At 68.6% G+C, this 57,423-nt stretch carries 47 protein-coding genes (2 of these 47 running past the window's edge); 19 read left to right on the forward strand and 28 right to left on the reverse strand.

Annotated features, from left to right (window positions below):
* The 6 genes from HWX22_RS01500 to HWX22_RS01525 all read right to left on the reverse strand — a co-directional run.
* Positions 1-1,184, reverse strand: the 5' portion of a protein-coding gene (locus tag HWX22_RS01500; RefSeq protein ID WP_175907065.1) for a heavy metal sensor histidine kinase. 274 nt of this gene lie to the left of the window's left edge; the window shows 1,184 of its 1,458 coding nt (coding positions 1-1,184); its start codon is at positions 1,182-1,184; the stop codon falls past the left edge of the window.
* Complete coding sequence (locus HWX22_RS01505; protein ID WP_059450219.1) at positions 1,181-1,876, reverse strand: heavy metal response regulator transcription factor; 696 nt, start codon at positions 1,874-1,876, stop codon at positions 1,181-1,183. Before HWX22_RS01505 ends, HWX22_RS01500 begins: the two co-directional genes overlap by 4 nt.
* A gap of 21 nt (positions 1,877-1,897) precedes the next feature.
* A complete protein-coding gene (locus tag HWX22_RS01510; protein WP_175907319.1) occupies positions 1,898-3,403 on the reverse strand; it encodes an efflux transporter outer membrane subunit in 1,506 nt (501 codons plus the stop codon).
* 5 nt (positions 3,404-3,408) lie between these two features.
* Positions 3,409-4,641, reverse strand: a complete 1,233-nt coding sequence (locus HWX22_RS01515; RefSeq protein ID WP_175907063.1) for an efflux RND transporter periplasmic adaptor subunit — start codon at positions 4,639-4,641, stop codon at positions 3,409-3,411.
* 33 nt (positions 4,642-4,674) lie between these two features.
* Positions 4,675-7,842 carry an efflux RND transporter permease subunit gene (locus HWX22_RS01520; protein WP_175907061.1) on the reverse strand — a complete coding sequence of 1,056 codons (3,168 nt, stop codon included), beginning with the start codon at positions 7,840-7,842 and terminating at the stop codon, positions 4,675-4,677.
* Positions 7,843-8,056: 214 nt separating this feature from the next.
* Positions 8,057-8,824, reverse strand: a complete 768-nt coding sequence (locus HWX22_RS01525; RefSeq protein ID WP_175914920.1) for a Crp/Fnr family transcriptional regulator — start codon at positions 8,822-8,824, stop codon at positions 8,057-8,059.
* A 168-nt stretch (positions 8,825-8,992) separates the two neighbouring features.
* Between HWX22_RS01525 and HWX22_RS01530 the strand changes: the two genes are divergently transcribed.
* Positions 8,993-10,645, forward strand: coding sequence for an acyl-CoA synthetase (locus tag HWX22_RS01530; RefSeq protein WP_175914921.1), 1,653 nt, complete (start codon positions 8,993-8,995; stop codon positions 10,643-10,645).
* 39 nt (positions 10,646-10,684) lie between these two features.
* Here HWX22_RS01530 and HWX22_RS01535 read toward each other — a convergent pair whose 3' ends face one another.
* The 4 genes from HWX22_RS01535 to HWX22_RS01550 all read right to left on the reverse strand — a co-directional run bounded on the left by HWX22_RS01535 (position 10,685) and on the right by HWX22_RS01550 (position 15,217).
* Positions 10,685-12,667, reverse strand: coding sequence for a methyl-accepting chemotaxis protein (locus HWX22_RS01535; RefSeq protein ID WP_175914922.1), 1,983 nt, complete (start codon positions 12,665-12,667; stop codon positions 10,685-10,687).
* 139 nt (positions 12,668-12,806) lie between these two features.
* Positions 12,807-13,238, reverse strand: a complete 432-nt coding sequence (locus HWX22_RS01540) for a YqaA family protein (RefSeq protein WP_175914923.1) — start codon at positions 13,236-13,238, stop codon at positions 12,807-12,809.
* Positions 13,239-13,275: 37 nt separating this feature from the next.
* Positions 13,276-14,451 carry a voltage-gated potassium channel protein gene (gene kch, locus HWX22_RS01545; RefSeq protein ID WP_175914924.1) on the reverse strand — a complete coding sequence of 392 codons (1,176 nt, stop codon included), beginning with the start codon at positions 14,449-14,451 and terminating at the stop codon, positions 13,276-13,278.
* Between the two features lie 124 nt (positions 14,452-14,575).
* A complete protein-coding gene (locus HWX22_RS01550) occupies positions 14,576-15,217 on the reverse strand; it encodes a LysE family translocator (RefSeq protein WP_175914925.1) in 642 nt (213 codons plus the stop codon).
* 285 nt (positions 15,218-15,502) lie between these two features.
* Between HWX22_RS01550 and HWX22_RS01555 the strand changes: the two genes are divergently transcribed.
* On the forward strand, positions 15,503-15,985 hold the full coding sequence (locus tag HWX22_RS01555; RefSeq protein WP_006755380.1) for an Lrp/AsnC family transcriptional regulator: 483 nt from the start codon (positions 15,503-15,505) through the stop codon (positions 15,983-15,985).
* Positions 15,986-16,628: 643 nt separating this feature from the next.
* Here the strand turns inward: HWX22_RS01555 and HWX22_RS01560 are convergent.
* Complete coding sequence (locus HWX22_RS01560) at positions 16,629-18,281, reverse strand: IclR family transcriptional regulator C-terminal domain-containing protein (RefSeq protein WP_175914926.1); 1,653 nt, start codon at positions 18,279-18,281, stop codon at positions 16,629-16,631.
* A 178-nt stretch (positions 18,282-18,459) separates the two neighbouring features.
* On the opposite strand from HWX22_RS01560, the gene HWX22_RS01565 reads away from it, so the two are divergent.
* Positions 18,460-19,419 carry an MBL fold metallo-hydrolase gene (locus tag HWX22_RS01565; protein ID WP_059525310.1) on the forward strand — a complete coding sequence of 320 codons (960 nt, stop codon included), beginning with the start codon at positions 18,460-18,462 and terminating at the stop codon, positions 19,417-19,419.
* 182 nt (positions 19,420-19,601) lie between these two features.
* On the forward strand, positions 19,602-20,969 hold the full coding sequence (locus HWX22_RS01570) for an MFS transporter (RefSeq protein ID WP_175907047.1): 1,368 nt from the start codon (positions 19,602-19,604) through the stop codon (positions 20,967-20,969).
* A 141-nt stretch (positions 20,970-21,110) separates the two neighbouring features.
* On the opposite strand, the gene HWX22_RS01575 is transcribed toward HWX22_RS01570, so the two are convergent.
* Both HWX22_RS01575 and HWX22_RS01580 read right to left on the reverse strand, forming a co-directional pair.
* On the reverse strand, positions 21,111-22,889 hold the full coding sequence (locus tag HWX22_RS01575; RefSeq protein ID WP_244135177.1) for a sensor domain-containing diguanylate cyclase: 1,779 nt from the start codon (positions 22,887-22,889) through the stop codon (positions 21,111-21,113).
* Positions 22,890-23,159: 270 nt separating this feature from the next.
* Positions 23,160-23,960 (reverse strand): SDR family oxidoreductase, encoded by an 801-nt coding sequence (locus tag HWX22_RS01580; protein WP_175907043.1) that lies wholly within the window; start codon positions 23,958-23,960, stop codon positions 23,160-23,162.
* Between the two features lie 140 nt (positions 23,961-24,100).
* On the opposite strand from HWX22_RS01580, the gene HWX22_RS01585 reads away from it, so the two are divergent.
* Together HWX22_RS01585 and HWX22_RS01590 are read left to right on the forward strand one after the other, a co-directional pair.
* Positions 24,101-25,060 carry a GlxA family transcriptional regulator gene (locus HWX22_RS01585; RefSeq protein ID WP_175907042.1) on the forward strand — a complete coding sequence of 320 codons (960 nt, stop codon included), beginning with the start codon at positions 24,101-24,103 and terminating at the stop codon, positions 25,058-25,060.
* A 74-nt stretch (positions 25,061-25,134) separates the two neighbouring features.
* Entirely contained in the window at positions 25,135-26,283 is a 1,149-nt protein-coding gene (locus tag HWX22_RS01590; protein WP_175914928.1) for an epoxide hydrolase, read from the forward strand.
* A 116-nt stretch (positions 26,284-26,399) separates the two neighbouring features.
* Here the strand turns inward: HWX22_RS01590 and HWX22_RS01595 are convergent, their stop codons facing one another.
* On the reverse strand, positions 26,400-26,891 hold the full coding sequence (locus HWX22_RS01595) for a 2,4'-dihydroxyacetophenone dioxygenase family protein (RefSeq protein ID WP_059450233.1): 492 nt from the start codon (positions 26,889-26,891) through the stop codon (positions 26,400-26,402).
* 99 nt (positions 26,892-26,990) lie between these two features.
* Positions 26,991-27,956 carry a LysR family transcriptional regulator gene (locus HWX22_RS01600; RefSeq protein ID WP_244135178.1) on the reverse strand — a complete coding sequence of 322 codons (966 nt, stop codon included), beginning with the start codon at positions 27,954-27,956 and terminating at the stop codon, positions 26,991-26,993.
* 105 nt (positions 27,957-28,061) lie between these two features.
* Between HWX22_RS01600 and HWX22_RS01605 the strand changes: the two genes are divergently transcribed.
* Positions 28,062-29,420 carry an aspartate aminotransferase family protein gene (locus HWX22_RS01605; RefSeq protein ID WP_175907039.1) on the forward strand — a complete coding sequence of 453 codons (1,359 nt, stop codon included), beginning with the start codon at positions 28,062-28,064 and terminating at the stop codon, positions 29,418-29,420.
* 50 nt (positions 29,421-29,470) lie between these two features.
* Positions 29,471-30,988: a CoA-acylating methylmalonate-semialdehyde dehydrogenase gene (locus tag HWX22_RS01610; protein WP_175907038.1), complete on the forward strand. Its 1,518-nt coding sequence runs from the start codon at positions 29,471-29,473 to the stop codon at positions 30,986-30,988.
* 132 nt (positions 30,989-31,120) lie between these two features.
* Here the strand turns inward: HWX22_RS01610 and HWX22_RS01615 are convergent, their stop codons facing one another.
* The 3 genes from HWX22_RS01615 to HWX22_RS01625 form a co-directional block, all read right to left on the reverse strand.
* The gene (locus HWX22_RS01615; protein ID WP_059468071.1) at positions 31,121-31,495 is read right to left on the reverse strand and encodes a hypothetical protein; all 375 of its coding nucleotides are present in this window, start codon (positions 31,493-31,495) and stop codon (positions 31,121-31,123) included.
* A 341-nt stretch (positions 31,496-31,836) separates the two neighbouring features.
* Positions 31,837-32,769: an AEC family transporter gene (locus HWX22_RS01620; protein ID WP_175914929.1), complete on the reverse strand. Its 933-nt coding sequence runs from the start codon at positions 32,767-32,769 to the stop codon at positions 31,837-31,839.
* Between the two features lie 164 nt (positions 32,770-32,933).
* Positions 32,934-33,818, reverse strand: a complete 885-nt coding sequence (locus HWX22_RS01625; protein WP_175907036.1) for a LysR family transcriptional regulator — start codon at positions 33,816-33,818, stop codon at positions 32,934-32,936.
* A 359-nt stretch (positions 33,819-34,177) separates the two neighbouring features.
* On the opposite strand from HWX22_RS01625, the gene HWX22_RS01630 reads away from it, so the two are divergent.
* A complete protein-coding gene (locus tag HWX22_RS01630; RefSeq protein WP_175907034.1) occupies positions 34,178-34,555 on the forward strand; it encodes a nuclear transport factor 2 family protein in 378 nt (125 codons plus the stop codon).
* A 21-nt stretch (positions 34,556-34,576) separates the two neighbouring features.
* Here HWX22_RS01630 and HWX22_RS01635 read toward each other — a convergent pair whose 3' ends face one another.
* Positions 34,577-35,515: a helix-turn-helix domain-containing protein gene (locus HWX22_RS01635; RefSeq protein ID WP_175907032.1), complete on the reverse strand. Its 939-nt coding sequence runs from the start codon at positions 35,513-35,515 to the stop codon at positions 34,577-34,579.
* An 87-nt stretch (positions 35,516-35,602) separates the two neighbouring features.
* Here HWX22_RS01635 and HWX22_RS01640 point away from each other — a divergent pair, with 87 nt between their 5' ends.
* A complete protein-coding gene (locus HWX22_RS01640; RefSeq protein WP_175907030.1) occupies positions 35,603-37,042 on the forward strand; it encodes a cytochrome P450 in 1,440 nt (479 codons plus the stop codon).
* Positions 37,043-37,058: 16 nt separating this feature from the next.
* Here the strand turns inward: HWX22_RS01640 and HWX22_RS01645 are convergent, their stop codons facing one another.
* Complete coding sequence (locus HWX22_RS01645) at positions 37,059-37,859, reverse strand: helix-turn-helix transcriptional regulator (RefSeq protein ID WP_175907028.1); 801 nt, start codon at positions 37,857-37,859, stop codon at positions 37,059-37,061.
* A gap of 132 nt (positions 37,860-37,991) precedes the next feature.
* Between HWX22_RS01645 and HWX22_RS01650 the strand changes: the two genes are divergently transcribed.
* Both HWX22_RS01650 and HWX22_RS01655 read left to right on the forward strand, forming a co-directional pair.
* Complete coding sequence (locus HWX22_RS01650) at positions 37,992-39,398, forward strand: APC family permease (protein WP_175914930.1); 1,407 nt, start codon at positions 37,992-37,994, stop codon at positions 39,396-39,398.
* Positions 39,399-39,441: 43 nt separating this feature from the next.
* A complete protein-coding gene (locus HWX22_RS01655) occupies positions 39,442-40,551 on the forward strand; it encodes a P1 family peptidase (protein ID WP_175914931.1) in 1,110 nt (369 codons plus the stop codon).
* 138 nt (positions 40,552-40,689) lie between these two features.
* Here the strand turns inward: HWX22_RS01655 and HWX22_RS01660 are convergent, their stop codons facing one another.
* On the reverse strand, positions 40,690-40,902 hold the full coding sequence (locus HWX22_RS01660) for a hypothetical protein (protein WP_059525339.1): 213 nt from the start codon (positions 40,900-40,902) through the stop codon (positions 40,690-40,692).
* Between the two features lie 157 nt (positions 40,903-41,059).
* Positions 41,060-43,243 (reverse strand): FUSC family protein, encoded by a 2,184-nt coding sequence (locus HWX22_RS01665; protein WP_175914932.1) that lies wholly within the window; start codon positions 43,241-43,243, stop codon positions 41,060-41,062.
* Between the two features lie 192 nt (positions 43,244-43,435).
* On the opposite strand from HWX22_RS01665, the gene HWX22_RS01670 reads away from it, so the two are divergent.
* A complete protein-coding gene (locus HWX22_RS01670; protein WP_059525343.1) occupies positions 43,436-44,383 on the forward strand; it encodes a LysR family transcriptional regulator in 948 nt (315 codons plus the stop codon).
* Between the two features lie 153 nt (positions 44,384-44,536).
* Here HWX22_RS01670 and HWX22_RS01675 read toward each other — a convergent pair whose 3' ends face one another.
* The 3 genes from HWX22_RS01675 to HWX22_RS01685 all read right to left on the reverse strand — a co-directional run bounded on the left by HWX22_RS01675 (position 44,537) and on the right by HWX22_RS01685 (position 46,493).
* Positions 44,537-44,839 (reverse strand): DUF4148 domain-containing protein, encoded by a 303-nt coding sequence (locus HWX22_RS01675; protein WP_059525344.1) that lies wholly within the window; start codon positions 44,837-44,839, stop codon positions 44,537-44,539.
* Positions 44,840-45,062: 223 nt separating this feature from the next.
* Positions 45,063-46,205, reverse strand: coding sequence for a porin (locus HWX22_RS01680; RefSeq protein ID WP_175907019.1), 1,143 nt, complete (start codon positions 46,203-46,205; stop codon positions 45,063-45,065).
* 117 nt (positions 46,206-46,322) lie between these two features.
* Positions 46,323-46,493: a hypothetical protein gene (locus tag HWX22_RS01685; RefSeq protein ID WP_175907017.1), complete on the reverse strand. Its 171-nt coding sequence runs from the start codon at positions 46,491-46,493 to the stop codon at positions 46,323-46,325.
* Between the two features lie 21 nt (positions 46,494-46,514).
* Here HWX22_RS01685 and HWX22_RS01690 point away from each other — a divergent pair, with 21 nt between their 5' ends.
* The 4 genes from HWX22_RS01690 (at position 46,515) to HWX22_RS01705 (ending at position 50,783) form a co-directional block, all read left to right on the forward strand.
* On the forward strand, positions 46,515-46,979 hold the full coding sequence (locus HWX22_RS01690; RefSeq protein ID WP_175907015.1) for a VOC family protein: 465 nt from the start codon (positions 46,515-46,517) through the stop codon (positions 46,977-46,979).
* 73 nt (positions 46,980-47,052) lie between these two features.
* On the forward strand, positions 47,053-48,294 hold the full coding sequence (gene codA / locus HWX22_RS01695; protein ID WP_175907013.1) for a cytosine deaminase: 1,242 nt from the start codon (positions 47,053-47,055) through the stop codon (positions 48,292-48,294).
* Between the two features lie 175 nt (positions 48,295-48,469).
* Positions 48,470-49,804, forward strand: a complete 1,335-nt coding sequence (locus HWX22_RS01700; RefSeq protein WP_175914933.1) for a chloride channel protein — start codon at positions 48,470-48,472, stop codon at positions 49,802-49,804.
* Between the two features lie 247 nt (positions 49,805-50,051).
* Positions 50,052-50,783 (forward strand): class I SAM-dependent methyltransferase, encoded by a 732-nt coding sequence (locus HWX22_RS01705; RefSeq protein WP_175914934.1) that lies wholly within the window; start codon positions 50,052-50,054, stop codon positions 50,781-50,783.
* Between the two features lie 24 nt (positions 50,784-50,807).
* On the opposite strand, the gene HWX22_RS01710 is transcribed toward HWX22_RS01705, so the two are convergent.
* Positions 50,808-52,226, reverse strand: coding sequence for a cytochrome c peroxidase (locus HWX22_RS01710; protein WP_175914935.1), 1,419 nt, complete (start codon positions 52,224-52,226; stop codon positions 50,808-50,810).
* 101 nt (positions 52,227-52,327) lie between these two features.
* Positions 52,328-54,001, reverse strand: a complete 1,674-nt coding sequence (locus HWX22_RS01715; RefSeq protein ID WP_175914936.1) for an alkaline phosphatase family protein — start codon at positions 53,999-54,001, stop codon at positions 52,328-52,330.
* A 345-nt stretch (positions 54,002-54,346) separates the two neighbouring features.
* On the opposite strand from HWX22_RS01715, the gene HWX22_RS01720 reads away from it, so the two are divergent.
* Positions 54,347-55,258 carry an EamA family transporter gene (locus HWX22_RS01720; RefSeq protein WP_175914937.1) on the forward strand — a complete coding sequence of 304 codons (912 nt, stop codon included), beginning with the start codon at positions 54,347-54,349 and terminating at the stop codon, positions 55,256-55,258.
* A 48-nt stretch (positions 55,259-55,306) separates the two neighbouring features.
* Here the strand turns inward: HWX22_RS01720 and HWX22_RS01725 are convergent, their stop codons facing one another.
* Complete coding sequence (locus HWX22_RS01725; protein WP_006479071.1) at positions 55,307-55,780, reverse strand: Lrp/AsnC family transcriptional regulator; 474 nt, start codon at positions 55,778-55,780, stop codon at positions 55,307-55,309.
* A gap of 320 nt (positions 55,781-56,100) precedes the next feature.
* Here HWX22_RS01725 and HWX22_RS01730 point away from each other — a divergent pair, with 320 nt between their 5' ends.
* Positions 56,101-57,423: the 5' portion of an amino acid permease gene (locus HWX22_RS01730; RefSeq protein WP_059525363.1), read on the forward strand. 63 nt of this gene lie beyond the right edge of the window; 1,323 of the gene's 1,386 nt are visible here — the first part of the coding sequence; its start codon is at positions 56,101-56,103; its stop codon lies beyond the right edge, outside the window.

Genomic DNA, 57,423 nt, shown 5'->3' on the forward strand with positions numbered 1-57,423 from the left:
ACGGGGTCGATCGGCTCGCCGGGGTTGGCGACCGACACGTCGACGAGCGTGTCGCGCGGCGTGATCGTCACGTTCAGCGTCGCGCCGGGCACCGAATGCTGGATCGCGTTGATCAGCAGGTTGGTCATCGCGCGGCGGAACAGCGACGGGTCGACGGCCGCGCGCGCATCGCCGTGCAGTTCGGCGCGCAACTGCGCCTCGTCCAGCGGAATCTCGAGGAAGTCGAGCATGCGCCGCACTTCGTCGGCGAGCGACACGTGCTTCAGGTCGGTCGCGCGCTCGCCGCGATCGCTGCGCGACAGGAACAGCATGTCGTTGATGATCACGCGCAGACGCTCGAACTCCTCGAGGTTCGACTGCAGCGTCTGGCGCATCCGGTCGACGGAGCGGTCGCGGCTCGTCAGCGCGACCTGGGTCTGGCCGATCAAAATGCTGATCGGCGTGCGCAGCTCGTGCGCGACGTCCGCGTTGAAGGCCTCGAGCCGCGCGTAGGTCTGCTGGATGCGCTCGAGCGCGCCGTTGAACGACGCGGCCAGATCGCGCAGCTCGGTCGGCAACGCGTCGGTGTGCAGCCGCTGGCGGCGGTTGGTGGCGTTGATCGCCGCCGCGTCCTGCGACATCCGTTCGAGCGGCGCGAGCCCGAAGCGCGCGACCGCGCGGCTCAGCAACAGCGTGACGACGGTGGCGATCGCGATCAGCGCGGCGAGCGTCCACACGAAACGGCGCAGCATCCGCTGCGTGCGCTCGCACGACGACGCGACGATCAGCTTCAGGTCGGGGCGCTCGCCGCTGCCCGCGATCGGGACGGTCTTCGTCATCACGTCGTAGCTGCTGTGGTTGAGCGCGTATTGCTGGAACGCACCGAACGGCTTGCCGACGGGCACGCCGTCGACCGGATGACCGAAGCGGAAGTTGGCGTCGGGGCTGTCGATCTGGTAACGCGTCGACCCGTCGGGCGGTTCGAGATCGGCGAGCTTTTCCTGCATCAGGCGGCCGCGCGCGGCGGTGGTCGCGTGCGACACGATCATCTGCGCGACCTTCGCGCGCGTGTCGATCGTCGCGCGCAGTTCGGCAAACAGCTGGCGCTCCATCATCACGAACAGCCCGCAGCCGACCAGCGTGAACACAAGCAGCGACACGATGCCGAACATCGCCGACAGACGCAGGGTGATCGAGCGCTTCATGCGTGCCTCTCGCTGTCGGCGTCCTCGCGCGCCTCGAGCACGTAGCCCATGCCGCGGATCGTGTGCAGCAGCTTCTCCGCGAACGGGCCGTCGAGCTTGGCGCGCAGGCGCTTGATCGCCGTCTCGACGACGTTCGCGTTGCTGTCGAAGTTCACGTCCCACACGAGTTCGGCGATCGTCGTCTTCGACAGCACCTCACCGCTGCGCCGCGCGAGCACGCCGAGCAGCTGGAATTCCTGCGCGGTCAGGTCGAGGCGCGTGCCGTCGCGGGACGCGCGCCGGCCGATCAGGTCGACGCGCAGGTCGCCGATCGAGATCAGCGTCGATTCCTGCACGCGCGCGCGGCGCGTGAGCGCGCGCAGCCGCTCGATCAGTTCGAGGAACGAGAAGGGCTTGGTCAGATAGTCGTCGGCGCCGCCGCGCAGCCCGCGCACGCGATCGTCGACGCGGTCGCGCGCGGTCAGCATGATCACGGGCGTCTGCTTCTGCGCGCGCAATGCGCGCAGCACGCCGAAGCCGTCGAGCTTCGGCAGCATCACGTCGAGCACGACCACGTCGTATTCGAATTCGACGGCCTTCCACGCGCCGTCCTCGCCGTCCAGCGCGGTATCGACGACCCAGCCTTCCTCGGTCAGGCCGCTCTTCAGGTATTCGACGACTTTCGGTTCGTCTTCGACGATCAGGACCTTCATGGGTGTGTCCTTGTAACCGGGTTAGGGGCCGACGCTCGCGGCGGGCCGGAGGGTTGCCGCCGCGACGTCGGTCGGCGTGGCGCCGCCTGTCGCGCCGCCGTCCCAGCCGCCGCCGAGCGCCTTCGCGAGAAACACGACGAGCGCCGCACGCTGGCCCTGGATCTGCACGGCCTGGCGCTCGCTCGTCAGCAACTGCTGCTGGGCCGTCAGCACGTCGATGAACGGCGTGAGGCCGCCGGCATAACGGTCCTGCGCGAGCGACACGAGCTTGCGCGCGTCGTCGACGGCCGCCGACGCCTGCTGCGCGGCTTCGGCCAGCACCGCCAGGCCCGTCACCGCATTCTGCACCTCCTGGAACGCGGTGAGCACGGTCTGCCGGTAACTGGCCTGCGCGGCCACGTAGCCGGCCTGCGCGAAATCGACGCCGGCCTTCAGCTTGCCGCCTTCGAACAGCGGCTGGCTGACCGACGCGCCGATCGACCACAGCAGCGCCGGCACGGTGAACAGCCCGGAGAAGCGCGTCGCGTCCCAGCCGATGTCCGGCGACAGCGCGATGCGCGGGAAGTACGCGGCGCGCGCGATGCCGATCTGCGCGTTCGCGGCGGCCATCGCGCGCTCGGCCGACGCGACGTCCGGGCGCCGCTGCAGCAGGTCGCTCGGCATCCCGGTCGGCAGCGCGGGCGCGTTGATCGGCACCACGCGCGGCGGCAGCGAGAATTCGGGGGCCGGCGTGCCGACCAGCGTCGCGATCGCGGTCTCGACCTGCGCGCGCTGCTGGATCAGCAACTGCGCCTGCGTGCGCGTCGCATCGAGCTGCGCGCGTTGCTGCAGCAGGTCGAGGCCGGACACCGCGCCGAGGTCGTGGCGCGCGCTCACATAGTCGAGCGCCTTCTGCTGCAGGTCGATCGAGCGCTTGACGACGTCGATCTCGCTGTCGAGCTCGCGCAGCGCGAAGTAGCTGGACGCGAGATCGGCGGTCAGCACGAGGCGGGCGTTCGCGAAATCGTCGCGCGCCTGCTCGGAGCTGGCCTGCGCGGATTCGACGCTGCGCCGCACGCGGCCGAACAGGTCGAGTTCGTAGCTGACGCTTGCGCCAACCTGGATGTCGTTCTGCACGGTCGACATGCTGCGCGTCGCGTAGTTGGTCTGCGGCCGGTCGGCGGAGATCTTGAAGCGCTGGCCGCTCGCATTCAGGCCGACGGCCGGATACTGCGCGGACGCGACCGACGCGAGCGTCGCCTTCGCCTGGTCGTAGCGTGCGGCAACGGCCTTCAGGTTCTGGTTGTTGCGCAACGCGTCGGCTTCGAGCGCGTCCAGCTGCGCGTCGCCGAAGGCGGTCCACCAGGCCGGATCGAGCGGCGCACGGGCGGGCGCGGCCGGGTGCCAGTACGCGTCGGCCGGGTCGAGCCGCCACGCGGCCGGCGTCTCGACGGCGGGGCGCCGGTAGTCGGGGCCGACCGTGCAGCCGGCAAGGGCCGCGACCGCGACGACGGCCAGGACCGCGGCGGGGCGCAGGCGGGCGCGCATCGCGCTCACGACTTCGCTCCCGCGGCGGCGGACGCCGGTTTCACGGCCGGCGGCGCCTGCACGATGACGGTGTCGCCGTTCGCGAGCGCATCGCTCGGGTTCGCGACGAGGCGGTCGTTCGGCGTGAGCGGGCCGTCGACTTCGAGCGTCTGGCCGATCGTGCGCGCGATCGTCACTGCCTTCAGGTGCACCTGGCCGTTCGCGTCGACGGCTGCGACCGTCGGTCCTTCGGCGCGGAACAGCAGCGTGTTGGCCGGAATCTGCAGGCGGCCGACCGGTGTCATCGGCAGCGTGGCCTGCACATACGAGCCGGGGAGCAGCCGTCCGTCCGGGTTCGGCAGCGTGATCTCGATCTGCAGCGAGCGCGTCGCGACGTCGATCGCCTGGGACGTGCGCGTGATCGTGCCGTCGAAGGTCTGGCCGGGCAGCTCGGCCTGCGCGACGCTCACGTGCTGGCCGACCTTCACCTGCTGCGCGTACGCCTGCGGCACCTGCACGTACAGGCGCAACTGGTCGGCCTGCACGACCGTGAACAGCGAGCGGCCCGCGTTGCCGGAATTGACGAGGTCGCCGACGTCGACGTTGCGCTGCGTGACGATTCCGTCGATCGGCGCGACGATGCGCTGGAAGCCCTTCAGTTCGGTGAGCCGGCGCATGTTCGCATCGGCCGCGGCGAGGTTCGCGCTGCCCTGGTTGAACGCGCCTTGCCGGTCGTCGAGTTCCTGCTGCGACACCGCATCGCGCTGGCGCAGCTGCTGCGCGCGGTCGAACGACGTCTTCGCGAGCGCGAGCGCGGCCTGCGCCTGCTGACGCTGCGCGGTGGCCTGCGCGAGTTCCTGGTTGAGCTCGGGCGTATCGAGCTCGGCGAGCAGTTGCCCCTGCTTCACGTGCGTGCCGATGTCGGCCTGCCAGCGCAGCACGTAGCCGCTCGCGCGCGCATAGATCGGCGCCTCGACGAAGCCGCGCAGCGTGCCGGGCAGCGTCAGCTTGCCGCCCGTGGCCGCATCGACGGGATGCACGACGTTCACGTACTGGCGCGTGTTCTGCTCGGCCACCGCGTCGAGCCGGTTGCGGTTCAGCACGTTGACGACGATCGTGCGCGCGGCGCCCGCGGCCAGCAGCACGCCGACCACGATCAGTACGACCCGCCCGCGCCGCGACACCGACGTGCGCGTCGGCAGGTGCATGCCGTGTTCGTCCACCTGGATGCCGACGGAGCTGTGATGTTTCTCTTCCATGAATTGACCGGGTCTAAAGGCTAGGGGCGAAAGTCAGTGTCCGGCCTGGCGCGCGCGCCGGCGGGCCAGCCGCGAATGCACGCCGCCGAACACGAGCGGCACGAACAGCAGCGTCGAAACGGTGGCGAACAGCAGGCCGCCGATCACCGCGCGGCCGAGCGGCGCGTTCTGCTCGGCGCCTTCGCCGAGACCGAGCGCCATCGGCACCATCCCGATGATCATCGCGAGCGCCGTCATCAGCACCGGGCGGATCCGCGTCGCGCCGGCCTCGAGCGCGGCCGTGAGCGGCGGCGCGCCGGCGGCGAGGCGCTGGCGCGCGAACGACACGACCAGGATGCTGTTCGCGGTCGCGACGCCCACCGTCATGATCGCGCCCGTCAGCGCGGGCACGCTCAGGTGCGTGCCGGTGATGAACAGCATCCACGCGATGCCGGCGAGCGCGGCCGGCATCGCGCTGATGATGATCAGCGGATCGAGCCACGACTGGAAGTTCACGACGATCAGCAGGTAGACGAGCACGATCGCCATCGCGACGCCCGCGCCGAGACCGATGTACGACGTGCGCATCGTCTCGACCTGGCCGCGCACCGTGAGGTCGGTGCCGCGCGGCAGCGTCGCGCGCGCGTCGGACACGATCCGGTCGATCGCGCCCGCAACCGAGCCGAGGTCGCGGCCCTCGACGCTCACGTACAGGTCGATCGCCGGGCGGATGTTGTAATGCGTGATCACGGCCGGGTTTGAGACGGGGTGGATCTGCACGAGGTTGCCGAGCAGCTGCAGCGGCATGCCCGTGCGCCCGCTCGCGGAAATCGGCGTGCCGAGGAGGTCGTCGATCGACGCGATGTTGTATTGCGGGGTCTGGATCTGCAGCGGGTACTGGACGCCGGTGCGCGGGTTGATCCAGAACGACGGGGTCGTCTGGGAACTGCCGGACAGCGAGATCAGCATGTTCTGCGCGACGTTCTGCGCGGAAAGGCTGAGCTGCTGCATGCGCGTACGGTCCATATCGGCCACCAGGGTCGGTTCGTCGTTGCGCTGCAGTACGTGCACGTCGACGGTGCCGGGGATTTGCCTGATCTTTTTCATCAGGCTGCTCGCGATAGCCATGTTACTCGCGAGATCGTTGCCGAGCACCTGCACGTCGATTGCGGCCGGCTGACCGAAGTTGAGGATCTGCGTGATGATGTCCGACGGCTGGAAGAAGAACTCGACGCCGGGGAAGCGCTGCGGCAGCAGCGTGCGCAGCGTCTGCACGTAGTGCTGGGTCGAGCGGTGGCCCGGCTTCAGCGCGATCATCAGTTCGCCGTCGAGCGTGCCGATCGTGCCGCTGTTGCTGTACGACAGGTTGATGCCGCTCACCGGCAGCCCGAGGTTGTCGACGATCGCGCCGAGTTCGTCGGGCGGCACGACTTCACGGATCGCGCGCTCGACCTGGTCGGCGAGGCGCGCGGTTTCCTCGATCCGGTAGCCGGTCGGTGCGCGCATGTGCAGCCGGATGTTGCCGGAATCGGCGTTCGGGAAGAAATCGCGGCCGAGCACGAACACGAGGCCGGTCGACAGCAGGCAGAAGCCGAGGAAGCACGTCGCGTAGAAGCGGCGGCGCACCAGCAGGATGCTGAGCAGCACGATGTACCACGCGCGCAGCCGCTCGAACGCGGCGTTGAACGCGTGATGGAGCCGCGCGAAACGCGACGTCGAGTGCTCGGGGCCGGTGCTCGCCTGCTGCGGGCGGAACAGCAGCATCGCCAGCGTCGGCACGAGCGTGCGCGACAGCACGTAGGACGCGAGCATCGCGAACACTACGGCTTCGGCGAGCGGCACGAACAGGAAGCGCGCGACGCCCGTCAGGAAGAACATCGGCACGAACACGATGCAGATGCACAGCGTCGACACGAACGCGGGCACCGCGATCTCGCCCGCGCCTTCGAGAATCGCGTCGTGCAGATTAGTGCCGAGATGCAGGTGCCGCTCGATGTTCTCGATGGTGACGGTCGCGTCGTCGACCAGGATCCCCACCGCGAGCGCGAGCCCGCCGAGCGTCATGATGTTGATGGTCTCGCCGAGCGCGGCCAGCGCGATCAGCGACGTGAAGATCGACAGCGGAATCGAGATCGCGATGATCAGCGTGCTGCGCCAGTTGCCGAGGAACAGCAGGATCATCATCGCGGTCAGCACGGCGGCGATCAGCGCCTCGTGGATCACGCCCTGCACGGCGGCGTTGACGAACACCGACTGGTCGAACAGGGGGGTGATCGTGAGCCCTTCGGGTAGCGTCGGGATCACCTTCGGCAGCAGCGCCTTCAGGTCCGACACGACCTTCAGCGTCGACGCGTCGCCGGTCTTCAGGATCGACATCAGCACGCCGCGCTGGCCGTTCTGGCGCACGACGTTGGTCTGCGGCGCGAAGCCGTCGCGCACCGACGCGACTTCGCGCAGGTAGGTCGTCGCACCGTTGACGGTCTGCACCGGCAGGCCGTTGATATCGGCGACCGTGTCGGCCGACGCGTTCGTGTCGATCCGGTATTCGGTCTGGCCCATCTTCGCGGTGCCGGTTGGCAGCACGAGGTTCTGCGCGTTGACCGCGTTGACGATGTCGGCGGGCGTGAGGCCCTTCGCGAGCAGCGCCTGCGGGTCGAGGTCGATCGCGACCACGCGCGTGCGGCCGCCGTACGGAAACGGGATCTGCGCGCCCGGGATCGTGATCAGTTGCGGGCGCAGGAAGTTGAGCGCGATGTCGGCGAGCGACTGTTCGCTGAGCGTCTTGCTGGACAGCCCGAGCTGGATCACCGGGATGCTCGACGCCGAATAGGTGATCACGAGCGGCGGCGTCGCGCCCTGCGGCATCTGCCGCACGATCGCCTGCGCGGACGAAACCGTCTGCGCGATCGCGGTCTGCACGTTCGCGCCGGGCTGCAGGAACACCTTCACGACCGCGATGCCGGGCAGCGAGGTCGACTCGATGTGCTGGATGTTGTTGACGGTCGTCGTCAGGATCCGTTCATGAACGGCCGTGATCCGGTTGGTCATCTCCTTCGCGGAGAAGCCGGTGTAATTCCAGATCACGCTGATGACGGGAATGTTGACCGCCGGCAGGACGTCGACAGGCGTGCGCATCAGCGCAAGCGGGGTGGCCAGCACGATCATGATGGCCATCACGATGAACGTGTAGGGGCGCCTGAGCGCGAGATTGACGATCCACATGGAGGCAGCGGGACAGGCGGTGATCAGGCGTCGGTGAAGGGAACCCGAATGATAGGCGTCGGGGCGGAACGGGTCACTGGCGCGAAACTGGCGGAATTGTCAGGTTGGGGCGGGGCGGCGCAAGGTCGATTCGTCGGATGAAACGTGCGCGGACACCGCCGCCGGACCGCACGCGCATGCCGCATCGGCGGCGGCTCCGCGCATCGGACGCCGCTCAGATCTGTTCCATCCCGACCCGCGCGAGTGCGGCCAGATCGACGACCTCGATCTGGTTGTACGCGAGCCTCAGCACGCCGAGTTTCTCGAGCTGCTGCAACGCCTGGTTGATCCGCTGCCGCGACACGCCGACGAGCATCCCCAGTTCCTCCTGCGAGATCGCGAGCGACGGGCCGGTGTCCGGGTACAGCGCGGGGTTGAACAGCTGCGCGAGCGCCTGCGCGACGCGCGCGTCGACATCGAGCAGCCGGCTGTTCTGGATCGACGCGATGAATTCGCCCATCCGGTTGTTCAACTGATGGATCACGAAGCGCGTGAACGGCAGGCTCGTGTCGAGCAGCGCATGGAACGTGTCGACCGGGACGAACAGCACGATCGAGCGCTGGACGGCGACGACTTCGTACTTGCGCAGTTCGCGCTTGATCACGCTGCCTTCACCGAACCAGCCGCCCGACGGCACGCCGGAAAACGTGCAGCCGCGCCCCGACGCGTTGAAGATCGCCAGCTTCAGCAATCCGCGATGCACGCCGATCCAGTATTCGGACGGCGCGAGCCGCTGCGCGATCACGTCGCCGGCTTCGCGCCGTTCCGCGTGGGACTGCGCGAGCACGAGCGCCTGGTGTTCCGGCGCCAGCGCGCGGAACCACGCGCACTGGCCGAACAGCACGGACAGGGCCGGCAACGGGCCCGGTTCGGGCGGCGGGTTGGCCGGCGAGTGGTCCGGCGTAGCGGCCGCGTCGGGCGGCGCAACGGAGTGGTCGTGCATGGGTGCGGGTTTGCGAGGATAGGGATAACGCGCAGCGTTCATCGGGCACTCTGTCGTTTCGATGACAGACGGCTCACAATAGCGCCCGTTAGGCTATCGGCAATTGAACCACATCAAAACCGATCGGGGTGCATGCGCGCCGGCCGGCAGAAAACGGGAGACAGGATCATGACGCAGATGTTCGAGGCCGGACTCGGCCGCCGCGATGCCAACTACGTGCCGCTCACGCCGATCGATTTTCTGGTCCGCGCGGCCGAAGTCTACGGCGAGCGCCTCGCGATCGTGCACGGCGACGTGCGGCGCACCTGGGGCGAGACCTACAAGCGCGCGAAGCAGCTCGCGAGCGCGCTCGCGCGGGCCGGCGTCGCGCGTGGCGAGACGGTCGCGGCGCTGCTGCCGAACATCCCGGCGATGGTCGAGGCGCACTTCGGCGTGCCGATGGCCGGCGCCGTGCTCAATACGATCAACACGCGGCTCGATATTTCGTCGGTGCTGTTCATGCTGCGTCACGGCGAAGCGAAGGTGCTGATCGTCGATACCGAATACGCGGAGCTCGCGCATCGCGCGGCGCTCGAAGTGCCGGGCCTGAAGATCGTCAGCGTCGCCGACGCGATGCCGGCCGACCCCGCGCGCTTCGCGGGCGCGACCGACTACGAGGCGTTCGTCGCGGGCGGCGACCCGGACTACGCGTGGACACTGCCCGCCGACGAGTGGGAGGCGATCGCGCTGAACTACACGTCCGGCACGACCGGCGACCCGAAGGGCGTCGTCTATCACCATCGCGGCGCGTATCTCGCGGCGATCAGCAACATCCTCGAATGGGACATGCCGAAGCACGCCGTGTATCTGTGGACGCTGCCGATGTTCCACTGCAACGGCTGGTGCTTCCCGTGGGCCGTCGCGGCGCGCGCGGGCGTGAACGTCTGCCTGCGCAAGTTCGACGCGAAGACGGTGTTCGACCTGATCCGTCGCGAACGCATTACGCATTACTGCGGCGCGCCGATCGTGCAGAGCGCGATCGCGAATGCGCCGGCCGAGTTCCGCGCGGGCATCGATCACACGGTGCACGCGATGGTCGCCGGTGCCGCGCCCGCGCCGGCCGTGATCGCGAAGATGAAGGAGATCGGCTTCGACCTGCTGCACGTGTACGGACTGACCGAGGTCTACGGCCCGGCGACCGTATGCGCGAAGCAGGCGCACTGGGACGAACTGCCCGACGACGAGCGCGCGCGGCTCAATGCGCGGCAGGGCGTGCGCTATCACCTGGAAGCGGGCGCGACGGTGCTCGACCCGGACACGATGGCGCCGGTGCCGGCCGACGGCGAGACGCTCGGCGAGATCATGTTCCGCGGCAACATCTGCATGAAGGGCTACCTGAAGAACCCGCACGCGACGGACGAGGCATTCCACGGCGGCTGGTTCCACACGGGCGATCTCGGCGTGCTGACGCCGGACGGCTATATCCGCATCAAGGATCGCCGCAAGGACATCATCATTTCCGGCGGCGAGAACATCTCGAGCATCGAGGTCGAGGATGCGCTGTACCGGCATCCGGCCGTCGAGGTCGCCGCGGTGGTCGCGATGCCCGACCCGAAATGGGGCGAGGTGCCGTGCGCGTTCGTCGAGCTGCGCAACGGCATGAGCGCGACCGAGGAGGAGATCGTCGCGCACTGCCGGCAGTTGCTCGCGGGTTTCAAGGTGCCGAAGGTCGTGCGCTTCGGCGAGCTGCCGAAGACGTCGACCGGCAAGATCCAGAAATTCCAGCTGCGCAACGCGGTCGGGTCGGACAAGGCGATCGACCTGGCGGGGGACAAAAAGTGATCGACGCGACCGGGCGGTTGCCCGGTCGTTCGTCGTGCGTCACGCGTCGCGGGCCAGCCGGAACACGCTGACGGCTTCCGACAATTGCGCGGCCTGGTCGCGCAACGCGACGGCCGCGCGTTCTGCATCCGAGATCAGCGTCGCGTTCTGCTGCGTCGCCTCGCCGATCTGCGTGATGGCCTGATTTACCTGCTCGATGCCGGTCGATTGCTCGCGCGACGCGGCGCTGATCTCGCCGATCAGCGTGCTGACCTGATCGACGCGCTGGACGATGTCGCGCATCGTGCCGCGCGCGGCGTCCGCGATCCGATAGCCCTGTTCGACGGTCGTCGACGATTCGGCGCTCAGCGCGTCGATTTCCTTGACCGCGGCCGCGCTGCGCTGCGCGAGCGCGCGCACTTCGGCCGCGACCACCGCGAAGCCCCGACCGTGCTCGCCCGCGCGCGCGGCCTCGACGGCAGCGTTCAGCGCCAGGATATTGGTCTGGAACGCGATGCCTTCGATCGTGCCGGTGATTTCGGCGATCCGGCGCGTCGCACGGCCGATGTCGTCCATCGTCGCGACCACGCGTTGCACCGCCGTGTCGCCGTCGGTCGCGGCGGCCGATGCGTCGACGACCAGCGCGTTCGCCTGCGCCGCATGTTCGGCGTTCTGCTGCACGGCGGCCGTGATCTGCTCCATGCTGGCTGCCGTCTGTTCGACGCTGCTCGCCTGCGTCGCGATCCGCGCGGCGATGTCGCCGCTGCCGGCCGCGATGCCGACCGTGCCGCGCGCGATGTCGGACGAGCCGCTGCGCACCTGCGCGACGATCCGCGCGAGGCCGTCGCCGATTCCGTCGACCGCCTGCACGAGCCGGCCGATTTCGTCGTTGCCCGCCGCGCCGCGCGCGGCGGCGCCGTCGCGGATGCGGATGCTGAGGTCGCCGGCCGCGAAGCGTTCCGACGCACGCGCCGCCGCATCGAGCGGCCGGCTCACCACGCGCCGCACGACGACGAGGAACAACGCCGCGAACGCCGCGACGAGCACGGCCCCGATCATCAGGAAACGGTTGCGGACGGTGCGCATGCTCGCGAGCAGTTCGTCGTCGAGCGCGATGCCGCCGACCAGCCATTGCCACTGCGGAATCGTCGTGAACGACACGAATTTGGCGGTGGGCCCGGTGTCGTGCGCGGCCGGATCGGCCGACGTGTAAGCGAGCCGGCCCTGGCCGGCGGCGAGCATCTGCGTGTACGGCGCGCGCGCGTCGTCCGCGCGCTGGCCGGCCGCGTCGGGATGGACGACGAAGGTGCCGCGCGATGCACCCGGCGACGCATCAAGCACGAAGTAATAGCCGTTTTCACCGATCTTCAGCGCCCGGATGCCGTCCTGCACGACTTGCAGCTCGGCACCAACGTCGAGGCCGACGAACAGCGCGCCGATCACGCGGCCCGTCGCGTCGGTGACCGGCTTGTACTGCGTGATGTACGGCCGGCCGAACAGTTTCGCGAGGCCCGTATAGCTGCGTCCGGCGACGAGCGGCGCGTAGGCGGGGCTTGCGCGATCGAGGCGCGTGCCGACCGCGCGCGTGCCGTCCTGCTTCTTCAGCGACGTCGTGATGCGGACGAAATCGTCGCCGTCGCGCGCGAAGATCGTCGCGATCGCGCCGCTTTTCTTCAGGAACTGGTCGGGAATCGCGTAATCGAGGTTGAGCGGCTGGCCGCCTGCGGACAATGTCGGCGCGGCGACGCCGCCGATGTCGACGGTGCGGGCCGGGTCGAGCGCGAAATCGGCCGGCAGGAAACTGGCGAACAGCGCCATCGAGCGCGTGGCTTCGGCGGACAGCGCCTTGTCGAACATCTCGACCATCGCGCGGATCGACTGCTCCTTGTCCGCGATGCGCGCATGGGCCTCGTCGGCGAGTTGCTGGCCGGCGAAATGGGCGAGCGCCCATGCGAAGGCGGTAAACAGCAGCGCGACCAGCACGCATGCCAGCGCGGCCAGGCGCGCGCCGACGCTCGCCCGGCCCAGTTGGGTCAATCTCATACGAATCCTGAGTGGAGAGGGAGAGAGGCGGAACGCACGCGCCACCGCATACCGTAAGGAATACGGCAGGTTCGGCGAATTCTTTAGCGGTGCGAAGCCGCAAGGGGCGAGCAGGTTGGCCCGATGCAGGCGGGCGGCGTCAGTGCGTCACGAGCCACGCGACGGCCAGATACCGCCCGACCTTCGCGATCGTCACGATCGCGAGGAAGGTCGGCAGCGGCTCGCGCAGCACGCCGGCGATCATCGTCAGCGGATCGCCGACCACCGGCGCCCAGCTCAGCAGCAGCGACCAGCGGCCGTGGCGCGCATACCAGCGCTCGGCGCGCGCGAGCGCGGCCGGCTTGACCGGGAACCAGCGGCGGTCGCGGAAGTGTTCGATGCCGCGGCCGAGCGCCCAGTTGACCGCCGAGCCCGCGACGTTGCCGACGCTCGCGACCAGCACCAGCGCCCACACGGGCTCGCGTCCGGCGAGCAGCAGGCCGGCGAGCACGGCTTCGGACTGGAGCGGCAGCAGCGTCGCGGCGATCATCGACACGGCGAACAGGCCGCCGTAAGTGAGCAATTCGGACATCGCGCGATTGTACCGGCCGCACGCCGGCCCGCACCGGTCACGCGGCGGCGTCGGTGCCGAACAGCAGGTGCGAGATCACCGACTTGTCGACCGGTTCGTCGTTGAGCGTGCTGGCGAGCAGTTCGCCCGCGAGTTGCTGCGGCGAGAACACCATGTCCGGCTTCAGCAGGCGCAGCCGCTCGAGGTTGCGTTGCTGGTTCACGAGCGCGACGGTACGCACCGTCGACGCGATCTCGCGGATCGCGAGGATGATGAACGCATTCTCGGCATCGTCGGAGCGCAGCGCGAGCACCGCGCGGGCCGTGGCCGCGCCGGCGCTTTCCAGCACCTCGTGGTCGGTGGCGTCGCCGACGATCAGGTCGGTCGCGCCCGCATAGTTGTGCTCGACGCCGGCCGGCACGATGACGGTCACGGCGTAGCCGCGCTTGCGCAGCCCGTCGTGCACTGCATGCGCGACGGGCGTCGCGCCGACGATCAGGAAATGATGCTTGCGGATCACGTTCGAAATGCCTCCCTTGACGATCCGTTTCAGGCTGCCGCCGATCACCGGCCCGATGACCGCGCTGATCGACGTCGCGAACACCGTGATGCCGAGCACGATCACCGACGCGGTGAACAGGCGCGCGGTGGGTGCGTGCGGCACGATGTCGCCGTAGCCGACCGTCGACATCGACACGATCGAGAAGTAGACGGCCGTGGCGAGGTCGTGGACCGGCGGCGTGAATTCGTCGCCGAGATACAGCACGCCGAAGGTCGCGTAGATCAGCAGCGACACGATGCTGAGCAGCGCGAACAGGCTGCTCGCGGCGACGCTCGCGCGGTCGAAATGGCGCCAGTAGTAGATCAGCGTGACGGCGAGGACGGCTGTGTACACGAATACCGCGTTGCTGCGGTAGCCGCCGAGGATGCTGATCGCGGCGGCCGCGACCAGCAGCAGGATCGACAGCACCCACGCGACGCGGGCACGCAGCACGATGCCGATGGCCATCGTCGCGAGGCCGGCCGCGACGACGACCTGCGGCAGCACGACGAGGCCGGCATTGTCGACGAGGTTCAGCGCATGGGTGAGCCACGCATGATGCGCGCCGAGCTTCGCATGGGCGACGACGGGGCGCAGCACCATCAGTGCATCGAGCGCGAGGAGGAGAGCGAGATACCAGTGCAGGCCGATCGGCGCGAACAGGCGCCGCAGGCGGGTAGTGACGTGCTTCATGCAATCGCCCGGGCGAGCCAGGCATGTCCAACGAACCAGCCGCTACCCTAAAGCATTCGGCGATCGGCTGCTTTTTCGCGGGGCACGGGGCTGACCCGGCACCCGCGCGTGAGGCCGCCCGGTCTCAGTTCCAGCCGGCCATGATCGCGCCCATGCCGACCAGCAGCCCGCCCGTCACGCGATTCATCGCGCGCATCCGCGCCGGACGCTGCAGCGCACGGCTCAGCCGGTGCGAGAAGAGCGCCATCGACGCGACGCCGCCGGCGAACAGCAGCGCGAAGGACGTCGCGAGCAGCAGGAACTGCGCGTTCAGGCTCCAGTCCGTGTTCGGAACGATGAACTGCGGAAAGAACGACGGAAAGAACAGCAGCGTCTTCGGATTCAGGCCGGAGGTGGCGACGCCGCGCCAGAACAGCGCGCGTTCGCTGTCGTCGGGTGTGGTGCTGCCGGGTTGCGTCGACGCGGTGGGCGCGGCGATCGGCGCGCGGCCGAGCCATTGTTTGCAGCCGAGCCACACGAGGTAGGCGGCGCCGGCCCAGCGCAGCACGTTCAGCGCGTGCTCGTCGAGACGGACCAGCGAATTCAGGCACAGCGCGGTCAGCGCGAGTTGCAGCAGCACGGCGAGCGTGCCGCCCCATACGCACGGCAGCGCGCGGCGCCAGCCGGTGCGCAATGCCTGGTTCATCGTGAGGAGGTTGACGGGGCCGGGGGCGTAGATGAGGACGGCGGACGCAGCGAGGAACGACAGATAAAGCCTGAACGACATGACGGGATGTGCGAAAAACGATGGATCAGGCGCCGGCCCGTGCAGCCGGATAGGCGCGCGGGAGGCGGGACACTGCATGCCTGCGTGTCCGGCGCCGCAACTCGTGATTGCGGCCGGGCGTCCCGGTGCGAGGGGGTTGTCGCGGGGAGCGTGCCGGACAACAGGCATGAAGAAAATGTATCAAGCGGGCCGGTTAAAAGGCTTCCTGGTTTCCAGCAAAACGCACCCGAAACCGGAATCCTGTTCAGATAGAATGCCGATTTTAAGTAGAAGATTCTTTCCATCATGGCTACCCGCGAACGCACGCCGAAAACCCTCGACAACCAGGACCGCAAGATCCTCGGTGCACTGCAAAAAAATGCGCGTCTGTCGAACGCAGAACTGGCCGAACAGATCGGCATGTCGACCACCGCATGCTGGAACCGCACGCGGCAGCTTGAGCTCGACGGTTACATCGACGGCTACGTCGCGCTGGTCAACCAGCGCATGCTCGGCTACGCGGACATCGTGATCCTCGAAGTCACGCTCGATCGCCACGAGGACGACGCGCTCGCGCGTTTCGGCGCCGAACTCGCGGCGCTGCCCGAAGTGCTCGAGGCCTACCTCGTATCGGGCGAATACGACTACTGGATCAAGGTCGCGGTGGACGGCACGGCCGGCTACGAGCGCTTCTTGCGCGAGAAGCTGTACAGGATTTCGAGCATCCGCCACAGCCGCTCGATGTTCGCGCTGCGGTGCATGAAAGACGTGCCGTCGATTCAGGTGTGACGACAGGGGGAGACGGCACGCGGATCGTCGTGACGACGAGATTCGCGGGTGTGCCGGAGAGGAGCGGCAATCGGGCTGTCGCGTCGAATGGGCGCGGCCCGGAGCCGGAAACAGGCGGGAAATGCCTGCGGGGCCGGAAAACGGATGAATCTTCCGTCGGCTTTTGCGGCGCTCATCCGCCACGCCGATGCCGGGCGCGGCGGCCTTACGGCGCGCGTCCCGGCAGGCGGGTCAGACGGATGATGTGACGCTGCGCTCAGCGCGGCAGGCGTGCGTGCGCTTCAGCGATGACTTCGCAGTTCTCGAGGTGCAGTGCCCATGCTTCTGCAAGCAGCTCGCCAACACGTGCGAGCCAGCCAGCGGATTGGGTGGAACGATCGGAGACATTAGACGTTTGCATGACGAAGCCCCATGTAGGTGGCGAGTTAGGGATAACCCTAATCATAGAGGAACGTCACCGTGCTGTGAAATGCGATTTCGTTATATGAGAATTACTGACAATTTCTGTTGCTGCTGCGCAACATGAATTGCATCTGCTTCCGCGTGGCGGACGCGCGTGACGAGGCCGTGGCGAGCACGGCCTTGCATTGACGGGCGGAAGGGGAAGTCAGGCGCGGAGAAAGGGCGCGGCAGCGGGCGGTGCCTACTCGCCGATCCATCCGAAGCGCCACGACAGGCGGCGCGTCGCGGCGCGCAGCGCATGCGCGAGTTCGCTGTCCGGCCCGCGCGGGAAGCCGCGCGACGAGCCGATGATGGCGATCACGAGCCGGATGCTGCCCGTGTGATCGAACACGGGCGCGGCGATCGTCCCGATGCCCGGCACCGGCGCATCGAACGCGAAATCGAGCGCGTCCGCGCGGATCGTCGCGAGCCGCGCGCGGAACGCGTCGTCGACCTGCGTCGCGCGGCCGGCGAGGCGCACCGGCTCGTCGGCCAGCAGGCCGGCCAGCACGTCGTCGGACATGCCCGCCGCGAAGATCCGCCCGATCGCGGTATTCACGAGCGACATCACCGTGCCGACCTGCAGGCTCACGTGTTGCGGCCGCGCGGATTCCTCGAGGCGGATCACGGTCGGCCCGAGCGGCCCGAGCGTCGCGGCCGCCACGCTCATGTCGGTCGCGGCCGCCAGCGCGACGATCTCGGCTTCCGCATCGCGCGTCGGCGACACGCGCTGCATCGCGATCAGGCCGAGCGCCTGGGCGAGCGGCCCGCCGCCGAAGCAGCTCGCGTCGTCGCGGCTCAGCAGGCCGATCTTCTGCAGGCTCACCAGATGCGGAAACGCCTTCGCGGCCGGCATGCCGGCCGCCGTCGCGAGGTCGCGCAGCGGCAGCGCACGGCCCGCCGACACGAGCGCCAGCAGCAGTTCCCCCGTGCTGTCGAGTGCGTTGATGCCACGCTGCGCTTTCGTATCGTCGGCGAGCGCGGGCGGCATGCGCTGCGTGGCCGGCGGCATGCCCGCCCCGACCGGCGGGGCATCGCGTCCCGCGCCGAGCGAGGCGGTGGCTTGCCGTGCCGCATCGCGCAGCGCCGTCGCGATCGGGCCGTCCCAGCCGACATCGATCGATCCGGTCGAGCCGATCACCGTCAACGCGAGTTGCAGGCGTCCGTCCGCGTCCAGCACCGGCACGCACATCGCGCTGACGCCGGGGCTCGGCCGGTCCACGCCGCGCTCGATCCCGCGCGCGCGGATCGCGTCGAGTTCGGCCTGCCACGCGCCGGCGTCGGACGTGGGCTGCACGCCTTCCGCGCCGGCGAGCGTGTCGCCGGCGCCGGCCTGACTGGCCGCCATCGCGTCGAGCTGGGCGGGGTCGCCGAACGCGCGGAACACGCGGCCGGTCGCCGTCGTGTCGAGCGACATCACCGATCCGACGTGCAGGTTCACGTGCAGCGGATAGCCGCCGTGCTCGATGCGCACGATCGTGGGCCCGAGCACGCCCGGCACCGACAGCGCCACGCTCAGGCCGACCGCTTCCGCGAGCCGCGCCGCGTGCGGCAGCGCCGCGCGATAGGCCGGCTGGCGTTCGATCGACATCAGCCCGAGCCGCAGCGACAGCGGCCCCGGCTCGTAGTTGCCCGTGAGCGCGTCGCGTTTCACGAGCGCGAGCCGCGTCAGGCTGACGAGATAGGTGTGCGCCTGCGCGGTCGACAGCTCGGCCGCGGCCGCCAGCTCCGACAGCCCGAGCGGCTTGCGCCGGCGCGCGAGCGCGTCGAGCAGCCGGCCGCCGACCTCGACGCTCTGGATTCCGCGCTGCGCCTTGGGCGGCGCGTCGTCCGCGCTGACTTCGTGGTTCTGCACGCGATGATTCTTCCGTTGACGAAACCCCGCATGGTATCCGACGCCATTTGACGCGCCAGCCCGCAGGTTTACCCGTATTGGACAATAGCAAGCGCATTTGTCATTGACAAATAATCGACGCGGGCAGATGATCCGCCTCACTCCCCTCAACACATGGCTCGCAGCCACGGAACGCAACATGGCCAAAGCATTCGCCTCCCAAGCCGATCTGGAAGAGAAGAAAGTCACCTGGACGCAGCTGTCCGAGAACGCGTACGCGTACACCGCCGAAGGCGACCCGAACTCGGGCGTGATCATCGGCGACGACAGCGTGCTGATCGTCGACACGACCGCGACGCCCGCGATGGCGCAGGACCTGATCGCGAAGATCCGCAGCGTGACCGACAAGCCGATCAAGCACGTCGTGCTGTCGCATTACCACGCGGTGCGCGTGCTCGGCGCGTCCGCGTATTTCGCCGAAGGCGCGCAGCACGTGATCGCGAGCCGCGGCACGTACGAGATGATCGTCGAGCGCGGCGAGGCCGACATGAAGTCGGAGATCGAGCGCTTTCCGCGCCTGTTCGCGGGCGTCGAGACGGTGCCGGGCCTGACCTGGCCGACGCTCGTGTTCGAGCGCGAGATCACGCTGTTCCTCGGCAAGCTCGAAGTGAAGATCATGCACGTCGGCTCGGGCCACACGAAGGGCGACACGATCGTCTGGCTGCCGTCGCAGAAGGTGTTGTTCTCCGGCGACCTGGTCGAATACGACGCGGCCTGCTATTGCGGCGACGCGCAGCTCGAACAGTGGCCGGCCACGCTCGAGGCGCTGCGCGCGCTCGGCGCGGAAAAGCTCGTGCCGGGCCGCGGTCCCGCGTTGCTGAATCCGGCCGAGGTCGACAAGGGCCTCGACTACACGAAGGACTTCGTGACGACGCTGCTCGCGCAGGGCCGCAAGGCCGTCGAGCGCAAGCTCGACCTGAAGGCGTCGATGGCGCTCACGCGCGAAGCGATGGATCCGAAGTTCGGGCACGTGTTCATCTACGAGCACTGTCTGCCGTTCGACGTGTCGCGCGCGTTCGACGAGGCGAGCGGCATCACGCATCCGCGCATCTGGACCGCGCAGCGCGACAAGGAAATGTGGGACGCGCTGCAGGACTGAGCGGCTCACCGCGGCGCGGCGTCCAGGCGGGCGCCCCGCCGTTTTTCTGACGGCGCCTGAACGACGGCGGCATTGGGCCGCGGTTCGGGGCGCCGGCTTCCGGTCTCACAAGAAAGCAGGGCGCACGTACGCCCTCGGAGACTGCTGCGCGCTCGAATCGCGCGGCCCGTTTGGAGAGAGACATGCCCCAATCGCTTCCCGCCGAAGCGACGATCGCGCACGCGAGTGTTGCGACGTCGCCTTCCGCATATGAATCCACACCGGCGTCGGACGCCGGCGACGCGCTGCTGTTCCGCAAGATCGCATGGCGGATCGTGCCGTTCCTGTTCCTCTGCTACGTCGTGTCGTTTCTCGACCGCATCAACATCGGCTTCGCGCAGTTGCAGATGAAGCACGACCTCGGCTTCAGCGATGCGATGTACGGCCTCGGCGCCGCGGTGTTCTACGTCGGCTACGTGTTCTGCGAGGTGCCGAGCAACCTGCTGCTCGCGCGCTTCGGCGCGCGCCGCACGTTCACGCGGATCATGCTGTTGTGGGGCATCGCGTCGACCGGGATGATGTTCGTGTCGCAGCCGTCGCATTTCTACGTGCTGCGCTTCCTGCTCGGCGTGTTCGAGGCCGGCTTCTTTCCCGGCATCGTGCTGTACCTGACCTACTGGTTTCCGGCGAACCGTCGCGCGGCGGCGATCTCGGTGTTCTTCGCGGGCGTCGCGGTGGCCGGCGTGCTCGGCGGCCTGATGTCGGGCTGGATCATGCGCGACATGAGCGGCGTGCTCGGATTGCACGGCTGGCAATGGATGTTCGCGATCGAAGGTGCGCCGGCGATCGTGCTCGCGTGCTTCGCGTTCGCGTATCTGGTCGACCGGCCGCAGGACGCCGCGTGGCTCACGTCCGACGAAAAGGCGCGCGTCGCCGCGCTGTGCGGCGACGGCCGTGCGCATGGCGCGCACGACACGCGCAGCCTGGCGGCCGCGCTCGCGAACCCGCGCGTCTATCTGTTCGCGTTCATCTATTTCTCGCTGACCTGCGCGTCGCTGACGCTCAATTTCTGGATGCCGCTGATGATCCGCGATTTCGGCGTGACCGACGTCGTGGCCGTGAGCCTCTACACGGTCGTGCCGAACGCGGTCGGCGCGGTGGGACTGATCCTGATCGCGCGCCGCTCGGACCGCACCGGCGAGCGCCGCAAGCATTTCGCGTGCTGCACGATCGGCGGCGGGCTCGCACTCGCGGCGCTGACGCTGCACCTGCACAGCTTCGCGGCGATGCTCGCGTGCCTGTCGATTGCGGCGACGCTGATCTTCGCCGCGCTGCCGATCTTCTGGGCCGTGCCGACCCGCTATCTGTCGGGCAACGCGGCCGCGGCCGGGATCGCGCTGATCAGCAGCATCGGGATCACGAGCGGCATCGTCAGCCCGTGGGTGATCGGGCTGATCCGCACGCGCACCGGCAGCATGGATCTCGCCGTGTATCTGCTGGCCGCGCTGCTCGCGCTGAGCGGCGCCGCGCTGATGCTCGGCGTGAAGGGCGAACCTGCGCGGCGGGCCTGAACCACGGCCGGGCGATGATCGTGATCGCGCGGCGCCCGGACCGCAAGCGCGAGCGTCGCTGGCACGTCGCCGCGTGCGCATTCGGCGGCGCGGTCGCGCGCGCGTCGCGTTGATCGGGGGATGCGCCGGCGCGGTGCGCGGCTAGGGGCGATACACCTCGACCCGGTTGCGGCCGCGTTCCTTCGCGACATACAGCGCCTTGTCCGCGCGCGACAGCGCCTGGTACGCGCCGAAGTCGGACGTCCGCATCGCGTCGATGCCGATGCTGACGGTCAGCGCCAGCACTTGGTCCTCGTGCACGAGCCGCGCGTCGGCCGCGCGCTGCTGCACGCGCAGCGCGAGCGCGCACGCCGCATCGATCCCGGCGTGCGGCAGCACGATCGCGAATTCCTCGCCGCCGATGCGCCCGACGATGCCGTCCGGCCCGATTTCCGCGAGCAGCAGCCGCGCGAAATGCCGGAGCGCGCGATCGCCGACCGGATGTCCCCAGCGGTCGTTCAGCGCCTTGAAGTGGTCGAGATCGAGCATCAGCACCGCGGCGTCCTGGCCGGTGGCGCGCACGCGGCGCAACGCGGCTTCGCCTTGCCGCATGAACGCGTGGCGGTTCGACAGCTGGGTCAGGTGATCGGTCGTCGCCATCCGGTGCAGCTCGGTCTCGATGTGCTTGCGCTCGGTCGCATCCGTGATGAAGCCGTGCCAGACCGTGCCGCCGTCCGGCGTGCGTTGCGGGCGCGCGTCGCCTTCGCGCCAGCGCATCCCCTGATCCGGCAGCAGCACGCGGTATTCGAGCCGCCACGGCGTCAGTCGCTCCGCCGACGCCAGCAGCGACTGGCGGTACGCGACCAGGTCGGCCGGATGAATCCGGGTCTCGACCGCGTCCGCGTCGCGGGCGATCTGCTCGGGCGTCAGTTCGTAGATGTCGCGCACGCCCGCGCTCGCGTACGAAAAGAATCGGCGACCGTCGGCGGTCTGCCGCAGCTGGAACACGAGACCGGGGACCTGGTCGGTCAGGTTCGTCACGAGTGTGACGGAGTCGCTCAGCCGGCCGGCGAGTTCGCGCAGCGCGGTGATGTCCGTGGTCGTGCCGACCATGCGCAACGCACGCCCGTTGTTGTCGCGGGCGATGACCTTGCCGCGGCTGCAGATCCATTTGTACGTGCCGTTCTTGCAGCGGATGCGGTGCTCGACCGCATAGCTGTCGGTGCGGCTTTCGAAATGCGCGAGCATCGCGGCCTTCACGTCGGCGACATCGTCTGGGTGCAGCCGTTCGTACGCATCCTCGATCCGGCTCGTCAGTTCGTGGGGCTCGTAGCCGAGCAGCGCCTTCCAGGCCGCCGAATAATGGATCTCGCCGGTTTCCACGTTGCGGTCCCACATGCCGGTGCCGCTTTCGGTCAGCGCGAGCGTGGTCAGCGCGCTGCGTTCTTCTATGCCGCCGAGCCGTTCGTGCAGCGCGGCCTGTGCATTCGCGCGGGCGATCGCGTGTTCCGCGAGCGTGGCCAGGTCATGCAGGAAAGCCCGTTGCGCGGCGTCGAGCATCAGGCCCGCGTCGCCGACGATACACAGTGCGCCAGGTGTGGTGCCGTCGGCCGCAATCAGTTCGCAGGCCGTGACGACGTGCGGCGCGTCGAGCGGGAGCCCACTCGCCTCGGGTGTGATGAATCGGCGGTCGGACGCCGAGACGCGCTCGACACGCGGCGGGAAGTGCACGGCAGGCAGCGTGGCGGGCAGCGTTCCGTCGGACGCCGCCACGCGCTGCGTGCCGGCTTCGGCGAAAGTGACGAACGCGCCGGCCGTGCCGACATGCGCGCGGGCGAGCCGGCACACGGTCTCGAGTTCTGGCAACGGCGCGAGCGCCGGGCGATCGTCGGCGGGGACGCGAGAGGAGCCGGGTGTGTCGCCGGCCCCGGAGGTGAACATTCGGAACCGCATGGTCGAATTCCGCGACGGTCGATTGCGCCGATCATCGGACGAATGTCGCGTGGCGCTGCTTCGGGAGTTGCAATCGCGAAGCTTATCGTCGCGGAAAATGCGTGGCAAGCGGGGTGAAACCGGCTTTGGCGGGAACGCAACGCAGGGTCCGGAATGCGTCGCGGCGTCGACGGCTGCGGTGGCGCAAGCGCCGTCGACGCGCTTCGATTCGCAAGCGTCGCGCCCGGACAGCACGGGCGCGACGCGGGTACTGCGCGACTAGCGCGCAACCGTATAGCGCGGCGCCGGCGAATCCGTCGACAGGTGCGGCGCCATCGTGCGGCGCGCGGCCTCGTACGCATCCCATTCGCCGGCCGCGTGCAGCGACGGAATCGACACGAGTTCGCCGCGATCGAAGCCGACCAGCGCCGCGTCGACGAGGTCGGACGCCGACATCACGATCTCCTTCGGCAGGTGTTCGAGCGGCAGGCCGCCGGTCTGCCAGAACTCGGTCGCCGTCGCGCCTGGCAGCACGGCCTGCACCTGCACGCCTTGTTCCGCGAGTTCGTGGTGCAGCGACTGGCTGAACGCGAGCACGAATGCCTTGCTGCCGCCGTAGACGCCGTTGAGCGTTTCCGGCGACAGGGCGACGATCGACGAGATGTTGATCACGGCGCCGCGGCCGCGCGCGACGAAACCGGGCACGGCGGCATAGGTCAGGCGCGTGAGCGCGGTCACGTTCAGGTCGATCATCCGCGTCATCGCGTCGACGTCGCTGTCGAGCAGCGGCGCGTGCGTGCCGACGCCCGCGTTGTTGACGAGCAGCGTGATGCTCGCGTCCTGCTTCAGCTTCGCCTCGACGGCGGCGAGCGCCGCGCGGTCGTTGAGGTCCGCGCCGACGATCTCGACGCTGCGCTGCGTGTCGTTCGTGATGCGCTCGGCGAGCGTGGCCAGCCGGTCGCGGTTGCGCGCGACCAGGATCAGGTCGTAGCCGCGGCGCGCGAGGCGATCCGCATAGATCGCGCCGATGCCGGACGATGCGCCGGTAATGACGGCGGTACCGCGATGTGCTTCAGTCATGATGTCGCTCCATGTCGAGGAAAGGGTGAGTGCGTGAAGGCATTCTGGCCTCGAATCGCGGCGACACAAATGACGTAGATGGGTATGATTTCGGACATCGGGCCGGTCGTCACGATCATGCCCCGCTACTGGAGATACGCATGCACCGCATCGGTTTTCTGATCAGCGACGGCTTCCAGATCATGGCGCTCGCCGCGCAATCGGTGTTCGAGTACGCGAACATGATCGCGGGCGAGCCGTTCTATGTGATGGACAACTATTCCGTCGACGGCGGCGGCGTGCCTTCGTCGCTCGGATTGCCGGTCGCGACGCGCGCGCTGCGCGGGCGGATCGACGTCGATACGTGGATCGTCGCGGGCGTCAACGATCCGCTCGCGTCGCCGGCGCCGGCCGGCGTCGTCGCGTTCCTGCGACGCGCGAACGCGCGCGCGCGGCGCATCGCCGGCATCTGCACGGGCGCGTTCGTGCTCGCCGAGGCCGGGCTGCTCGCGCAGCGCCGCGCGACGACGCACTGGGCGTACGGACGCGGCATGCAGCAGCAGTTTCCGGACATTCGTGTCGAGGAGGACCGGATCTACATCGTCGACGGCCCGATCTGGACGTCCGCCGGGATGACGGCCGGCCTCGACCTGGCGCTCGCGATGGTGGAGAAGGATCTCGGCGCGGACACCGCGCGCTCGGTCGCGCACAAGCTCGTAATGCATCAGCGCCGTGCGGGCGGACAGTCGCAGCATTCGGAAATGCTGGACCTCGCGCCGAAATCGGACCGGATCCAGAACGCGCTCAACTATGCGCGGCGGAATCTCGGCCGCGCGCTGACCGTCGAGGAACTGGCCGACGCCGTCCACCTGAGTCCGCGCCAGTTCAGCCGCGTGTTTACGCTCGAAACTGGGCAGTCGCCGGCGAAGGCGATCGAGCGGCTGCGGCTGGAAGCCGCGCGGCTGATGATCGAGCAGAGCCGGCATTCGCTCGATGTGATCGCGAAGGAGAACGGTTTCCGCGACCGGCGCCACCTGCGCGATGCGTTCGTGCGCGGCTTCGGCGTGCCGCCGCAGGCCGTGCGGCGCGACGCGCGGGCGGACGAGCGCGAAACGGGCTGACGCTCGCGGGCGCGCCGCCAGCGCGGGTCGGAAAAATCGCGCAGAATCTCCGGCATTCCTCGCGAGGAGACACCATGCACGCCGCCCCGTTCAGCATTGCGATTCCCGATCACGCGCTCGATGACCTGCGTCGGCGCCTGCGCGACACGCGCGCACCGGTGCTGACACCCGCCGCGCCGTGGCAGCAGGGTGTGGATGGCGCGTGGCTGCACGAACTGGTTGCGTACTGGCGCGAGGGCTTCGACTGGCGGGCGGCGGAGCGTGCGCTGAACCGGCAGCCGCAGTTCGTCGCGGACGCAGACGGGCAACGCGTGCATTTCATCCATCGGCGTGGGGCGGGGCCGAAGCCGTATCCGCTCGTCATCACGCACGGCTGGCCGGGCTCCGTACTCGAATTCGACGCGCTGATCGATCGCCTGTGCGATCCGGCCGCGTTCGGCGGCGATCCGCACGACGCGTTCGACGTGGTCGCGCCGTCGCTTCCCGGCTTCGCGTTCTCGCCCGCGCCCGCGGCACCCGGCATGTCGGCATTTCAGGTCGCCGACCGCTGGGCGACGTTGATGTCCGGGCTCGGATATCGTCGCTTCGGCGCGCAAGGCGGCGATCTCGGCGCGGGCGTGTCGATTGCGCTCGGCGCGCGACATGCCGACGTGGTGAACGGCATCCATCTGAACTACCTGCCCGGCAACTACGAGCCGCCGACCGACGCGGCTTCCCCGCTGACCGAGGACGAACGCGCTTTCGTGACGCAGCGTGGAGAGTGGGTTGCGCTGGAGGGCGGATACGCGCACGTGCACATGACGAAGCCGCAGACGCTGGCCGTCGCGCTCAACGATTCGCCGGCAGGGCTGGCGGCGTGGATCGCCGAGAAATTCCGCACGTGGAGCGATTGCGACGGCGACGTCGCGAAGCGGTTTTCGCACGACACGCTGCTGACGGGTATCTCGCTCTACTGGTTTACCGGCTGCATCGGCTCGTCAATGCAGATGTATTGGGAAAACCGGCTGCAGCCGATGCGCTTCGCGGCCGGGCAGCGCGTGGCGGTGCCCGTCGCATTTGCGCGCTTTCCGAAGGAAATCAGTCGTCCGCCGCGCAGCTGGCTCGAACGCGTGTTCGACGTCGTGCAGTGGACCGACATGCCGAGCGGCGGCCATTTCGCCGCGATGGAGGAGCCGGAACTGCTGGCCGACGATATTCGCCGATTTTTCCGGCGCTTTCGGTAATGCCGCCGGGGGCGGCTTGGGTGGTGAAGTGCGCCGGCAGTCATTCATGCGCGTGTTGGCGAGTGCCGGCGCCGTGCGGATCGTGATGCGACGATGTCGCCCGTCTTGCCGCGCGATTACCGTGTGACGAACGGCGCCGCATCGTGCGGCGCGGTGCGCGCATGCTTGCGCTGGCGCAGCAGCGCGACGCGGCAATTCTCGCGCGCGGTCTCGCGGCCGTCGTCGTCGAGCAGCACCAGATCGCCGCGCATCACGTTGAGCGTAATCACGTCGTCGCCGGGCGCGCCGAGCGTTTCCGGCGTATGCACCGACCCGGCCGGTTCGAGCACCGTCGAGCCGGCCTGCGCGATCCACTCGTATTCGCGGTAGCGCCACGCACCCTGCAGCGTATGGACGAAGACCTCGCCATCGTGGCGATGGCGCGGCAGCGTGCCGCCGGCCGGCATCTTCAGCAGCGCGGTCAGCGTGTCTTCCGCCGCATTGATATGCAGATACTTGATCGCGAGCCCCGGCAGGTCGGCGCTCATCGGCAGCCATGGCAGCGCGTCGCCGGGCAGGCACGAAATCGGCGGCAGGTCGGTCGGGAGCGGGGCGGACGGCTGCGTCATGGCGGGAGGCGAGCGGAAACGGGAAGTGCGCATTATCGCAGAGCCGGATCGGGCCGCAGCCTCTGGGCGGACGGCGCCGCCCGCGAAACCTGAACGCGGCTACGCGTCGCTGCCGTCGTCGCCCGGCCATGCCACCGCATGTGCCGCTTCGAGGCACGACTGGAACAGCAGCGCTGCCCGAGTCGGTCGCGGCGAGCGCCGCAGCAGGCTCACGAACCGGCACCGGTAGTTGAAGCGGTGCGGCGCGATCGGCTGCATCAACCCCTTGTTTTCGAAGCTCTCCGCGTAATGGTCGGGCAGGAAGCCGAGATAGCGGCCGGACAGGATCAGCGTCGCGATCGATTCCTGGTCCGATGCCGTCGCGCTGCGCGTGAGCTTCGCGCGATGGCTCAGCTCCATGTTCGGCGAATGGAAGCCGAGGCCGGCGAACGCGTGGTTGCGGATCGTCGTCCACGTGAGCTTGCCGTGCGGCGCGTCAAAGAGCGGATGCTGGCGGCCGCAGTACAGCAGCATCCGTTCGTCGAACAGTTCCGAATACACGAGGCTGCCCGAGCTGCGGTGCGCGGGGATGATCCCGACCTGATAGCTGCCGTCGATGATCCCGCGCTCGACCTCGTTGATCGACGCGACATGCAGGTTCAGCGCGACGTCGGGCGCTTCGTCCGTGAACTGGCGGATCGCGTCGCCAAGCCGCGCGTTCGGGTTGGTGGCGGTCTTGTCGAATACGGCGACGTGCAGTTCTCCGCCCATCTTGTCGTGAATGCCATCGATCCTGCTGCGAAATGCCTCCATCGACGCAAGCAGTCGCAAGGTTTCCTCGTACACCGTCTGTCCCTCGGCGGTCAGCGTGAAGCCCGCGCGGCCGCGCCGGCACAGCACGAGGCCGAGGCGCGTTTCCAGATCCTTCACGTGCCGGCTGATCGTCGAGATGCCGATATTCAGCTCGAGTTCGGCCGCCGCCATCCCGCCGCACTGCACGACGCCCTTGAAGACCCGCAGCAGCCGCAGATCCATGTCGCTGAGCTGCCCGAGCAGCGCGCGGCTCTTCGGTTTCTTTGCTTGCATAATTGCGCAAGTGAACATTGATATTGCGATATTGAAGAGACTAATTGGCCTCCCGACAATGCGCAACATCATCACAAGAAGGAGGGGCGCGCCGCGCCGACCGACATGACCGACACGATCACCGCCAGCCAGCAGGACGAGACGAACCTCCGCACCGACGCCGCCTGGCTCGACGCCCACTGGATGCCGTTCACGGCGAACCGCCAGTTCAAGTCTGATCCGCGCATGATCGTGTCGGCCAAGGACGCGTATTTCACGGATGGCGAAGGCCGCAAGATCTTCGACGGCCTGTCGGGCCTGTGGTGCACGGGTCTCGGTCACGGCCGCACGGAAATCACGGAAGCCGTGAGCCGCCAGGTCGCGCAGCTCGACTACGCGCCGGCGTTCCAGTTCGGTCATCCGAAGTCGTTCGAGCTTGCGAACAAGATCAAGGACCTGACGCCGGCCGGCCTCGACTACGTATTCTTCACGGGCTCGGGCTCGGAAGCGGCCGACACGTCGCTGAAGATGGCCCGCGCGTACTGGCGCGCCAAGGGCAAGGGCACGAAGACGCGCCTGATCGGCCGCGAGAAGGGCTATCACGGCGTGAACTTCGGCGGCATCTCGGTCGGCGGGATCGGGCCGAACCGCAAGCTGTTCGGCCAGGGGATCGACGCCGACTTCCTGCCGCACACGCAACTGGCCGAGAACAAGTTCTCGCGCGGGATGCCCGAGCACGGCGCCGATCTGGCCGACCGCCTGCTCGACCTGATCGCGCTGCACGACGCATCGAACATCGCGGCCGTGATCGTCGAGCCGTTCTCGGGTTCGGCGGGCGTGGTCGTGCCGCCGAAGGGCTATCTGAAGCGCCTGCGCGACATCTGCACCGCGCACGACATCCTGCTGATCTTCGACGAAGTCATCACGGGCTTCGGCCGTGCCGGCGCGATGACGGGCGCCGACGCGTTCGGCGTGGTGCCGGACATCATGAACTTCGCGAAACAGGTGACCAACGGCGTGCAGCCGCTCGGCGGCGTGATCGCGACGAAGGAAATCTACGACACGTTCATGGCCGCGGGCGGCCCCGAATACATGCTCGAGTTCCCGCACGGCTACACGTATTCGGCGCACCCGGTCGCGTGCGCGGCCGGCGTCGCGGCGCTCGACCTGCTGGTGAAGGAAGACGCGGTGGCCCGCGTGCGCGATCTCGCGCCGCATTTCGAGGCGGCCGTGCACGGGCTGAAGGGCCAGCGCCATATCACGGACATCCGCAACTATGGGCTGGCGGCCGGCCTGACGATCGCGGCGCTGCCGGGCGAGCCGGCACGGCGCCCGTACGAGATCGCGATGCGCTGCTGGGCGAAGGGTTTCTACGTGCGCTACGGCGGCGACACGATCCAGCTCGCGCCGCCGTTCATCTCGGAAAAGCGCGAGATCGACAACCTCGTGAACGCGCTGTCCGACGCGCTGAACGAAGTGAACTGAGCGCGGCCCGTGCTGCGCGACAACCGAATTCACGAGACAGAGCCAGAAACATGAAACACGACAGCAATGTGACCTCCACCGTCGGCCATCTGATCGACGGCAAGCGCGTCGACGGCGGCAGCCGCGTCCAGCCGGTGTTCGACCCGGCCACCGGCGAATCGCACAAGAGCGTCGCGCTCGCCGACAAGCTGACCGTCGAAGCCGCGATCGCGTCCGCGCAGGCCGCGTTCCCGGCGTGGCGCAACACGCCGCCGCTGAAGCGCGCACGCGTGATGAGCCGCTTCAAGACGCTGCTCGAGGAGCATGCGGACGAGCTGTGCGCGCTGATCACCGCCGAGCACGGCAAGGTGCTCGCCGACGCGATGGGCGAATTGCAGCGCGGCATCGAGAACGTCGAATACGCGACCTACGTGCCCGAGTTGTTGAAGGGCGAGCACAGCAAGAACGTCGGCCCCGCGATCGATTCGTGGAGCGAATTCCAGGCGCTCGGCGTCGCGGCCGGCATCACGCCGTTCAACTTTCCGGTGATGGTGCCGCTGTGGATGTGGCCGATGGCCGTCGCGTGCGGCAACACGTTCGTGCTGAAGCCGTCGGAGCGCACGCCGTCGTCGACGCTGCGCATGGCCGAGCTGGCGCTCGAGGCCGGCCTGCCGCCGGGCGTGCTGAACGTCGTGAACGGCGACAAGGAAGCGGTCGACACGATCCTGACCGACCCGCGCGTGAAGGCGGTGAGCTTCGTCGGCTCGACGCCGATCGCCGAATACATCTACGCGACCGGCTGCGCGCACGGCAAGCGCGTGCAGGCGCTCGGCGGCGCGAAGAACTTCGCGGTCGTGATGCCCGACGCCGACATCGGCAACGCGGTGAACGCGCTGATGGGCGCCGCGTACGGCTCGTGCGGCGAGCGCTGCATGGCGATTCCGCTGGTCGTCGCGATCGGCGACGAAACGGGCGACAAGGTGATCGACGGCCTGAAGGCCGAGATCGCGAAGATGAAGGTCGGCCCGGGCGACGGTGCGGGCGTCGACATGGGGCCGCTCGTCACGAAGCAGCATTTCGAGAAGGTGACGGGCTTCGTCGACGCGGGCGTGGAAGCGGGCGCGACGCTCGTCGTCGATGGCCGCGGCGTGAAGGTCGACGGCCACGACGGCGGCTACTACCTCGGCCCGTGCCTGTTCGACAACGTGAAGCCCGGCATGCCGGTCTATCAGCACGAGATCTTCGGGCCGGTGCTCGGCGTGATCCGCCTGAAGTCGCTCGACGAGGCGATGGCGCTGATCGACGCGCACGAATACGGCAACGGCACGTGCCTGTTCACGCGCGACGGCGAAGCGGCGCGCTACTTCAGCGACAACATCCAGATCGGCATGGTCGGCATCAACGTGCCGCTGCCGGTGCCCGTCGCGTATCACTCGTTCGGCGGCTGGAAGCGCTCGCTGTTCGGCGATCTGCACGCGTACGGCCCGGATGCGGTACGCTTCTACACGAAGCGCAAGACGATCACGCAGCGCTGGCCGTCGGCCGGCGTGCGCGAAGGGACGGTGTTCAGCTTCCCGTCGAACCGCTGACGCGTGATCCGGCCGCGACGTGACGCCATGCGGCCGGCGTAAAGACGCACAGGCCCGCCCCGGTCGACGACCGGGGCGGGCCTTTTCACACGTGCGGCGGCCGTGCCGACACCGAAGACGGGGAAGGCACGTTTACGGCGCGACCACGTGCCACATGTTCTTGAAGTTGTCGCCGTTGCGGTCGCCCTGTTTCATGTCCTTCGCGAAGAAATACAGCGGCTTGCCCTTGTAGGCCCATTGCGGGCTGCCGTCGTCGCGCTTGACGATCGTGTAGGGGCCGACCGGGACGTCGGTCGCGCTGGCCTTGTAAGGCGGCCAGATCGATTCGCATTGGCCCGTGCAGGCGCTGGTGCCGGCGTTGGGCTTGTCCTTGTCGAATGCGTAAACGGTCATGCCGTTCGCCGCGACGAGCGCGCCGTTTTCGACCTTGGTGATCGAGCCTTGAGCCGAGGCCGAAACGGACGCCATGGCGAGCACGGCGGAGCTGACGAGCAGCACGGCTTTCATGATTACCTCCTTGTGGTCCGGTGGGCGGCGCAGCCGCACGCATGGCCGGGCGTGCGCGCGACTGCGGGGAATGGTGCCGGAACGCGGCGCCGTGGCCGCCGGTGCGAGCGACGTGAAGTCGAATGGCGGAGGCACGGACCCGCTTCATTCACCATAGGCGGTTTTTGGCGGGGCTGCGAGAAGAACGGGGGGCGCATCGGCGATGCGTGTATCTCGCGCAACGACGCGGCGGTTGCGCGCGTGCGGCGGGATTCGGCATCCGTCCCCGAACCTTTGCGGGTCGAACGGGCCCCGGCGGCGCGCTTTCACGACGGATAGCGACGCGCCGCAATGCCGGGCCGTCAGCGAAACACCGGCGCCGACGCGAGCGCCGTCAGCACGGCCGGCATCGCGAGCGTGGCGGCGATCGTCTGGAACGCGGTGATGCCGGCCATCAGCGGCGCGTCGCCGCCGAGCTGGCGGGCCATGATGTACGACGAGGACGATGTCGGCAGCGCCTGGAACAGCAGCGCGATGGTCAGCGCGGCATCGCCGAGCCCGAACAGGCGGCCGGCCGCGAGCGTGGCGAGCGGCATCGCCATGAACTTGAACGCCGACGCGATGCACATCGGCTGCATCCATTCGCGCGCCGCGTCGAACTTCAGCGCCGCGCCCACGCACAGCAGGCCGAGCGGCATCGAGGCGGCGCCGAGCGCGCGCACGGCCGGTTCGACGGCGGCCGGAAACGCGATGCCGGCGACCTGCATCGCGATCCCCAGCGCGCACCCGACGACCAGCGGATTCGACAGGATCTGGCGCACGAGCGCCCACGCGCCGAGCCGCGTGTCGCCGTAGCGCGCGAACACCAGCACGCACATCAGGTTCACGGTCGGCACGATCGCCGCGACGCACACGGCCGCGAGCGCGATTCCGTGCGCGCCGAAGAGTCCGGCGGCGAGTGCCGTGCCGACATAGTTGTTGAAGCGCACCGCGCCCTGGAACACCGACGTGAACCCGGCGCCGTCCACAGAAACGAAGCGGCGGACCAGCAGCAGAAGCGCCGCGACGAGCACGGTCGAACCGACCAGCGCCGCCGCGAGCGGCAAGACGGGCAGTGCCTGCAGCCGCGCATTCGCGAGGCTGTTCGCGAACAGCGCGGGCAGCAGCACGTAGTAGCAGAGCCGCTCGGCGTGCGGCCAGAACGCATCGCCGATGAAGCCCGTGCGCCGGAGGCCGTGGCCGAGCGCGACCAGCAGCGCGACCGGCGCCAGCGCGAGCAGGATCGGGCCGATCATCGACGCGCCTTCAGGCGACACGGGCCGGACGGCAGGCGCGAGAAGCGGCGGAACGAAGCGGGAATCCATCCGGCGGGCAACATGGCGACACGCAATCGAAAGAGTGACGATGCCCCCAAGTTAACACGCAGACGCAGCAGGAATAATGGTTAATTATCGGGCGTTCAATGAGAAATTCTCATTGATGACGCGGTGACTTCGGCGGCCAGCGCACGCGCGAAACGCTCGGCCGGCCGTGACTGATGTTCGAGCAGCACGACCTCGCGGCCCATCTGCGGCTGGCCGAACGGCAAGCGCGTGACGGGCGGCAGCCGCGCGAGCGTCGAGTCGGGAAGCGCGACGATCGCCGCGCCAAGCCCGCGCGCGACCATCCGCGCGATCGTCTCCGCGCTGTCGAGCACCATCTCCTCGCGTACGCGCACGCCGATGCGGCGCAACTCGGCGGCGATCATCCGGCCGGCCCACGCCTGCGCGTCGAAGCGGATGAACGGCAACGCCTCGAGCAGCGTGCCCGCGTCGCGCTCCGCATGCTGCGGCGGCGCGAGCAGCCAGAAGCGGTCTTCGTACAGCGTGGTCCACGTCAGCTCCGCCGGATGCGGGCGCACGGGGCGCGTCGTGATCGCGGCGTCGAGTTCGCCGGCCGCGACGCGGTTCGCCAGTTCGGCCGACATGCCGGCCGATACGTGCACGCGCAACGACGGGTGCGCGGCGCGCAGCGCGAGCAGCGCGTCGGGCAGCGGGCCGGACAGCGCGGTCTGGATCGCGCCGATCCGCAGGCGGCCGACGAGCTTCTTCTCGTCGCTGAGCGCATCGGGAATCCGGTCGACCATCGCGAGCACCTGCTCGGCCTGCGCGACGAGGATGTTGCCGGCTTCGGTGAGTACCGGCTGGCGGCGCGAACGGTCGAACAGCCGGACGTTGTATTCGCTTTCGAGCGTCTTGATCTGCAGGCTCACGGCCGATTGCGTGAGTCCGATCGCTTCGCCGGCGCGCGCGAAGGTGCGGTATCGGGCGATCGCGACCAGCGTTCGGAATGCGCGTAGTGACATGGACTCGGTGAGGTGAGCGGCCGGGGCCGGCACGCGGATTGCTCGGTGATGCCGGAGGCGGCGCATGGGCGGCAAGCCGATCGCGGCGCCGACGACCGCCGAAGCCGGCGGCCGCGGCCGGCACGCTGGCGGACATCATGCCCGTGCGTGCGGAAACGGGCAACCGCGGCATCGGCGCGCGCAGGCGGTCGCGGCGATCGCCCGGTGCGGGTTTTCGTGAATGGCATCGGGCCGGGCGTGCGCGCATAGGTGCCTGCGGGGGCGGTCGTGGTCGGTCGTGCCGCCCGCAAGCGTTTGATCGATGCCTCGGGGCGACGCGGGCTGTCGCGTCGGCCCCGTCCTTCGCGGAGGTAACGACAATGACAGACGACCCCGGTGACGTTGCGCGCGCCAGCTATCGCGCGTACGTCGACAAGGACCGCGACGCGATCGAAGCGCTGATCGCACCGGACTTCCATTTCACGAGCCCGCTCGACAACCGGCTCGACCGCGACGCGTATCTGGCGCGCTGCTGGCCGAACAGCGCGATGCTCGCCGGTTTCGAGTTCGTCGACGTCGCCGTGCATGGCGAATACGTGTTCGTGGTGTACGAGGCCGACACGACAGCCGGCAGGCGGTTCCGGAATGCGGAGCGGTTGCGTGTCCGCGATGGCCGGATCGTCGAGGCCGATGTGTATTTCGGCTGGTACGTGCCGCACCAGGCGCCCGAGGGCGGGTTCATCGAATCGGGCGGCTGACGCGTGACGGGGCGCGGCCCGTCACACCCAGAGCCGGTACATCCAGAACGATTCGTCCTCGGCGAAGCGTCGTACGAACTCGGTCGGCGAGAAGCCCGTGATGCGCCGCGTCGCGCGGCTCAGGTGTGCCTGGTCGGCGAATCCCTCGTCCAGCGCGAGCGCGGCCCAGTCGACCGGCTGCCCGGCGTCCTGACGGTCGCGCGCGGCGAAGAACACGCCTTCGGTGCGCACCAGCGTTTGCCAGTCGCGCAACGAGCGACCGCTGTACGACTTGATGCGCCGTTCGACCTGACGCGGGCTGTGGGTGTACCGCCATTCGCGCGCTTTCGACGCGAGACGCCCGACCCAACTGCGCCCCGCATCGCGCAGCGACGACAGCGGCGACACGCTGCCGCGCAGCGCATGCCAGCGCGGCGCGAGGTGGCGGTCGAGCGCGGCCAGCGCGTCGTCGTCGTGTTCGGCATCGGCGAGCGCATCGAGCAGCGGCCGCCAGCTGTCGTCGAGACATGCATGCGCGTCGACGAAGGTGTCGTGGATCGCCGGCAACGCGACGCCGAACAGCGCGCGTGCCGCATCGGCATGCAGGCAGACGATGCCGCCTTGTCCGCTCGTCGGCGCCCAGCTCGCGACCGGCATCGACTGGCTGCCCGACAGCGTCGCCGATGCGCCGAACGGCCGCCATACGGGCCCGTCGCCGGTGCGCCGGACGAGCCCGACGTCGAGGCCGCGATACCACGACAGGCAGACGATCGGCGACGCGGGGAAATGCGTGAGCCGCTGCGCGTCGCTCAACGTGAAGCCGCGCGTGTCGCGCGTGATGATCGCGACGACCGCGCCTTGCAGCGCAGCCGGCGGCTGATACAGCCGCGTGGGCGGCGACCGGCCGTCGCACAGCACGCGCGGCGCACGCGCGAGCGGATCGGGACACGGCGGCAATGTCGGAGACGGACCGAAGGGCATGACGCCGGAGTATAGGGACCGGCGCCGCACGTGTCGATGTCGTTTGCGTTCAAGACCCGCAGCGCGTCGATCCGGACAATCCGGCGCATGAACACACGATCCTCTTCCCGATGCCCGTTTGATGCGGACGCCGCCGATGCGGCGCCCGCGCTTCACCCGCCCGGCGTATGGCCGCCGGGGCCGCGTGCCGGCCTGACGGGGTGGCGGCTCCTGCGCGCGATGTCGCGCGACCTGACCGGTGCGCTCGCGGGCTGGCAGCGCGCGCATGGCGACGTCGTGCACCTGCGCATGTGGCCCGAACATGCGGTGGTCGTGACCGATCCGGCGCTCGTGCGCGCGTTGCTGGTCACGCATCACGATGCGTTCGTGCGCTGGGAGCGCGGCATCCGCGTGTTTTCGCAGGTTCACGGGCACAGCGTGCTGATTGCAGAGGGCGACGCATGGCGCGACAAGCGGCACGCGCTGCAGCCGAATTTCATGCCGAAACCGGTGCAGGCCTTCGTGCCGTCGATCGCCGCGACGGCCGGTCATGCGCTCGCGCAGTGGCCCGCGCACGACGCGCACTGGCCGATCGAAAGTGCACTGACGTCGCTTGCGATGGACGTGATCATGCGCACGATGTTCTCGGATGCGATCGGCGCGGACGCGCGCGTGGCCGAGGCAGCCGTGCGCACGGTCAGCGCGGCCGCGAACGCCGAGTTCTACCAGCCGGCCAGCGTGCCGGACTGGATGCCGTGGAAGCGCGGCAAGGCGAGGGCGCTGGCGGTGCTGAACGGATTGATCGACCGCCAACTTCATGCGCGTCTGGACATGCCGGAGCACGGCTGGCCGGACGATCTGCTGTCGCGCCTGTTGCGGCTGCACCGCGCCGACGTGCGCGCCTGGCCGCTGCAAGCCGTGCACGACGAGTGCATGACGGCGTTCCTGGCCGGTCACGAGACGGCCGCGGCCACGCTGACCTGGTGGGCGTGGAACATGGCCGCGAATCCGGCCACGCAGGCCGCCGCGCGCGACGAAGTCGTGCGCGTGCTGGGCGGCCGCGCGCCGACCGCCGACACGCGCGCCGCATTGCGCTATCTGACGCAGACGCTCGAGGAAACGATGCGCCTGTATCCGGCGGCACCGATCCTGATCAGCCGTCGCGCATCGCGGCCGGTCGCGCTGGGCGCATGGCAGTTTCCGGCGCGAACGCTGTTCATGCTGCCGATTCAGCTGATGCATCACGACGCGCGGTGGTTTCCGGAACCGCAGGCATTCCGGCCCGAGCGCTTCGCCGACGACGCGCCGGCGATTCCGCGCGGCGCGTACCTGCCGTTCGGCACGGGGCCGCGCGTATGCCTCGGGCAGCATCTGGCGATGACGGAAATGACGGTGGTGGCGGCCATGATCCTGCAGCGTCATGAATTGTCCGTGCCGCCCGGCATGGCGGCGCCGCGCGCGACGCTGAACGTGACGCTGCGGCCCGAGCGCGCGCTGCACCTGGCAATCGCGCCGACACGACGGGCGGCGGCGGTCGGACCGTCGTGACGCGGCGGCATCGCGCTCAGCCCGCCGCATCCTCCCCCAACGCCTGAATGAACCGCGAAAACAGCTCCGGCTGCGACGAGATCCCGAGCTTCGCGTAAAGATGGCGCCGATGCACCTTCACCGTCTCCGGCGAAATCGCCAGCCGCTCCGCGATCGCCTTCGACGAATTGCCGCGCAGCACCATTCTTGCGATCGACATCTCGCGATCGGTCAGCACGCCCGCGCCGAAGCGCGCGAGCGCCTGCTCGACGCGCGCGCCGAGATCGTCGTCGGGCGTCGTGCGCGCGGCATCGCCCACCAGCCGCCAGTGCTGCCGGATCGTCGCGAGCACCCACGGCATCGCGGCCGTCAGCTTGCCGAGCGGCTCGACGTCGAAGCGCGCCGACGCGCCGAGCGACAACGACAGCAGCAAGTCGGGGTTCGGCCGCAGCAGTATCTGGATTTCGTCGTCGCCGACCGCATCGCGGAAGTAGCTCAGGAAATACTCGCTCTGCCGGAACAGGTCGGGGGCGACTTCCTCGAGCCGGTAGCAGCCGTCGGCAAGCCCGTCGTGCGCGGCCTGCAGGAACGGGTCGAGCAGATATAACCCATTGAGGTAAAGCGGCACCGGCGACGCGCTGTCGGAGCCGCCCGTGTCGTATTCGTCGAGCACGAGCGGCACGCCGTCGCGGCCGATCGCGGTCGCGAGCGCGTTGTCGAACGGCACCATTTCGTTGAGCAGCAGCACCAGGAAGCGCCAGAAGCGCGGCTGGCCCAGATGATCGATCGCGCGGCCAAGCGCCTGGTGCATCGCGATTTCGGAGAAGAGTCGATCCATACCACCACCGAAGGGTGTAACACGAAGGGGGAATAGCGGTCCTGAATTTGGCTTCCTAGACTGCCACGCAATCAATCGGGCCCGAGTATGGGTGTTCAAAAAAGTGCAGGGTAGGAGCAACAGGAGAACGAAATGGCGATGATGTCGGAATCGACGGGCACGCTGCAAGCGACGCCTGCCACGGAAGACGTGCCACGCGCGCTGTCGCAGACGCTCAGCGTGCGCGACGCGGTGATGATCACCGTGTCGGGCGTGACGCCCGCAAGCTCGATCTTCGTGATCGCGCCGTTCGCGATCCAGCAGGCCGGCAGCGGCGCGGTACTGTCGTTCCTGCTCGGCGGCGTGCTCGCGCTCGCGTTCGCGCTCTGCTACGCGGAGCTCAGTGCCGCGCATCGCAGCGCAGGCGGCGAATACGTGATGGCCAAGCGCGTGTTCGGCACGCTGCCCGGCTACCTGACGTTCATCACGGTGCTGTCCGTCAGCGTGTTCATCCCGGCCGTGCTCGCGAGCGGCGCCGCGCCGTACCTGAACAACGCGCTCGGCACGCACTTCGGCAACCAGTCGGTCGCACTCACGATCGTCCTGCTCAGTTACGTGCTCGGGATGCTGAACATCAAGACGAATGCGTGGATCACGGGCGCGTTCCTCGTCGTCGAGATCGGCGTGCTGATGCTGATCGCGGGGCTCGGCTTCGGCTCCCCGCATCGCGGCGCCGACGCGCTGATCGCGCCGGTCGTCGCGAGCGGCAATGCGCTGGTGCCGGCCACGCTCGCGGCGATCGTGCCCGCGATCGGCACGGCGATCTTCTGCTACAACGGCTTCGGCTCCGCCGCCTATCTCGCGGAAGACCTGCGCGGCGGCAACCGCAACGTCGCGAAGGCGGTGATCTATTCGCTGCTGGTGATCCTCGTCGTCGAGCTGATTCCGCTCACCGCGATCGTGCTCGGCGCACCGTCGCTGACGGAGCTGACGAAGAGCGCCGACCCGATCGGCTATGTCGTGCGTTCGCTGAGCAACCCGGCGGTGTCGCGGGTGGTCAGCGGCGGGATCTTCCTGTCGGTGTTCAACGCGATCATCGCGATCGTGATCACGATGGGGCGCCTGCTGTACAGCAGCGGCCGGCATGCGCTCTGGTCGCGCACCTGCAACCGCGCGTTCTCGACGATCCATCCACGCTTCGAGTCGCCGTGGCTCGCGACGCTCGCGCTGGCGGTGCCGTCGTCGGGGCTGGTGTTCGTGTCGAGCCTCGACGAGCTGACCGCGTTCACGGTCGACCTGCTGCTGCTGATCTACCTCGTCGTCGGGCTGGCCGCGCTGGCGAGCCGGCTCGTGCGGCGCGACGTCGAGCATCATTACCGGATGCCGCTGTGGCCCGTGACGCCGCTCGTCGCGGTCGCGGGCGCCGCGTACACGCTCTACACGACACTGGCGACGGCGACCAAGCCGACCGACCTGATCATCATCGGCGGGCTGCTGGTGGCCGCGCTCGTCATGTATGCGGTCTGGGCGCGCCACAGCGATGCGTTCCGCTCGCTCTGACCATATCGAACACCGAACCATCGAAAGACGGAGGAATTGCATCATGCGCACGAGGGATCTCGGCATCCGCATCGGACTCGGCACGCCGGGCCGCTTCAACGCGATCACGGACGTACCGGGCGTGCGGGTCGGACATTGCACGCTGAACGTGGAGAACGGCGATGCGTCGATCCGCACCGGCGTCACGGTCATCGAGCCGCGCGCGGGCGCCGCGCACGATTCGCCGTGCTTCGCGGGCGTCCATGTGCTGAACGGCAACGGCGACGCGACCGGGCTCGAATGGATCCGCGAAGCCGGCCTGCTGACGACCCCGATCGCGTATACGAACACGCACAGCGTCGGCGCGGTGCGCGATGCGCTGGTCGCGAACGAGCGCGAAGCGGCGGCCGGCCGCGTGTACTGGTGCATGCCGGTCGTGATGGAAACCTACGACGGCCTGCTCAACGACATCTGGGGGCAACACGTGAGCGCCGCGCACGTGCTGCGCGCGCTGGCCGCCGTGCGGTCGGGGCCGGTCGCCGAAGGCGGCGTGGGCGGCGGCACCGGGATGATCTGCCACGAGTTCAAGGGCGGCATCGGCACCGCGTCGCGCGTGGTCGCGGCCGACGCGGGCGGCTGGACCGTCGGCGCGCTCGTGCAGGCAAACTACGGCGTGCGCGAGATGCTGCGCGTGGCCGGTTATCCGGTCGGCGAGGTGTTGCGGCACGTGCATTCGCCTTTTCGCGCGCCCGATGCACAAGGCGAGGCCGGGATGGGTTCGATCGTCGTCACGATCGCGACCGACGCGCCGCTGCTGCCGCATCAGTGCACGCGCCTCGCGCAGCGGGCGAGCGTCGGGCTGGCCCGCGTCGGCGGCGGCACCGAGGATTCGAGCGGCGACATCTTCCTGGCGTTCGCGACGGGCAACGACGGGCTGCCGGCCGCGAACTACGGCAGCAAGGGCGTGCCGACGACGGCCGTGAAGATGGTGAACAACGACCACATCTCCGCGCTGTTCGTCGCGGCGGCGGAAGCGGTGGAGGAAGCGATCGTGAATGCGCTGGTGGCGGGAAGCGACGTCGAATCGCGCGGCGCGCGGGTCGAAGGGCTGGGGCAGGCGCGTTTGCTGGATGCGTTGCGCGAGGTGGGGTGGCGGCCGGGGCGCGGCGCCTGAAACGGCATGCGCCGCTTCAATCGAAGCGGCGTGGCGGACAGTGTCGTTGCGGCGATCGGCCGGCGCGTCGTGCGCGCGCGCATGTAATGCGTGCGATGCGTGCGCGGCGGGCCTGACCGTGGCGACGCGGCGTCATGCTCAGCTGCCGAAGTAGACGTTGCAGAAGCTGACGGGGCCGACGCATGCGTTCGGGTCTTCCTGCTTCGATTGCGCCCGATCGACGCGGCCCGCGGCCTGGACGGCTTCGGCGCGGTTCGCCGGTTGCTGCGCGGCGTCGACCGGCGCGGGCTGGGCATGCGCGACGGCGGCGGTGAGCGACAGGGCAACGAGGGCGAGGTGCAGCGGCTTCATTTGGGTTTCTCCTGGGTCAGTGCCAGTCTCGCTGGCAGTGAGGAAACTATAGGCTCGCACTGCTTAGAGATTAATCACCGCGGGTGCAGAGCTTATTTCCAATCGGAACAAGGATGACGTTGCGCGCGCATCGATCGCCGCCGACCGCCGTCGACGGTCAGTGACGATGGCGATTGAACGGTGCGTCCTTGTCCAGCAGCGCGCTGCGGATGAAGTGCAGGCAGCCGACGATGCGCTGCATGCGGCGGCGTTCGTCGGGCACCGCGTACCACGCGTGCAGCGTGTGCTGCGCGGCGCGGATCGCCAGATTCACCGATTTCAGCGTGCGCGCATGGTGGCCCGTCGTCGGATCGTCGAAGAAGCGCGGCAGCTCGCGCAGCACCGCATCGATCGATGCGGTCCAGTGCTGCGTCTGCGGCGGTTTCGATTCGCAGAACCCGTGCAGCTCGTCGCGCAGGTCGATCACCGCATGGCCGACCTCGAGCGTCGACAGCATCCAGCTCAGCGCGTCGCGATGCTGCCGCGTGCGCTTGACGAGCAGCGTGCGCAACTGCGCCATCAGGTCATGCGTGCTTGACTGGAAGCGTGCGGCGAGGCCGTCGCGCGTGCCTTCGCATGCGAGCGTGACCTGGCGGCGCAGGTCGTGCGCGATGCGCGACGTGAGCCACGGCATGTGGGTCGGAAACACCACGGCGAACACGATCGAGCACGCGAGCATCGCGACGACGATGGCGAAACCGTTGTTGATCAGCACCTCGGGCGTATACGCGATCGCGTTATCGGGGCCGGCGAGCAGGCAGAAGAACACCGCGAAGCCAATCCCGTAGCCGGACAGGCCCGGACGCATCGCGAGAAACGCGCCGAGGCCGAGCACCGGCGCGAGCGCCGCGCACAGCAGCGGAAAGCCGTCGATGTTCGGATAGACGTAGCACAGGAACACATAGCCGACGGCCGTCGCGAACGCCGCGCCGACGCCCATCTGCGCGACGAACTTCGGCGCACGCGGCGACGTCGAGCTCAGCGCGCACGCGATCGCGGTGGCGATGACGGCGAGCGAGCCGCTCGGCCATTCGGACGCGATCCAGAACGCGCTCATCGCGCCGACGGCGACGAGCGTGCGCAGGAACGTGAAGCCGACGAAGAACACATTGGTTTTCACCGCGTAGTGCGTGACCGAGCGTTCGAACGCATGATCGTCGCGGTCGAGCGACGCGTTGGTGTCGGCATAGCCGAGATACTCGCCGATGAAGCGATACATCAGCTCGATCGCGGTGTCGAAGTCGAGCAGGCCGCCGGCCGCGTGATCCTCGATCTCGCGGCGCGACGCGCGCGCAGCCTTCGGCAGCGTGCCGTGAAAGCGGCGCAGTTCAAGCAGCGCGCCGGTGGTCGACGCGATCCCGCGCTGCCGCTCGTCGCGCAACGCGGTCACCCGCTGCGCGAGTGCATCGATGTGCGGCGCGAGCGCGTCAAGCACCGCGTCGGACCGGTTCGCGCGCAAGCGTTTGACGAGCTGGTGCAGCGCATGCAGGCGCGTGCAGGCATTCATGAACTCGCTGTTCAGGCGCGCAAGCCGGCGGCTGCGCGCGCGTATGTGCGGATCTTCGAACGACGCGAACGCGCGGTTGGCCTCGAAGCCGACGATCTCGTCGACGAAATCGGCGAAGCGCCGCTCGAAATCGCCGCGTGCAAGATCGCCCGACAGCGCGCCGGCCGCGAATGCCGCGAACTTCACATGACGGGCGGTCAGCGAGCGCATCAGCGCCTTCGCGGAGCTGAGGGGAAGAATCAACGCGCTGACCGCGCCGGAGCACGCGATGCCGAGCGCGACTTCCGCGGCGCGCGTGAGCGCGGACTGAAACAGCGTCTGCGGCGTCATCACCGCGGGCAGGCCGATCAGCGCGGCCGTGTAGCCGGCGAGCACGAATCCGTACCAGCGGAAATGGCGGTTGCGGACCGCGAGCGCGATGCAGCCGCCGATCCACAGCGTGATGCCGGCCATGTACAGCTCCGGCTGCTGCGCGAACGGCCCGCCGAGCGCGAGCGCGCCGACGAGGCCGGCCGCGGTGCCGAGCACGCGGTAGAAACTCTTCGCGAACACCATCCCCGACAGCGGCTGCATCAGCACGAACACGGTCGTCATCGCCGTGCGCGGCTGCGACATCTCGAGCCGCATCGCGATCCCCATCGCGAGCAGCGCGGCGAGCACGGTCTTGGCGAGATGCAGCCAGATCAGGCCGTCGCTCGCGGCCCAGTCGCGCGCGGCGCCGCCGAGCGGATCGAGCCAGGTTCTCCATCGTGCCGGTTCGATGGAAGGTCGCTCGATCGCAGGTTGTGGCTTCATGAAGAAAGAGGGGGGCGCGTGCGGTGTCGCGGCGCGTCCGGACGGGTCCATTCGACTGATGAGGCGCCGATTGTAGGAGTGCGGCGCGCGGGCATTAACGCAGCTGCAGGGAAACGATAGTTGCAGGGCGCGTAACAATCTGTCGCATCCGCTGGAGGAAAATAGCGGCTCCGCTACAGGTGGCTCACAGGAATGGATACCCTACAAAACATGCGGGTGTTTACGCGCGTCGTCGAGACGGGCAGTTTCACCGCGGCCGCGCAATCGCTGAACTCGACGACGGGCGCGATGTCGCGCGCGGTGTCGGAACTCGAGGCGCGCCTGCGCACCCGTCTGATGAATCGCTCGACGCGCCGCCTCGCGCTGACGTCGGCCGGCGAAAGTTATCTGCGGCGCTGCCGCCAGATCCTCGCCGACGTCGATCGCGCCGAGGAAGAGGCGAGCTGCGCGCACGAGCGGCCGGCCGGCGTGCTGCGCATGCACAGCTTCGCGAGCGTCGGTCATCACTACGTGATGCCCGCGCTCACGCGCTATCACACGCAATATCCGGACGTATCGATCGAGCTGTCGCTGTCGCAGCGCATGCCCGACCTGTTCGACGGCACGAGCGACATGGCGGTCGTGACCGCGTCGTCGCTGCCCGATTCGGAACTCGTGTCGCATCTGCTCGGCTCGACCTTCAGCATCCTGTGCGCGTCGCCGGAGTATGTGAAGCGTCATGGCACGCCGGCGCGGCCGCAGGATCTCGGCGCGCATGCGTGCCTGACGCTCTGCACGCCGGCGTTTCCGACCCACGAATGGGTGCTCGAAGGCGCTGAGGGCGTCGAACAGATCCATGTCGCGGGGCCGGTGCAGACCAACACGGCGGAATCGCTCGCGCTCGCGATTCGCGACGGCATCGGGATCGGCATGCTGCCGCTGTACGCGGCGATCGACGCGTTGCAGGAGGGCACGCTCGTGCGTGTGCTGCCCGGTCACATCCTGCAGAAGATGAACGTGTATGCGCTGTATCCGTCGCGCCGCTTCGTCGACGCGAAGGTGCGCACCTGGGTCGAGATGCTGCGTGCGCAGGTGCCGGGAATGATCGCGCACGACGTCGAGATGCTGAACGCGATCGAGCGGGAACCGCAGGCCGCCTGAGGGCGAATACGCCGAATACGCGACTACGTAAAAAGATGGCCGCGTGCCCGACGGCACGCGGTCCGGGCGCATCCGTCGTCACGGACCGGTTCGCGCGAACTACGCCGCGCCCGCAGGACACGTGTCATGCGGGCGCGGCGTGGCGTCATGCATTCACAGCGCGGGCTTGACGGCCACGCCCGATTCGGTTGCGCCCGCACCGGCCGGGCCATATGCGGCATGCGCGGCCTTGTGCTCGGCGAGCCGTTTTGCCGCCAGGCGTTCCTGCGCGGCCATGATGTCGTCCGGATAGTTGCCGGCATCGCCGAGCGACGGGTTGTAGCCGACCGATTCGAGGTCGTAGAGCTCCTGCAGCACCTGCGCGCGCGTGACGGGCGACTTGGCGGACTGAGCGAACGACAGGGCCGGTGCGGCAAGCAGGACGGCAGCGGCGGCGGTAACGACGAGCGATTTCACGATGTTCTCCTGTAGGCGAGGTGTGAGGCCGGTCCGGCGATCGATGTGTGATCCGAACCATCGATGCCAGTCTATGCAGCGCACGCGGGCGCAAAAACCCCGATTCCAGGCAAGCAGATTTCCAGATGGAACAACATTGACGCACGTCGCCCGCGTTGCACGAACCCGTCCGTCAAGACAGGTTCGCGGCAGGCGGGCGACGTGCGGTCCTGCGGCGCCGAACTCAGAAGCGCGTGCGCATGCCGATCGTGCCGACGATCTGGTTCGCGGTGCTCGATGCGCCGCCCGACGTGTTGATGAACGCCTGATAGCCGCGGCCGGACGCGTGCTGATACATCGCTTCCGCATACAGGTCGGTGCGGCGCGACAGCTTGTACACCGCCTGCAGGTCGACCTGGTGCCACTTCGGATCGGTGCCGTGCTTGCTGTCCGGGTTCGACACGCTGGCGTCCGTGTACACGTATGCGGCGCCGAGGCTGACGGCCGGCGTCACCGCGTAGCGCACGTTCACGTCGTAGTTGTTGAACGCGACCTGGCCGGTGGAACCGAACGAGCCCGAGTTGTCGTACTGCGAACGCGTGTAGACGAAGCCGACCGTCGCCGGACCGAACACGTAGCTGACGCCGCCGCCGTAGCTGCGCATGCGGTCCGCGCCCACCGACCAGCCGCCCTGGCTCACGCTCTTCGCTTCGGCCACGTCCGTCGCGCCCGGGCTCGCGCTCGTCGAGCCCTTCGTGCCGTTCATCTGCAGGTAAGCGCCGGCCAGCTTCAGCGGGCCGTTCGTGTAGCTCGCTGCGACGCTGTACGCACGGTTGCCAGCGAAGTTCGTCGAGTTCGAGAAGCCGTACAGCGCGCCGACCTTGAAGCCCGCGATCGTGTCGCTCGTGTACTTCACCGCGTTGTTGATGCGCACCGAGTGGTTCAGGTTGTCGTTGTCGAACGGGTGCGCGAAGCCGGTATCGCCGAAGTCGCCGGCCGTCGCGGACAGCGGCGCGACGAAGTCGACCATCGTGTCGTACTGGCGGCCGAGCGTCAGCGTGCCGTAGCCGCTGCTGGTCAGGCCGACGTACGCGTGGCGGCCGAACAGCTTGCCGTCCTGGCCGAGCGCGCCGTTGTTGACGTTGAAGCCGTTCTCGAGGACGAACAGCGCCTTCACGCCGCCGCCGAGATCTTCCGTGCCGCGCAGGCCGAAGCGGCTGCCGTTGACGGTGCCGCTGGTCATGCGCCACAGCGATGCGCCGCCCGCGTTGTTCGTGTACGCGATGCCGGCATCGATCAGGCCATACAGCGTGACCGAGCTCTGTGCATGCGCGAGCGGGGCGAACAGCGCGGTGGCGGATGCGGCGGCAATCAGGGTTTTGTTCATGTAACTGCTCCTGCGTGTGGGACGAGTGACCAAAGTTCGGCGCAAGTGTAGGGGCGGGGTCGCGCGATTGCGGCCGCCGGCGCGCGAGTGCACCGTTGCGAGTTGCGCAAGAGTGCGTCACATGGCGTTCACAAATCGATGCGGAGGCCGGATGGCGTGAGTTTTCGTCGACGGCGCGACGCGAGATGCAGGCCAGCGGCGTTCGCCGTGTCGCGCATTGACAACACGGGCGTCACCGGTGCGGGAGTTGATTGCCGCGCCGCGCGCGTGGAGAATGAGCAGACCCATGCCGAGATCCGGAGACATCCGATGACCACGCCTCGCCGTCCGTCGTTCAGTTCCGCGCTGTGCTACCGCAACCCGAAAGCCGCGCTGGCATGGCTCGAACGGGCATTCGGCTTCGAGCGCTCGATCGTCGTCACCACGCCGGAAGGCGACATCGCGCATGCCGAAATGAAATTCGGCGACGGCCTCGTCATGATCGGCGGCACATGGGCCGACTTCATCGCGTCGCCGGAAGACATCGGCGATCGCAACACGCAGCACGTCCACGTGCACCTTCCCGACGACGCGGACATCGACGCGCACTGCGAGCGCGCACGTGCGGCCGGCGCGGAGATCCTGCAGGCGCCGGCCGACCAGTTCTACGGCGATCGCATGTATCGCGCGCGCGATCCCGGCCGGCATGTGTGGACGTTCGGCAAGCACGTGCGCGACGTGACGAACGACGAGATGAGCGCGGCCACCGGCCTGACGATCAAGGATTTCAACTAAGCGCGGCACGCATCGCCGGAGCCGGTTTTCCCCACCACGCGGCGCGCTGGCGCCGCATGACGCCTGGACCCACATGAATCTCTTCAATGCACGCCTGCGCGGTCGCGACGGGCTGTTCACGATCGGCATCGACGGCGACAGAATCGCGCGGATCGACGCGCAAGCCGCGCCGGTGGCCGCCGTCGGCGCCGGCGATGTCGATGCGGGCGGCCGGCTCGCGATTGCTCCGCTCGTCGAACCGCACATCCATCTCGACGCGGTGCTCACGGCCGGCGAGCCGGCCTGGAACATGAGCGGCACGCTGTTCGAGGGAATCGAGCGCTGGTCCGAGCGCAAGGCGACGATCACGCATGCGGACACGAAGACGCGCGCGCATGCGGCGATCGGCATGCTGCGCGATCACGGCATCCAGCACGTGCGCACCCATGTCGACGTCACCGATCCGACGCTGGCCGCGCTGAAGGCGATGCTCGAAGTGAAGGACGAGGCGCGCGGGCTGATCGACCTGCAGATCGTCGCGTTTCCGCAGGAAGGCATCGAGTCGTTCGACGGCGGCCGCGCGCTGATGGAACAGGCGATCGAGCTTGGCGCGGACGTCGTCGGCGGCATTCCGCATTTCGAGAACACGCGCGAGCAGGGCGTCAGCTCGATCCGCTTCCTGATGGAACTGGCCGAGCGCACCGGCTGCCTCGTCGACGTGCACTGCGACGAGACCGACGATCCGCAGTCGCGCTTTCTGGAAGTGCTCGCGGAAGAAGCGCGCGTGCGCGGGATGGGCGCGCGCGTGACGGCGAGCCACACGACCGCGATGGGTTCGTACGACAACGCGTATTGCTCGAAGCTGTTCCGGCTGCTGAAGCGAGCGGGCCTGAACTTCGTGTCGTGCCCGACCGAGAGCATCCATTTGCAGGGGCGCTTCGACACGTTTCCGAAGCGGCGCGGCGTCACGCGCGTCGCGGAACTCGACCGCGCGGGCCTGAACGTGTGTTTCGGACAGGATTCGATCAAGGATCCGTGGTATCCGCTCGGCAACGGCAACATCCTGCGCGTGCTCGACGCCGGGCTGCACATCTGCCACATGATGGGCTACCAGGACCTGCAGCGCTGCCTCGACTTCGTGACCGATCACAGCGCGACGACGATGCATCTCGGCGACGGCTACGGGATCGCGGTCGGACGGCCGGCGAATCTGGTCGTACTCGACGCGGACAGCGACTACGAAGCCGTGCGCCGGCAGGCGAAGGCCACGCTGTCGGTGCGCCACGGGAAGGTGATCATGCGGCGGGAGCCGGAGCGCATCACGTATCCGCAGTAGTGCGATCGGGGCGGCGGCGCGCACCGCCATGGGTCGCCGCCGCTCGTGCATTCGAAAAATGCATGAGTTGATCAGAAAAATACGTTTGTCTCATGAGAGGCCGAAGCCTACGATGCGGTCCTGACGGCGGCGTGCATGGTGCGCGCCGTCTTGTCGATTCTCGTTCGCCGACCTCATGCGCCTCGATCTCCCGTCCGCTCCCGCTTCTTCTTCGCCGTCGGCCAGCCCGTTCGCGCGGATGGCTGCCGTCACGGTCCTGACCGGCGTCGGCGCAGGCGTCGGCGGGATGCTGCTCGCGTTGCTGCTGCACGCGATCCAGCATGTGGCCTACGGCTACAGCCTGGCGCACGTCGTCGGGACCGAGAGCTTCCTCGCGGGCGTGACCGGCGCCGAGCCGCTGCGCCGGCTCGCGGTGCTCGTCGTCTGCGGGCTCGTCGCGGGCGGCGGCTGGTGGGCGCTTTACCGGTTCGGCCAACCGCTCGTCAGCATCCGCCGGGCCGTTCGCGCCGCCGATCCGCGGATGCCGTTCGTCAGCACGACGGTGCACGCGCTGCTCCAGATCGTCACCGTCGCGCTCGGTTCGCCGCTCGGCCGCGAAGTCGCGCCGCGCGAGATCGGCTCGCTGCTGGCCGGGCGGCTCGCGCACCGCGCGGGGCTCACGCCCGCCGATTGCCGGCTGATGGTCGCGTGCGGCGCGGGCGCCGGCCTCGCGGCCGTCTACAACGTGCCGCTCGGCGGTGCCGTATTCGTGCTCGAAGTGCTGCTCGGCACGTTCGAACTGCGGGCGCTGGTGGCGGCCGTCGTCACGTCGGCGATCGCGGCGGCCGTCGCATGGATCGGACTCGGCAACGAACATCAGTACACGGTGCCCGCGTTCGCGCTGAGCGCGCCGCTGGTCGCGTGGTCGATCGTCTGCGGGCCGCTGTTCGGTTTTGCCGCCTACGGCTTCGTGCGGCTCACGACTCGCGCGCGGGCGGATGCGCCGAAGGGTCGCCTGCTCCCCGTGCTCGCGCTGGTCAACTTCGCGGTCATCGGCGTGCTCGCGATGCGGTTTCCGGAGCTGCTCGGCAATGGCAAGGGGCCGGCTTCACTGGGCTTCGACGGCACGCTGACGATCGGCGTCGCGGCGACGCTGCTCGTGCTGAAGGTGCTGATCGAGGCGGGCAGCCTGCGCGCGGGGGCGGAGGGCGGGCTCCTGACGCCGGGGCTCGCGAACGGCGCGCTGCTGGGCGTCGTGCTCGGCGGGATGTGGAGTCTCGTGTGGCCGGGCGCGTCGATCGGCGGATGCGCGCTGATCGGCGCGACCGCGTTCCTTGCCGCGTCGATGCAGATGCCGATCACGGCCGTCGTGCTGCTGCTCGAGTTCACGCGTGTGAATCACGACAGCCTGGTGCCGATGCTGCTGGCCGTGGCCGGCTCGCTCGTTGCGTATCGGTTCGCGCAGCAACTGGCGGAGCGGCGGATGGATGCCGCCGCAACCGTCGGCACGCCGGCGACGGCGACACGGTAGCCAGCGCGCGCCGTCGCAATCCTTGCCGTTTCCCGTTTCCCGTTTCCCGTTTCCCGGCTTCCGCGCAAGCGCCTGGCGCCGGTCTCGGCCGCGGCCGCTGCACGAGCCGCAGCGTGTCCAATTCGCCACCGGTGTGCCAAGGTGCGGTTAGCTCGCAGCCTGTCATGAATGATCGGCACCTCGAACGTCGCCAGCAGCACGCCGATCGTGCAGAATCGAGCCTCCGATTCCCGCCGACGGATGCCGCATGACCGATCCGAACGAACCATCCGCACGCCGCGTGTATGCGAGCTTCGCGCAACGCTACGCGGACATCGCGCCGACCAAGGCGCACAACGCACTCTACGAGCGCCCGGCGACGATGGCGCTGCTCGGCGACGTCGACGGCCTGACGGTCCTCGACGCCGGCTGCGGGCCTGGCATCTGCAGCGAGCATCTCGCGCGCCACGGTGCGACCGTTCATGCGTTCGACATCACGCCCGAGATGGTCGCGCTCGCGAGCGCGCGCTGCGCGGGGCTCGCGGTCGACGTCGCCGAGGGCGATCTCGCGGCGCCGCTCGACTGGCTGCCCGACCACGCGTTCGACGCGATCCTGTGTTCGCTCGCACTCGACTACGTGCGCGATCTCGCGCCGACGTTGCGCGAATTCAGGCGTGTCGCGCGGCCAGGCGCGCCGCTAGTGTTCTCGATGGCGCATCCGATGCGCGACTGGATGGACGAGCGTACGCGCGGGGACGGCACGTACTTCGATACGAGCCGTTTCGGCTTTTACTGGTCGGGTTTCGGCGAACCGAAGCCCTACGTCGAAGCATGGCGCCGGCCGCTTGCCGACATCCTGAACGCGCTCGCCGACGCCGGCTGGCGGCTCGAGCGATTCGTCGAACCGACGCCGCTGCCGGCGATGAAGGCCGTGTCGGAGCGGCTCCATGCGGAGCTGTCGCTGGCTCCGGCGTTCCTCTGCATCCGCGCGCGCCGCTGACGACGCGCGGCGGACCGCCGATGCTCAGCGTGCCGGCGCGTCGGTCAGCGTGCCGAGAAACGCTTCGATATCCTTGATGTCCTGCGCGGTCATCGCGGGCTTGTCACCGGGTTTGCGGTCGAACGGCGCATCGGTCACGTCGACGTTCGCGCGGTACTTCGGCGGAATGTCGTCATATTCGTCGACCTTGCCGTCCGCGCCGCGCGAATAGAATTTCTGCGGCGAGATGCTGCGCTCGTTATAGAACGCCATCACCTGGTCGAGCGTGTGGAACACGCCGTTGTGGAAGAACACGTGGCGCGTCGCCGCGTTGCGCAGCGTCGGCGTGAGGAACATCGCGCAGTACTGCGTCTGGTCCTTGAGATCCTCGCGGAACGGCCCGCACACACCGAGATCGTGGAACGCCGGGTTGCGGTTCTGCGCGAGCGCCATGTTGCGCGGCGCGCCGAGCGCCTCGTACTGGTAGTCGGTAAACATCGGCGGCAAGCCGTCCTTGCCGGGCTTCGACAAGTGGCAGCCCGCGCAATTCGCCTTGTCCGGATCGTTGAAGAGCCGCAGCCCGCGCAATTCGGCCTGCGTCAAGCGCGCACGGCCTTCGAGCCAGCGGTCGTATTTGCTGTCGTACGGATGGAACGACGGATCCTCGACCTGATAGCGCGCGATCGCGAACATCGCCTCCGACACCAGAAGCTGCGGGCTGGAGAACACGCGCGCGCCGAACAGTTGCTCGAACTGCGCGCGATGCGACGACTGCGCGAGCTTGCGCGCGACGTCGTCGATGCCCGCATTCGCCATCTCGACCGGATTCAGCAGCGGCCCGAACGCCTGCTGCTGCAGCGTATCGGCGCGGCCGTCCCAGAACATCCCGCCCTGCGGCACGAGCTGAGGCGCGGCCGACGCGCCGGCCACCTTTTGCGCTTTGACGACCCCGGCCGCCGATGCCGCCTGCTGCGCGACGCTCGGCGCGGCGTCGTTTTCGCCCGCATCGGGGCCGATGCTGAAGTTCGGCTGACGATACAGATACATCAGTGACGGCGGCGGGCGGTAGCCCTGCTGCGTCATCGCGAGGCCGCCCGGCTGCACGTCGAGCCCGTTCGGCGGCCCGTACGCATGGTCGGGGCTGTGGCACGACGCGCACGACTGCTTGCCGGATGCCGACAGCGACGGATCGGCGAACAGCGCACGCCCGAGTTGCGCGACGGCCGACAGCGGCTGCGCGGCCGGGCGCTGCAGCACGACCGGATGCGGATTCGCGCCCGTCCAGTCGGCGACGACGTCGCCGATCGCCGCCGGCGTGCGGGCCGGAAACGCGATCGCGAATGCGCCGTAGCCGAGTACGGCCGCGCCGAGCGCGAACGCCGCGCGGCGCACCGCGCGGGCAGGAGAACGCGGCGCGGCGGCGCCGGATGCGTCGGGAGACGGGAACGCGGGACGAGCTGTCATGCTGTCGGTCGAAAGTCGGGCGCCGCGTGAAAGCGGCGCGTCAAATGGAAACGGCCGGCGCACGATGCGCCGGCCTGCTGCTGCCGGTTACGCGATGCCGGTCAGATCGACGGCGCCGCGCTCAGCACGGTGCCTTGCGTCGGATCGAGATACAGCGGCGCCGTATTCGGCTTCGACGAGAAGTCGAACAGCCCGCGCAGGTCGCCCGCCGTCGCATCGAACGAACCGCCGCCGATGCGCTGGCCGCCGAGCCAGTTGTCCTCGATGAAGCGCACGACGGACGCCTGGTCGATCATCGTGTGGTCGACGTAGTTCTGCTTCGCGTACGGCGAGATCACGACGAGCGGGATGCGCACACCCGGACCGCATCGGCCGTTCACCGTGCCGCCGTTCACGCCGGTGGTGCCGCCCGAGCCGCACACGCCGTTGCCGTTCAACTGGTCGATCGCGTCGGACGACGAATGCGTCGGCGCCGTGTATGCGTGGTCGTACCAGCCGTCCGAGTCGTCGTAGGTGACGATCACGGCCGTGTTCTGCCAGTCCGGCTGCTGCTGCAGGAAGTTGACGACCTTCGTCACGAACGCCTGCTCGTCGAGCGGATCCGAATAGCCCGCGTGCGCGTCCTGCGCGGCCGGTGCCTTCAGGAAGCTGACCGACGGGAAGTTGCCGGCCTTCACGGCCGCGAAGAAGTCGTCGCTGTCGTACTGGTGGTTCGCCGGTTCGGCCGTCTTGCCGTCGGCTTCGAAGCTCGAACCGATCGCTGCGACCGCGCTCGGCCGCGTGTGCTGCGGGTTCGCGGTCGACGCGTAGTACTGGAACCAGTTGTGGTGCGGGATGTAGTCGGCCGTCGCGGCGTTCACGGCGGTGGCGACGGTGCTGCGGCTACAGCCGGTCGTGCCGTTGCTGTTGGTCGTCGACAGGTTGAAGCCGCCCATGAAGCCGCCCCACGTGATCTTCGCCGCGTTCAGCAGGTCGCCGATGTTCTTGCCGCTCATCATCGCCTGGTCGGTCGTGCTCGAGCACACGTCGTAGCCGGGGTCGACGTCGTTGATCATCGTGAAGCCGCCCTGGCCGTCGTTGATGTAGTACGACGTGGCGGCGAGCGTCGACGGCTGCTTCGACGTCTTGACGATCTGCATCCCGTTGGTCTGGCCCGACACGACGTTCAGCGCGCCCGGCGTCGACGGGCCGTAGACCGTCGTATACGCGTTGTCGCTCATCGCGAAGCGCTGCGCGTAATTCCACAGCGCGGTCACGGTGTTGCCGTCGAAATAGCCCATCACCTGGCCCTTCGTGCCGAACGCGCCGGCGCCGCCGGACGAGCCCTTGCCCGTGTATTTCGGGAACAGGTCGGCGAGGCCGTTGTCCTCGGCCTGCTGCTCGGCCGTGTACGCGTGGTTCTGGTCGGCGGTCGCGGCTTGCGTGCGGTCCAGGCGGAACGGGTTCGCGGCGTCGGTGCCGTTGGCCGTGTTCGTGAAGTTCGGGTTCGCGGTGAGCAGCGTGCCCGTCAGCCCGTTGATCGTCGGCGTGCCGGGCTTCGCGGTGAACGCCGGTTCGCCGGACGGGTTCGACGCGTTCGGGTAGGTGCCGAAGTAGTGGTCGAACGACACGTTCTCGCCGTAGATCACGACGACGTGCTTGATCGGCGTGGCGGTCTGCAGCGCATCCTGCGACGACACGGCGGGCGTCGACGAGGGGTCGTCGCTGCCGCCGCAGGCGAACAGCGCAAGCGCCGCGCCGGCGCACGCGGTGACGAGCAAGGCTTGACGGAACATCGGGAAACTCCAGGTAGGTTTCGATGGTGGAGAGCGGCCCCATCGCCGTGTCGGTTCGGCGCGAAGCTCGCGATAGAGCACCGGCATTGAAACAGTCCGGTATGAAGATATGGGGGCGGAGCGGTTTCGCGATGGTTGCGCCGCGGTATCGATTTCATTACGGCGCGACGCGGCGCGAAAGAAAGCGGAAAGGGACGGAGCGGATGCAACCCGGGCGACACATTTGGCGATCGGCACGGCCATGGCCGCGGATGTCGCGCGGGGCGGGCGATGGCGCACGGCGGGCCGGTTCGTCCGGGATGCCGGCCGCGTTCCTTTTTGACAATCGGGTGACGCATTCATACGATGGTTGGCTCGCGGCGACGATTTCGCGTTGCCGGCCGTCAGCGAGTGTTCAGCGTGCCGATCCCCGTTCTGTTTGCCGTCCTGTGCGCCGCCTTCCTGCATGCGGCGTGGAATGCGCTCGTGCGCAGCAGCGGCGACCGGCTGCGCTCGGCCACGGTGCTGCAGATCGCGATCGGGCTGTTCGCGCTGCTGTTCCTGCCGGCCGCCGCGCCGATCACGCCCGCGAGCTGGGTTTGCGTCGTCGCGTCGGCGGTGATCCACGTCGTCTATACGCTGCTGCTGGTGCGCGCTTACGAGCACGGCGACCTGACCGTCGCGTATCCGGTCGCGCGCGGCACCGCGCCGCTGCTCGTCACGCTCGGCGCGGCGGCGTTCGCGGGCGAGCGCCTGAACGCGGGCGCGCAATGCGGGCTCGTGCTGATCTGCGCGGGCATCATGGCGATCGGGATGGAGCGGGGCCGCGGCGCGCGGCACCGGATGACGCAGGTGTTGCCGACCGCGTTCGCCACCGGCGTATCGATCGCCGCGTACAGCGTGGTCGACGGGATCGGCGTGCGGGAAAGCGGCAGCACGGTCGGCTATACGGCGTGGATGTTCGTGCTGACGGGGTTGCTGATGGCCGCGTACTACCGGCTGCGCGCAGGGCCGCTGCGGCTCGCGCAGGATGTCGGCGAAACGGCGAAGGCCGCATGCGGCGGTGTCTTCGCGGCGCTTGCGTACGCGATCGTGATCTGGGCGATGGATCGCGCGCCGATGGGCCCGGTGTCGGCGCTGCGCGAAACGAGCGTGGTGTTCGCGGCGTTGATCGCCCGCGTGTATCTCGGCGAGCGGCTGACGCCGCGTCGCGCGACGGGATGCGTGGTGATCGCGGGCGGTGCGCTGCTGATCAGCGCGTTCGAGGCGGTGCGCTGAGCGCGGCAGCCGGGCATTGCGTCGCCCGGGCGGTCGCGCGGAGTCGTGTCAGCTTTCCACCGGCATCGCGCTCGTGCACTTGATCTCGTCGAGGCACACGCTGGAATGCACGCCGCTCACGCCGGGAATCCGCATCAGCGTTTCGAGCAGGAACGTGGACAGCCCCTTCAGGTCGTGCGCGACGACCTTCAGCACGTAGTCGATATCGCCCGTCACCGAGAAACATTCCTGGATCTGCGCGAGATCCGACACGAGCTTCTGGAACTTCGACAGGTCGCGGATATGCCCGCGCTCCATCGTCACGTGCACGAACGCGGTGACGCCGAACCCGAGCGTGTCGGGGCACAGACGGGTTTCGTAACGGCGGATCGCGCCGATTTCCTCCAGCCGCCGGTGGCGTCGCAGCGTCTGCGCGGGCGACAGGCCGACGGCCTTCGCCAGGTCGAGGTTCGACGCGCGGCCGTTCTCCTGCAGCACCGACAGCAAGTGGCGATCGATGCGATCGAGAACCGGTTCAGGCATTTTTGTTTCCTCATCTGTCTCCCGGATGCAATCTTATCTCATAATGTAGGGTTTGCATGAGCGGGTTACGCAACCCGATTTCGCTGTCGCGACGCTAAACTGACGCCGGATTTTCGTGTGCGTCCGCAGCAATGCGGGCGGGGGCGATGGTCGGCGGCCGGTCTGGCGGGCCTGCCGACAGGAAGCGGGTGTTGCCGCGCGAAGATTGCAGTCCCCCAACCCGGCGGCTCCACGAACGGCCGCCGGCACAGCAAAACAGCGCCCGGCACACCGAGGCGCGCCGCACCGCTTCCGGCGGAGGCGGGCAGAATGGAGAAGACATGGTTTCTGGAAACGAGAAGGACGGCCTGAAGCGGGGGCTGAAGAACCGGCACATCCAGCTGATCGCGCTCGGCGGCGCGCTCGGCACGGGGCTGTTCCTCGGCATCGCGCAGACGATCAAGATGGCCGGCCCGTCCGTGCTGCTCGGCTACGCGGTGGCCGGCGTCGTCGCGTTCTTCATCATGCGCCAGCTCGGCGAGATGGTCGTCGACGAACCGGTCGCCGGCTCGTTCAGCTACTTCGCCGACAAGTACGTCGGCCACTTCACCGGTTTCCTGTCCGGCTGGAACTACTGGGTGCTGTACATCCTCGTCAGCATGGCCGAGCTGTCGGCCGTCGGGATCTACGTGCAGTACTGGTGGCCCGGCGTGCCGACCTGGGTGTCGGCGCTGGTGTTCTTCGTCGCGATCAACCTCCTGAACCTGGCGAGCGTCAAATCGTACGGCGAGACCGAATTCTGGTTCTCGATCATCAAGGTCGCCGCGATCGTCGGGATGATCGGCTTCGGCGGCTGGCTGCTCGCGAGCGGCCATGCGGGGCCGGAAGCCAGCATCGCGAACCTGTGGCAGCACGGCGGCTTCTTCCCGAACGGCGTGTCGGGGCTCGTGATGTCGATGGCGGCGATCATGTTCTCGTTCGGCGGGCTGGAGCTGATCGGCATCACCGCGGCCGAGGCCGACGATCCGAAGCACAGCATTCCGCGCGCGACTAACCAGGTGATCTACCGCATCCTGATTTTCTACATCGGCGCGCTGGCGGTGCTGCTGTCGCTGTATCCGTGGGAAAAGGTCGTCACCGGCGGCAGCCCGTTCGTGCTGATCTTCCACGCGCTGAGCAGCAACGTGGTCGCCAACGTGCTGAACGTGGTCGTGCTGACGGCCGCGCTGTCGGTCTACAACAGCGGCGTGTACAGCAACAGCCGGATGCTGTTCGGCCTCGCGAAGCAGGGCAACGCGCCCAAGGTGCTGTGCTCGGTGAACAAGCGCGGCATTCCGCTCGCCGCGCTCGGCGCGTCGGCGCTCGCGACCGGCGCGTGCGTGCTGGTCAACTACTTCATGCCGGGCAAGGCGTTCGAGGTGCTGATGGGCCTCGTCGTGTCGGCGCTGATCATCAACTGGGCGATGATCACGCTGATCCACCTGAAGTTCCGCCAGGCCAAGCGCATCGCCGGAGAGCAGACTTCCTTCCGCAGTCTGGGCTATCCTTTCACGAATTACCTGTGCCTGGCGTTCATGGCCGGCATTCTCGTCGTGATGTACCTGACGCCGGATCTCCGCCTGTCGGTGTACCTGATTCCCGTATGGCTCGCGGTGCTCGCGATC

Source organism: Burkholderia sp. BCC1638 (assembly GCF_902833195.1).
Lineage (GTDB): Bacteria > Pseudomonadota > Gammaproteobacteria > Burkholderiales > Burkholderiaceae > Burkholderia > Burkholderia diffusa.

Bases quoted from the DNA above. Each gene is read 5' to 3' on its own strand.
- HWX22_RS01505 (WP_059450219.1), bottom strand. From the start codon at position 1,876: ATGAAGGTCCTGATCGTCGAAGACGAACCGAAAGTCGTCGAATACCTG.
- HWX22_RS01510 (WP_175907319.1), bottom strand. From the start codon at position 3,403: ATGCGCGCCCGCCTGCGCCCCGCCGCGGTCCTGGCCGTCGTCGCGGTC.
- HWX22_RS01515 (WP_175907063.1), bottom strand. From the start codon at position 4,641: ATGGAAGAGAAACATCACAGCTCCGTCGGCATCCAGGTGGACGAACAC.
- HWX22_RS01520 (WP_175907061.1), bottom strand. From the start codon at position 7,842: ATGTGGATCGTCAATCTCGCGCTCAGGCGCCCCTACACGTTCATCGTG.
- HWX22_RS01525 (WP_175914920.1), bottom strand. From the start codon at position 8,824: ATGCACGACCACTCCGTTGCGCCGCCCGACGCGGCCGCTACGCCGGAC.
- HWX22_RS01530 (WP_175914921.1), top strand. From the start codon at position 8,993: ATGACGCAGATGTTCGAGGCCGGACTCGGCCGCCGCGATGCCAACTAC.
- HWX22_RS01535 (WP_175914922.1), bottom strand. From the start codon at position 12,667: ATGAGATTGACCCAACTGGGCCGGGCGAGCGTCGGCGCGCGCCTGGCC.
- HWX22_RS01540 (WP_175914923.1), bottom strand. From the start codon at position 13,238: ATGTCCGAATTGCTCACTTACGGCGGCCTGTTCGCCGTGTCGATGATC.
- kch (WP_175914924.1), bottom strand. From the start codon at position 14,451: ATGAAGCACGTCACTACCCGCCTGCGGCGCCTGTTCGCGCCGATCGGC.
- HWX22_RS01550 (WP_175914925.1), bottom strand. From the start codon at position 15,217: ATGTCGTTCAGGCTTTATCTGTCGTTCCTCGCTGCGTCCGCCGTCCTC.
- HWX22_RS01555 (WP_006755380.1), top strand. From the start codon at position 15,503: ATGGCTACCCGCGAACGCACGCCGAAAACCCTCGACAACCAGGACCGC.
- HWX22_RS01565 (WP_059525310.1), top strand. From the start codon at position 18,460: ATGGCCAAAGCATTCGCCTCCCAAGCCGATCTGGAAGAGAAGAAAGTC.
- HWX22_RS01570 (WP_175907047.1), top strand. From the start codon at position 19,602: ATGCCCCAATCGCTTCCCGCCGAAGCGACGATCGCGCACGCGAGTGTT.
- HWX22_RS01575 (WP_244135177.1), bottom strand. From the start codon at position 22,889: ATGTTCACCTCCGGGGCCGGCGACACACCCGGCTCCTCTCGCGTCCCC.
- HWX22_RS01580 (WP_175907043.1), bottom strand. From the start codon at position 23,960: ATGACTGAAGCACATCGCGGTACCGCCGTCATTACCGGCGCATCGTCC.
- HWX22_RS01585 (WP_175907042.1), top strand. From the start codon at position 24,101: ATGCACCGCATCGGTTTTCTGATCAGCGACGGCTTCCAGATCATGGCG.
- HWX22_RS01590 (WP_175914928.1), top strand. From the start codon at position 25,135: ATGCACGCCGCCCCGTTCAGCATTGCGATTCCCGATCACGCGCTCGAT.
- HWX22_RS01595 (WP_059450233.1), bottom strand. From the start codon at position 26,891: ATGACGCAGCCGTCCGCCCCGCTCCCGACCGACCTGCCGCCGATTTCG.
- HWX22_RS01600 (WP_244135178.1), bottom strand. From the start codon at position 27,956: ATGCAAGCAAAGAAACCGAAGAGCCGCGCGCTGCTCGGGCAGCTCAGC.
- HWX22_RS01605 (WP_175907039.1), top strand. From the start codon at position 28,062: ATGACCGACACGATCACCGCCAGCCAGCAGGACGAGACGAACCTCCGC.
- HWX22_RS01610 (WP_175907038.1), top strand. From the start codon at position 29,471: ATGAAACACGACAGCAATGTGACCTCCACCGTCGGCCATCTGATCGAC.
- HWX22_RS01615 (WP_059468071.1), bottom strand. From the start codon at position 31,495: ATGAAAGCCGTGCTGCTCGTCAGCTCCGCCGTGCTCGCCATGGCGTCC.
- HWX22_RS01620 (WP_175914929.1), bottom strand. From the start codon at position 32,769: ATGATCGGCCCGATCCTGCTCGCGCTGGCGCCGGTCGCGCTGCTGGTC.
- HWX22_RS01625 (WP_175907036.1), bottom strand. From the start codon at position 33,818: ATGTCACTACGCGCATTCCGAACGCTGGTCGCGATCGCCCGATACCGC.
- HWX22_RS01630 (WP_175907034.1), top strand. From the start codon at position 34,178: ATGACAGACGACCCCGGTGACGTTGCGCGCGCCAGCTATCGCGCGTAC.
- HWX22_RS01635 (WP_175907032.1), bottom strand. From the start codon at position 35,515: ATGCCCTTCGGTCCGTCTCCGACATTGCCGCCGTGTCCCGATCCGCTC.
- HWX22_RS01640 (WP_175907030.1), top strand. From the start codon at position 35,603: ATGAACACACGATCCTCTTCCCGATGCCCGTTTGATGCGGACGCCGCC.
- HWX22_RS01645 (WP_175907028.1), bottom strand. From the start codon at position 37,859: ATGGATCGACTCTTCTCCGAAATCGCGATGCACCAGGCGCTTGGCCGC.
- HWX22_RS01650 (WP_175914930.1), top strand. From the start codon at position 37,992: ATGGCGATGATGTCGGAATCGACGGGCACGCTGCAAGCGACGCCTGCC.
- HWX22_RS01655 (WP_175914931.1), top strand. From the start codon at position 39,442: ATGCGCACGAGGGATCTCGGCATCCGCATCGGACTCGGCACGCCGGGC.
- HWX22_RS01660 (WP_059525339.1), bottom strand. From the start codon at position 40,902: ATGAAGCCGCTGCACCTCGCCCTCGTTGCCCTGTCGCTCACCGCCGCC.
- HWX22_RS01665 (WP_175914932.1), bottom strand. From the start codon at position 43,243: ATGAAGCCACAACCTGCGATCGAGCGACCTTCCATCGAACCGGCACGA.
- HWX22_RS01670 (WP_059525343.1), top strand. From the start codon at position 43,436: ATGGATACCCTACAAAACATGCGGGTGTTTACGCGCGTCGTCGAGACG.
- HWX22_RS01680 (WP_175907019.1), bottom strand. From the start codon at position 46,205: ATGAACAAAACCCTGATTGCCGCCGCATCCGCCACCGCGCTGTTCGCC.
- HWX22_RS01685 (WP_175907017.1), bottom strand. From the start codon at position 46,493: ATGGGTCTGCTCATTCTCCACGCGCGCGGCGCGGCAATCAACTCCCGC.
- HWX22_RS01690 (WP_175907015.1), top strand. From the start codon at position 46,515: ATGACCACGCCTCGCCGTCCGTCGTTCAGTTCCGCGCTGTGCTACCGC.
- codA (WP_175907013.1), top strand. From the start codon at position 47,053: ATGAATCTCTTCAATGCACGCCTGCGCGGTCGCGACGGGCTGTTCACG.
- HWX22_RS01700 (WP_175914933.1), top strand. From the start codon at position 48,470: ATGCGCCTCGATCTCCCGTCCGCTCCCGCTTCTTCTTCGCCGTCGGCC.
- HWX22_RS01705 (WP_175914934.1), top strand. From the start codon at position 50,052: ATGACCGATCCGAACGAACCATCCGCACGCCGCGTGTATGCGAGCTTC.
- HWX22_RS01710 (WP_175914935.1), bottom strand. From the start codon at position 52,226: ATGACAGCTCGTCCCGCGTTCCCGTCTCCCGACGCATCCGGCGCCGCC.
- HWX22_RS01715 (WP_175914936.1), bottom strand. From the start codon at position 54,001: ATGTTCCGTCAAGCCTTGCTCGTCACCGCGTGCGCCGGCGCGGCGCTT.
- HWX22_RS01720 (WP_175914937.1), top strand. From the start codon at position 54,347: ATGGTTGGCTCGCGGCGACGATTTCGCGTTGCCGGCCGTCAGCGAGTG.
- HWX22_RS01725 (WP_006479071.1), bottom strand. From the start codon at position 55,780: ATGCCTGAACCGGTTCTCGATCGCATCGATCGCCACTTGCTGTCGGTG.